The sequence below is a fragment of the Desulfonatronum sp. SC1 genome (genome assembly GCF_003046795.1).
In the GTDB taxonomy this organism is placed as follows: Bacteria; Desulfobacterota; Desulfovibrionia; order Desulfovibrionales; family Desulfonatronaceae; genus Desulfonatronum.
Genome location: NZ_PZKN01000009.1, coordinates 57,672 through 115,342 on the forward strand (window position 1 = coordinate 57,672; position 57,671 = coordinate 115,342).

56 protein-coding genes (2 of these 56 cut by a window edge) are annotated in these 57,671 nt (G+C 52.9%); 17 read left to right on the forward strand and 39 right to left on the reverse strand.

The genetic code is table 11. From position 1 onward, the window contains the following. Positions 1-585: the 5' portion of an ABC transporter permease gene (locus tag C6366_RS06710; protein WP_107736569.1), read on the reverse strand. It extends 222 nt beyond the left edge of the window; only the first 585 of its 807 coding nucleotides appear in the window; the start codon lies at positions 583-585; its stop codon lies off the left edge, out of view. Between the two features lie 358 nt (positions 586-943). Between C6366_RS06710 and glmS the strand changes: the two genes are divergently transcribed. The 16 genes from glmS (at position 944) to C6366_RS19540 (ending at position 31,449) form a co-directional block, all read left to right on the forward strand. Next, on the forward strand, positions 944-2,767 hold the full coding sequence (gene glmS / locus C6366_RS06720) for a glutamine--fructose-6-phosphate transaminase (isomerizing) (RefSeq protein ID WP_107736571.1): 1,824 nt from the start codon (positions 944-946) through the stop codon (positions 2,765-2,767). Positions 2,768-2,900: 133 nt separating this feature from the next. After that, entirely contained in the window at positions 2,901-3,590 is a 690-nt protein-coding gene (locus tag C6366_RS06725) for a TnsA endonuclease N-terminal domain-containing protein (protein ID WP_199221448.1), read from the forward strand. 109 nt (positions 3,591-3,699) lie between these two features. Continuing rightward, positions 3,700-5,775, forward strand: coding sequence for a DDE-type integrase/transposase/recombinase (locus tag C6366_RS06730; RefSeq protein ID WP_107736572.1), 2,076 nt, complete (start codon positions 3,700-3,702; stop codon positions 5,773-5,775). Beyond that, the gene (locus C6366_RS06735; RefSeq protein WP_107736573.1) at positions 5,772-7,421 is read left to right on the forward strand and encodes an AAA family ATPase; all 1,650 of its coding nucleotides are present in this window, start codon (positions 5,772-5,774) and stop codon (positions 7,419-7,421) included. The genes C6366_RS06730 and C6366_RS06735 overlap by 4 nt, the downstream gene beginning before the upstream one ends. Further along, complete coding sequence (locus C6366_RS06740) at positions 7,400-8,938, forward strand: TnsD family Tn7-like transposition protein (RefSeq protein ID WP_199221449.1); 1,539 nt, start codon at positions 7,400-7,402, stop codon at positions 8,936-8,938. The genes C6366_RS06735 and C6366_RS06740 overlap by 22 nt, the downstream gene beginning before the upstream one ends. Position 8,939: 1 nt before the next feature. Then, positions 8,940-10,523 carry a Tn7-like element transposition protein TnsE gene (locus C6366_RS06745; RefSeq protein WP_107736575.1) on the forward strand — a complete coding sequence of 528 codons (1,584 nt, stop codon included), beginning with the start codon at positions 8,940-8,942 and terminating at the stop codon, positions 10,521-10,523. Positions 10,524-10,750: 227 nt separating this feature from the next. Further along, positions 10,751-11,266 carry a BREX-3 system P-loop-containing protein BrxF gene (gene brxF, locus C6366_RS06750; protein ID WP_107736624.1) on the forward strand — a complete coding sequence of 172 codons (516 nt, stop codon included), beginning with the start codon at positions 10,751-10,753 and terminating at the stop codon, positions 11,264-11,266. Continuing rightward, positions 11,263-14,997, forward strand: a complete 3,735-nt coding sequence (locus C6366_RS06755) for a DUF6079 family protein (RefSeq protein ID WP_107736576.1) — start codon at positions 11,263-11,265, stop codon at positions 14,995-14,997. Before brxF ends, C6366_RS06755 begins: the two co-directional genes overlap by 4 nt. Positions 14,998-15,088: 91 nt before the next feature. Next, positions 15,089-17,905, forward strand: coding sequence for a DNA methyltransferase (locus C6366_RS06760; protein ID WP_107736577.1), 2,817 nt, complete (start codon positions 15,089-15,091; stop codon positions 17,903-17,905). Beyond that, complete coding sequence (locus C6366_RS06765; RefSeq protein WP_107736578.1) at positions 17,905-20,553, forward strand: TrlF family AAA-like ATPase; 2,649 nt, start codon at positions 17,905-17,907, stop codon at positions 20,551-20,553. Before C6366_RS06760 ends, C6366_RS06765 begins: the two co-directional genes overlap by 1 nt. Further along, positions 20,526-21,683 carry an RNA-binding domain-containing protein gene (locus C6366_RS06770; protein ID WP_107736625.1) on the forward strand — a complete coding sequence of 386 codons (1,158 nt, stop codon included), beginning with the start codon at positions 20,526-20,528 and terminating at the stop codon, positions 21,681-21,683. Before C6366_RS06765 ends, C6366_RS06770 begins: the two co-directional genes overlap by 28 nt. Beyond that, positions 21,676-24,567, forward strand: a complete 2,892-nt coding sequence (locus C6366_RS06775; RefSeq protein WP_107736579.1) for a DEAD/DEAH box helicase — start codon at positions 21,676-21,678, stop codon at positions 24,565-24,567. The genes C6366_RS06770 and C6366_RS06775 overlap by 8 nt, the downstream gene beginning before the upstream one ends. A 29-nt stretch (positions 24,568-24,596) precedes the next feature. After that, on the forward strand, positions 24,597-28,343 hold the full coding sequence (gene dsr1, locus C6366_RS06780) for an anti-phage defense-associated sirtuin Dsr1 (RefSeq protein WP_199221450.1): 3,747 nt from the start codon (positions 24,597-24,599) through the stop codon (positions 28,341-28,343). Positions 28,344-28,351: 8 nt separating this feature from the next. After that, entirely contained in the window at positions 28,352-30,370 is a 2,019-nt protein-coding gene (pglZ, locus tag C6366_RS06785) for a BREX-3 system phosphatase PglZ (RefSeq protein WP_233248419.1), read from the forward strand. Then, positions 30,370-31,122 carry a hypothetical protein gene (locus C6366_RS06790; RefSeq protein WP_107736582.1) on the forward strand — a complete coding sequence of 251 codons (753 nt, stop codon included), beginning with the start codon at positions 30,370-30,372 and terminating at the stop codon, positions 31,120-31,122. The genes pglZ and C6366_RS06790 overlap by 1 nt, the downstream gene beginning before the upstream one ends. Before the next feature lie 60 nt (positions 31,123-31,182). Beyond that, complete coding sequence (locus tag C6366_RS19540) at positions 31,183-31,449, forward strand: hypothetical protein (RefSeq protein WP_158269679.1); 267 nt, start codon at positions 31,183-31,185, stop codon at positions 31,447-31,449. Positions 31,450-32,121: 672 nt separating this feature from the next. Here C6366_RS19540 and C6366_RS06800 read toward each other — a convergent pair. Genes C6366_RS06800 through C6366_RS06810 form a run of 3 tightly spaced genes read right to left on the reverse strand, consistent with a single transcriptional unit; the run spans position 32,122 to position 34,697 of the window. Then, entirely contained in the window at positions 32,122-32,943 is an 822-nt protein-coding gene (locus C6366_RS06800; protein ID WP_107736584.1) for a metal ABC transporter permease, read from the reverse strand. After that, entirely contained in the window at positions 32,940-33,704 is a 765-nt protein-coding gene (locus tag C6366_RS06805; protein ID WP_107736585.1) for a metal ABC transporter ATP-binding protein, read from the reverse strand. The genes C6366_RS06800 and C6366_RS06805 overlap by 4 nt, the downstream gene beginning before the upstream one ends. Positions 33,705-33,716: 12 nt before the next feature. Further along, positions 33,717-34,697: a metal ABC transporter solute-binding protein, Zn/Mn family gene (locus C6366_RS06810; RefSeq protein ID WP_304481806.1), complete on the reverse strand. Its 981-nt coding sequence runs from the start codon at positions 34,695-34,697 to the stop codon at positions 33,717-33,719. 220 nt (positions 34,698-34,917) lie between these two features. Here C6366_RS06810 and C6366_RS06815 point away from each other — a divergent pair, with 220 nt between their 5' ends. Then, entirely contained in the window at positions 34,918-35,337 is a 420-nt protein-coding gene (locus C6366_RS06815) for a Fur family transcriptional regulator (protein ID WP_107736586.1), read from the forward strand. Between the two features lie 23 nt (positions 35,338-35,360). On the opposite strand, the gene selD is transcribed toward C6366_RS06815, so the two are convergent. The 35 genes from selD to rpoC all read right to left on the reverse strand — a co-directional run. Then, positions 35,361-36,416, reverse strand: a complete 1,056-nt coding sequence (gene selD, locus C6366_RS06820; protein ID WP_107736587.1) for a selenide, water dikinase SelD — start codon at positions 36,414-36,416, stop codon at positions 35,361-35,363. A 4-nt stretch (positions 36,417-36,420) separates the two neighbouring features. Next, positions 36,421-37,419, reverse strand: a complete 999-nt coding sequence (locus tag C6366_RS06825; RefSeq protein WP_107736588.1) for a selenium metabolism-associated LysR family transcriptional regulator — start codon at positions 37,417-37,419, stop codon at positions 36,421-36,423. A 90-nt stretch (positions 37,420-37,509) separates the two neighbouring features. Next, positions 37,510-37,992 carry a 50S ribosomal protein L17 gene (gene rplQ / locus C6366_RS06830; RefSeq protein WP_107736589.1) on the reverse strand — a complete coding sequence of 161 codons (483 nt, stop codon included), beginning with the start codon at positions 37,990-37,992 and terminating at the stop codon, positions 37,510-37,512. After that, positions 37,970-39,022, reverse strand: a complete 1,053-nt coding sequence (locus C6366_RS06835) for a DNA-directed RNA polymerase subunit alpha (RefSeq protein ID WP_107736590.1) — start codon at positions 39,020-39,022, stop codon at positions 37,970-37,972. The genes rplQ and C6366_RS06835 overlap by 23 nt, the downstream gene beginning before the upstream one ends. A gap of 18 nt (positions 39,023-39,040) precedes the next feature. Continuing rightward, on the reverse strand, positions 39,041-39,667 hold the full coding sequence (gene rpsD / locus C6366_RS06840; RefSeq protein WP_107736591.1) for a 30S ribosomal protein S4: 627 nt from the start codon (positions 39,665-39,667) through the stop codon (positions 39,041-39,043). Positions 39,668-39,692: 25 nt separating this feature from the next. Beyond that, positions 39,693-40,085 carry a 30S ribosomal protein S11 gene (gene rpsK / locus C6366_RS06845; RefSeq protein ID WP_107736592.1) on the reverse strand — a complete coding sequence of 131 codons (393 nt, stop codon included), beginning with the start codon at positions 40,083-40,085 and terminating at the stop codon, positions 39,693-39,695. 69 nt (positions 40,086-40,154) lie between these two features. After that, a complete protein-coding gene (rpsM, locus tag C6366_RS06850; RefSeq protein WP_107736593.1) occupies positions 40,155-40,526 on the reverse strand; it encodes a 30S ribosomal protein S13 in 372 nt (123 codons plus the stop codon). Positions 40,527-40,538: 12 nt separating this feature from the next. Beyond that, positions 40,539-40,652 (reverse strand): 50S ribosomal protein L36, encoded by a 114-nt coding sequence (rpmJ, locus tag C6366_RS06855; protein ID WP_084031770.1) that lies wholly within the window; start codon positions 40,650-40,652, stop codon positions 40,539-40,541. A gap of 208 nt (positions 40,653-40,860) precedes the next feature. Continuing rightward, positions 40,861-41,655, reverse strand: coding sequence for a type I methionyl aminopeptidase (gene map, locus C6366_RS06865; RefSeq protein ID WP_107736594.1), 795 nt, complete (start codon positions 41,653-41,655; stop codon positions 40,861-40,863). A 2-nt stretch (positions 41,656-41,657) separates the two neighbouring features. Then, complete coding sequence (gene secY, locus C6366_RS06870) at positions 41,658-42,965, reverse strand: preprotein translocase subunit SecY (RefSeq protein WP_107736595.1); 1,308 nt, start codon at positions 42,963-42,965, stop codon at positions 41,658-41,660. Next, a complete protein-coding gene (gene rplO, locus C6366_RS06875) occupies positions 42,946-43,416 on the reverse strand; it encodes a 50S ribosomal protein L15 (RefSeq protein WP_107736596.1) in 471 nt (156 codons plus the stop codon). Before rplO ends, secY begins: the two co-directional genes overlap by 20 nt. Before the next feature lie 83 nt (positions 43,417-43,499). Next, complete coding sequence (rpsE, locus tag C6366_RS06880; RefSeq protein WP_107736627.1) at positions 43,500-43,988, reverse strand: 30S ribosomal protein S5; 489 nt, start codon at positions 43,986-43,988, stop codon at positions 43,500-43,502. A gap of 11 nt (positions 43,989-43,999) precedes the next feature. Beyond that, positions 44,000-44,359: a 50S ribosomal protein L18 gene (rplR, locus tag C6366_RS06885; protein WP_107736597.1), complete on the reverse strand. Its 360-nt coding sequence runs from the start codon at positions 44,357-44,359 to the stop codon at positions 44,000-44,002. 9 nt (positions 44,360-44,368) lie between these two features. Then, positions 44,369-44,905 (reverse strand): 50S ribosomal protein L6, encoded by a 537-nt coding sequence (rplF, locus tag C6366_RS06890; RefSeq protein WP_107736598.1) that lies wholly within the window; start codon positions 44,903-44,905, stop codon positions 44,369-44,371. Between the two features lie 12 nt (positions 44,906-44,917). Next, the gene (gene rpsH / locus C6366_RS06895; protein WP_107736628.1) at positions 44,918-45,298 is read right to left on the reverse strand and encodes a 30S ribosomal protein S8; all 381 of its coding nucleotides are present in this window, start codon (positions 45,296-45,298) and stop codon (positions 44,918-44,920) included. 16 nt (positions 45,299-45,314) lie between these two features. Next, positions 45,315-45,500 carry a type Z 30S ribosomal protein S14 gene (locus C6366_RS06900; protein ID WP_084031769.1) on the reverse strand — a complete coding sequence of 62 codons (186 nt, stop codon included), beginning with the start codon at positions 45,498-45,500 and terminating at the stop codon, positions 45,315-45,317. A 15-nt stretch (positions 45,501-45,515) separates the two neighbouring features. Next, on the reverse strand, positions 45,516-46,055 hold the full coding sequence (gene rplE / locus C6366_RS06905; RefSeq protein ID WP_107736599.1) for a 50S ribosomal protein L5: 540 nt from the start codon (positions 46,053-46,055) through the stop codon (positions 45,516-45,518). Positions 46,056-46,063: 8 nt separating this feature from the next. Further along, positions 46,064-46,387: a 50S ribosomal protein L24 gene (gene rplX, locus C6366_RS06910; RefSeq protein ID WP_107736629.1), complete on the reverse strand. Its 324-nt coding sequence runs from the start codon at positions 46,385-46,387 to the stop codon at positions 46,064-46,066. Positions 46,388-46,396: 9 nt separating this feature from the next. Continuing rightward, entirely contained in the window at positions 46,397-46,765 is a 369-nt protein-coding gene (gene rplN / locus C6366_RS06915) for a 50S ribosomal protein L14 (protein ID WP_107736600.1), read from the reverse strand. Positions 46,766-46,774: 9 nt separating this feature from the next. Continuing rightward, positions 46,775-47,041 carry a 30S ribosomal protein S17 gene (rpsQ, locus tag C6366_RS06920; protein ID WP_107736601.1) on the reverse strand — a complete coding sequence of 89 codons (267 nt, stop codon included), beginning with the start codon at positions 47,039-47,041 and terminating at the stop codon, positions 46,775-46,777. Beyond that, positions 47,038-47,238 carry a 50S ribosomal protein L29 gene (gene rpmC / locus C6366_RS06925; RefSeq protein ID WP_107736602.1) on the reverse strand — a complete coding sequence of 67 codons (201 nt, stop codon included), beginning with the start codon at positions 47,236-47,238 and terminating at the stop codon, positions 47,038-47,040. The genes rpsQ and rpmC overlap by 4 nt, the downstream gene beginning before the upstream one ends. A gap of 3 nt (positions 47,239-47,241) precedes the next feature. Then, a complete protein-coding gene (gene rplP, locus C6366_RS06930) occupies positions 47,242-47,652 on the reverse strand; it encodes a 50S ribosomal protein L16 (protein WP_107736603.1) in 411 nt (136 codons plus the stop codon). Next, positions 47,652-48,290: a 30S ribosomal protein S3 gene (gene rpsC / locus C6366_RS06935; protein WP_107736604.1), complete on the reverse strand. Its 639-nt coding sequence runs from the start codon at positions 48,288-48,290 to the stop codon at positions 47,652-47,654. Before rpsC ends, rplP begins: the two co-directional genes overlap by 1 nt. A gap of 12 nt (positions 48,291-48,302) precedes the next feature. Beyond that, entirely contained in the window at positions 48,303-48,635 is a 333-nt protein-coding gene (rplV, locus tag C6366_RS06940; RefSeq protein WP_107736605.1) for a 50S ribosomal protein L22, read from the reverse strand. 18 nt (positions 48,636-48,653) lie between these two features. Next, entirely contained in the window at positions 48,654-48,941 is a 288-nt protein-coding gene (rpsS, locus tag C6366_RS06945; RefSeq protein ID WP_028570873.1) for a 30S ribosomal protein S19, read from the reverse strand. An 11-nt stretch (positions 48,942-48,952) separates the two neighbouring features. Next, a complete protein-coding gene (rplB, locus tag C6366_RS06950) occupies positions 48,953-49,783 on the reverse strand; it encodes a 50S ribosomal protein L2 (RefSeq protein ID WP_107736606.1) in 831 nt (276 codons plus the stop codon). Positions 49,784-49,786: 3 nt separating this feature from the next. Then, the gene (rplW, locus tag C6366_RS06955; protein WP_031388526.1) at positions 49,787-50,077 is read right to left on the reverse strand and encodes a 50S ribosomal protein L23; all 291 of its coding nucleotides are present in this window, start codon (positions 50,075-50,077) and stop codon (positions 49,787-49,789) included. 2 nt (positions 50,078-50,079) lie between these two features. After that, positions 50,080-50,700, reverse strand: coding sequence for a 50S ribosomal protein L4 (rplD, locus tag C6366_RS06960; protein ID WP_107736607.1), 621 nt, complete (start codon positions 50,698-50,700; stop codon positions 50,080-50,082). A 19-nt stretch (positions 50,701-50,719) separates the two neighbouring features. Continuing rightward, a complete protein-coding gene (rplC, locus tag C6366_RS06965; RefSeq protein WP_107736608.1) occupies positions 50,720-51,355 on the reverse strand; it encodes a 50S ribosomal protein L3 in 636 nt (211 codons plus the stop codon). Between the two features lie 12 nt (positions 51,356-51,367). Then, positions 51,368-51,676, reverse strand: a complete 309-nt coding sequence (gene rpsJ / locus C6366_RS06970) for a 30S ribosomal protein S10 (RefSeq protein ID WP_028570868.1) — start codon at positions 51,674-51,676, stop codon at positions 51,368-51,370. 9 nt (positions 51,677-51,685) lie between these two features. Further along, entirely contained in the window at positions 51,686-52,879 is a 1,194-nt protein-coding gene (gene tuf / locus C6366_RS06975) for an elongation factor Tu (protein ID WP_107736609.1), read from the reverse strand. 9 nt (positions 52,880-52,888) lie between these two features. Next, positions 52,889-54,967 (reverse strand): elongation factor G, encoded by a 2,079-nt coding sequence (gene fusA / locus C6366_RS06980; protein ID WP_107736610.1) that lies wholly within the window; start codon positions 54,965-54,967, stop codon positions 52,889-52,891. Positions 54,968-54,981: 14 nt separating this feature from the next. Next, a complete protein-coding gene (rpsG, locus tag C6366_RS06985) occupies positions 54,982-55,452 on the reverse strand; it encodes a 30S ribosomal protein S7 (protein ID WP_107736611.1) in 471 nt (156 codons plus the stop codon). Positions 55,453-55,467: 15 nt separating this feature from the next. After that, complete coding sequence (gene rpsL, locus C6366_RS06990; RefSeq protein WP_028573519.1) at positions 55,468-55,842, reverse strand: 30S ribosomal protein S12; 375 nt, start codon at positions 55,840-55,842, stop codon at positions 55,468-55,470. Between the two features lie 211 nt (positions 55,843-56,053). After that, positions 56,054-57,671: the end of a DNA-directed RNA polymerase subunit beta' gene (gene rpoC / locus C6366_RS06995; RefSeq protein ID WP_107736612.1), read on the reverse strand. Its footprint extends 2,540 nt past the window's final position; the window shows 1,618 of its 4,158 coding nt (coding positions 2,541-4,158); its start codon lies off the right edge, out of view — the gene reads right to left on this strand; the stop codon is at positions 56,054-56,056.

Here is a 57,671-nt window from a genome sequence, read left to right on the forward strand (position 1 = left end):
GGACAGGTTGTACATGACCGGGGTCATGAAGAACCAGGCGCTCATCGCGATGCTCACGATATGGTTGGTGTCCCGGAAATACACGTGCGAGGTGGACACCAAAAATGTCAGCGCCAAGTTGAATAAACTGTGGTAAGCTACCAGCAGGGGCAGCAGCACGACCCACATACTGAGCATGCTCCCTTTCCAGAGCAAAATGCCGGTCAGCAGCACGAGCTGGACCCCCAGGGTCAGCAGGAAATGAATCAGGTTACCAGCGGTGAAGGACATGGGCAGCAGGACGCGCGGAAAGCTGACTTTTTTTACCAGGTTGGCGTTGCCGCTGATGCAGTTCTGTCCGCCGAACACGGCTTGCCCGGTATATTGCCAGGCGAAAACCCCGATCAAGATGTCTTCCGTGGGCACTCCCCGACCGATCAAGAGCCGGAGAAAAACCATGTAGATGATGGCCATGAACAGCGGGTTGAGGATGCTCCAGAAAAAACCGAGCACCGTGCCGCTGTACCGGCCTTTGAGTTCCCGGGCGCTGAGGTTGACCACGAGATCCCGATAGGCGCTGAGTGTGGAAAAAAGGCTTGTCGGCATAGGTTGTGTGGTTGGAGATTCAGGGGTTCACGGTTCAGGATGGACTTGCGGAGAGGCGGACGAACAAGGATATCAAGAACGAGCCGGTGGGCGATGTGAGCCAAGTCGCCAAGCGGTTACTACCTACATGAGCACGATGCCGGGAGCAAGGCCGTGAACGCGTCGCGCTGGGCTGGGCTCACGCCAAGACGCGAAAAAAACTTGCCTCATCTTCGCGACTTCGCGACTTCGCGGCTTCGCGTGGGCCCTTTTCCCAGTTATGCTCTTCGTATGACCCAAGGTGACTTTTCGCGGTACAGAGGCTAAAGACGACCAATTCCCGTTCATCAGCAAGAGCATCGAGAGAGGATCATCAATCATGTGCGGAATCATCGGTTATGCGGGGCACAGGCCTGCCGTGCCCATCATCGTGGAAGGACTGAAGCGTCTGGAGTACCGCGGCTACGATTCCGCGGGCGTGGCCTTTGCGCAGCATGACGAGCTGCACGTCATCCGGGCCGAAGGCAAGCTGTGCGAGCTGGAAACCCGTCTCAACGGCCAGGACATGTTTCACGCCACCACGGCCCTGGGCCATACCCGATGGGCGACCCACGGCCTGCCCGTGGAGCGCAACGCCCATCCCCATCGTGACCCGAAAGGCCGTTTGGCCTTGGTGCATAACGGGATCATCGAGAACTACCAATCGCTGCGGGAAATGCTCAAAGGCAAAGGGCGCACGTTTTTCTCGGATACGGACTCCGAAGTACTGGTCCAACTCGTTGCCGAGTTGTGGACAGCCGACATCTCCCTACGCGAGGCGTTCAGCCGGGCTCTTGCCCAGGTTGAAGGCACCTATGCCGCGGCCCTGCTCAACCTGGACGAACCGAATCGAATCTGGGCGGCCCGCAAATCCAGCCCGCTGTTGCTGGGCGTGGGCGTGGGAGAAAACTTCGTGGCCTCGGACATTCCGGCGTTTCTGAGCTACACCCGTGACGTCGTCTTCCTGGAGGACGGCGAACTGGTGGAACTGGATCCCTTTTCCTGGCAGGTCTTCGACACCGCCACCCTTTCCCCCCTGGAAAAGCAAGTCCACCACATCACCTGGGACTTCCAGGCCGCGCAAAAAGGCGGCTACCGCCACTTCATGCTCAAGGAAATCTTCGAGCAGCCCGCAGTGATCGGCAATTGCCTGGCCGGACGCGTGGACGCCAAGGCCTTGTCCGTGGCCCTGCCGGAGTTGGACGATATGCCCATCCCGGCTCAGATCCAGATCGTGGCCTGCGGCACGTCCTATCATGCCGGGCTATGGGGCCAACATCTGCTGGAGTCCTGGGCGAAAATCCCGGTTCGCGTGGAAATCGCCTCGGAATTCCGGTACCGGAATCCGCTTTTCATGCCGAACGACCTCGTCCTGGCCATCAGTCAGTCCGGGGAAACCGCGGACACCCTTGCCGGGATGCGCCTGGCCAAGGAACACGGCGTGCCCGTCCTCGGACTGTGCAACGTGGTGGGATCCAGCGTGGCCCGGGACGCGGACGGCGTGATTTACACCCAGGCCGGGCCGGAAATCAGCGTGGCCTCCACCAAGGCCATGTGCAGCCAGCTCGTCCTGTTGACCTTACTGGCCCTCTACTGGGGCCGCCGCAAAGGGACACTGTCCCGGGAAGTGGAAACGTCGATCATCACCGGGCTGTTCGGCCTGCCCCAAATCCTGGAGGCCGAACTGCCCCGCTTGCGCGGCAAGGCCCAGGAACTGGCCCCGGAATACAGCACGGCACGTAGCTTTTTCTACCTCGGCCGAGGGCCGGCCTACCCTCTGGCTCTGGAAGGCGCCTTGAAACTCAAGGAAATTTCCTACATCCACGCCGAAGGCTACGCAGCCGGAGAAATGAAACACGGCCCCATCGCCCTGATCGAGCCGGAATTTCCCACCTTCGCCCTAGCCCTGAACGACGCCCTGCTGCCCAAGGTCGTTTCCAATCTGGTGGAAGTCCAGGCCCGCAACGGTCGGGTCATCGCCTTGTGCCAGTCCGGATTCGACCTTAACGTGGACCACGCCTGGGAGATCCCCCAGGTTTACGGCCCCCTGAACACCTTTCTGGCCCTGCCAGCCCTGCAGCTCTTCGCCTACGAGATGGCCGTCTACCTGGGCAAGGACGTGGACCAGCCCCGCAATTTGGCCAAGAGCGTGACGGTGGAGTGAAGGCGGAAGAATTATTTATTGAAGTTGTGGGAGCAAAATAAAGTTGGTAACTGAAAAATAAAGATTGTAACTTTAAAATAAAGTTGGTAACTTTGTTCCGAGTTTGAACACGTGATTTTCAAAGGTTCGGAGCATGACAATTATCAATTTCGATTCCCGTTCTTCCAAATGGATAAAACAGGGACGTGGGCAGGGCACCGGAAAAGACTACCAGCCTTGGCTAACGGTAAGGGACCTGCCTTCTTCTGGCAGGTCCCATCGTGTCTGGGGATTCCAAACACAACGTACCCACCATTTACTCTCTGATCTTGAACTCAAAGCCTTTTTTTTGTTCGACTGGAATCCAGTCGTAACAGACCTTCGAGAACAATACCCTCTCGCACTCGACGATACCTTAGAGATCGCAAAAAAATCTTGCATCCGTCACCCAGAATTTCGGGGGCAAGTGCAGGTGATGACGACGGATTTTCTTGTGGATACCAACAGGGCAGAACTTCCGAAATTTGCGATACAAGTCAAAACATCGTCTGATCTCTTCAATCCGAGAGTCATTGAAAAACTTGAAATTGAGCGTCAATATTGGAAGAAGCATAAAGTCCCTTGGTATTTGTTGACAGAAAAACAAATACCTAAGTCCGTGACAGAAAATATTTCTTGGCTTTATCCCTCACAACTTATGCTTGAAATTGAAGATCTGCTCGAGATGGCTCCTCTATACATGAATTTCTTCCACAAAAATCCAGCAGTAAAAATTTCTCAGGCTGCAATGATGCTGGATCAAGCATATTCGCTTGAAAACGGTGAATCTCTGCAAAAAATTTGATCGTTGATGGCATTGAGGGTTTTCCTGTTCAATATTGCAAGTCCTTGGAGATCTTTGATTGTGGGAGATTTACAAGCATCTTCAGACTTCCACCATTTGCGGAATCGTTATGCTGCAAATCAATGATGTACTTATGTACGGTGAGGTACGGCATCGGGTTCTGAACTCCACTGAAGAAGGGTATGTATTGATCAATATCGATTCAATTCATTCTTTTCCAGAATACATATCTGCATCGGAGGTGGAGGCCGCAATCCTATCAGAATCCCTGAAAAAAGTGGATGACCCTTATAAACATCTTGTTACTCAACTGCCGGAGCAAGGAACAGTTTCTCAGAAAATTCGGGACAAGCGCCTGTCGATCATAAATGATCTGATACACAATCCGGATATTTACAATAGAACAGGCAGAGGGCCATTGGTTCAGCAGGTCGTTAACAAAACCGGAATCGCTAAAAAATCCATATATTCTTATCTTCGGCAGTACTGGCAACGTGGATCGACTCCTAACGCCCTACTTCCGGATTACGATAATTCTGGAGGTAAGGGGAAAAAACGTTCAAACTCCGGGAAAAAATTGGGACGGCCTAGAAGTATCTCACCAGGGGAAGGGTCCATAATTGATGCTGTTATTGAGCGATTTTTCCGTATCGTTCTTGATCGTTATTACCTCACAGAGAAAAACATTCCTATAGGCTACGCTCACCGCCGTTTCATGGATATGTATGAATCCAATAATCCTAATATCCCTAAAGAGGAATATCCTACAATTGGTCAATTGCGATACTTTTATGAAAGAGAATACATTCGTTCAGAACGCATCCGCCTTAAGTCAAATAAAATTAATTATAACAAAGATATAAGACCACTGCAAAGCACAGCAACAGTCAACACCCATGGACCTGGTGCACGATACGAAATTGATGCTACCATTGCAGACATATACCTACTATCTTCGGACAGGCAAAAAATCATTGGCCGCCCAATATTGTACGTTGTTGTTGATGTTTTCAGCAGAATGATAGCCGGTTTTTATGTTGGGCTTGAGAATCCATCTTACGCAACAGCTATGTTGGCCCTAGTCAATGCAATGACAGATAAATCTAAAATATGCAAATCATATGGGTACGATATAGCATCCGAAGACTGGCCTTGCATTGGTTTACCAGATGCAATCCTGGCAGATCGCGGCGAGTTACTTGGCCATCAGATAGAATATCTTGAGCAGGCATTTGGTGTGAGAATTGAGACTGCTCCTCCCTATCGCGGCGATGCCAAAGGCATAGTTGAGAGATGCTTTCGAACGATTCAAGCAGATTTTAAACCATACGCCCCCGGCGTTGTTACAGGAACAACCATAAAAAAAAGAGGCGGCAAGGATTATCGACTAGATGCGACGCTAACCATTCAGGATTTTACGAAAATCATTATCGGCTCAATCCTGCACCGAAACCTGTACTCCGTCCTGACTAAGTATGATCGCGAACCTGATATGCCTAGCAATCTTCCAGCTGTACCAATTCGCATTTGGCAATGGGGAATCCAGCATCGGAGCGGACGCCTGAGGAATGTGTCTGAAACTGCCTTGAGACTTGCCTTGCTTCCCCGACAAAAAGTAACCATTTCAGACCTTGGTATCCAATGTTTTGGTGTTTTTTACACCTGCAAAGAACTAATGACTTCAGGCTGGCTAAATCGAACGAGACAACAGAGGCCTGGCCCATTCATGGCGGCTTATGACCCTGGGATTGCGGATCACATTTATTTTTTCCCGGATAAAAGCAAACCCGATTACTGGGACTGCTACCTGACGGATCGCTCAAGAGAATACAGGGGTCGATCAATGTGGGAGTTATGGGAAAGTCAGAAGCAACTCCGAAAAGTAACAGCAACTTGGAAAATCCAGGAGCAGAATAGCAAAAGAAACCTAGAAAACATAATCCAGGAAACTATAAAAAAGGCAGAGAAATCACGCCCTCCCCATATCGGAGAATCCAAAACGGAAACACTTACTGGCATTGGAAATAACCGACAAGAAGCCCGCGATCTTGAGCGGCAACAACGCCAATCGGCAAAAAAAACTTCAGGGTCTAAATCAAAAGCCACCGTCACCAATTTACATGAACAACCTGAAGATTGTGCAATTCCAGATTTCCTCGATGAACTTTTTGGAGATAAAGAATGACGCTACCGGAAGGGATGGTTAATGCAGTTTATCATGAAACTGAGATTAGTAGGTACCAAGGAAACCCGCTTATTGAAGCATTGCCTCCAATTTTGGACGTACAAAAACTGAGATTAGGATTGGCCAGCAATATAGAATTCAATCCAACAGACATCTACCTCGCCAAGCAAACACGAATTCATGTGATATCTCAATTATTGGATAGCTTCTTCCAGCCATTATCACGTCATGTTCATCTGGAATTAAAACTCTCAATTATGCTTCGCCAAGGATATGTTGGCCGGAATCTCGCAACCGGACTTTTGAATTCTCACATTCAGAATGGGTACGAACGTATACAGCAAGGAAATCTCAGCGTTTATCGTTTTGAACATGTTCAGTCCACCGCAAAAAGCATGGTTCTTATTGGTTGTTCGGGATCGGGAAAAACAGTTTCACTGAATCGAATCCTCGCCACATATCCCAAAATGATCTATCATGAAAAATATAATTTTATACAGATTGTTTTCCTCAAGATTGACTGTCCCCATGACGGTTCTTTGAAAAGCTTGTGTCACAACTTTTTCAGAGAAATTGATTCGATCATGTCTACAAACTATGTTCGCAGATATGTACAAAAAAGGCACAGCGTTGAAACACTTATCGCATTGATGGCGCAAATCGCAAATACGCATGCGATTGGTCTTTTGGTCATTGATGAAATTCAACATTTAAATGTCAAGAACTCGGGTGGCGCAGAGCGAATGCTCAACTTTTTTGTCACGCTGGTAAACGAGATCTCTGTTCCCATTGTGATGGTTGGTACTCCTAAGGCAAGTCCAATTTTTGAGATGGATTTACGATCTGCACGCCGAGGAGCAGGGTTTGGATCAATTTTATGGGAACCGCTAAGCAAACCTTCATCGGATGAGGATGTGTCTCAAACAGAATGGGGAGCTTTCACCACCTGCCTGTGGAAATACCAGTGGCTTACCAAGGCAAACGATATAACGAATGATATCCGCGATACTTGGTATGACCTTTCCCAAGGTATCATGGACATCGTCATTAAATTGTTTGTCCTGTCTCAGATACGAGCTATTGTAACCGGTATTGAACGGATTACCCCTGATTTAATTCAAAAGGTGTACGAGGACGAACTCAAACCTATCCACCCTATGATTAATGCTTTACGCTCAGGGGATATCTCGAAGATAGCACGCTTTTCAGACCTGACAATTCCTGATGTGGATATAAAAATTTTGGAATTTAGTAAGTTGCTGCAATCAAAACAGGAGAAAACTAATAAACTTCCAAAATACCAAGGAAATGATAAAGCGATAAGACTACATAATTTGCTTGTTGACATGGGCTTTGAATCAGATTTACTGGAGCCTCTGATAAATCGAGCACTAAATGAACATCCTGGCCTGACAATGAAGGACTGGACGATGTTGGTTATTAAATGGAGTCAAGATGGTGATATTAAGAAAGTGACGCCGAAGCCGAAGGCCAAAATAATCAAAATGAAAGATTGGCATACTTTGGATTCACGAGATCTACGCTTTCTACGGTCTCAGGCTGATACCGAAGATAAATTCCAGGATTCCTTAAATCGTGAAGGCATTTTCTTTGACACTGAAAATTGGCTTCGTTCCATGGCTTAGAAGTGCTGAATTTCCCCGTACCATATCCAGAGGAGCTAATTTACAGCACCATTGCCAGAGCTGGTATTCGACAAGGTATAACAAGTCCAAAAGAGCTGCTGGATGAAATATTTCAGTCGCGTGGAATAATTGCCACAATTGATTTACCCAATCATCTTTCAGCAGTATCTCGTTTACTACCAAAAAAATATAGTGCCGAAGAAATAATATACAACCACACACTTTTTCCAATTTATGCACCATTTGTTCCTGAAGAACGCCGTAAGCGATGCCTGGAGTGGATGCGTAAAAAATCTCAAGGTGCAGTACATTTGGCATTAGGAGTTACAGCGTCCCGAATTAAAGTTCCTCGATACATTCGCTATTGTCCACGCTGCATTTTGGCACAAAATAATGAACATGGAGAATATTATTGGATACGAGGTTGGCAAGTACCAGGGATAGAGTCATGTTCAAAGCACGGCTATTTGATCAACACTCAATTGTTACGATCAAATGCAGAACGTCATAGGTTCATTGCTGCAGCACCAGAATATTGTCCTCAAGTTCCACAAAATCAATGCGCATCCACCTCCACGTGGATATCAATACAAGTACAGCAATTACTTGAACGCTCCATTCGACCATCCGCTTCTTATGAACAATGGACGACCTATTATAAGGATCTAGCTTTCCAATATGGTTTTAACCGTGGGAACGGACACATTAGACATCATGCTGTTAAAGAAAAAGTACTACGGGCTTGGCCAATTGATTGGCTGGCAAAATATAACCTCACGCCCACTGAGTCAGACGATAATGAAACAGATTGGTTGCGATCAATATTTCGCAAACATAGAAAATGTTTCAGCTATCTTCAACATATCGTGGTGAACCAGGCAATTGTTGGCGAATCATGGTGCATCGACAACGTTCTCGATCAAGTTCAACAATATCTTGTTAAAAAACGACTACCGTCATTTCAGAAAACTCAATCTATAAAATTGGATCTTGCCCCAGACCAAGAAAACTGGCAACGACTTTTATCGTTTCATTCACCCACAAAAGCTAGAAAAATTTCGCCAGCCCTTTACGGCAGGCTTTATCGAAGCCACCTGCCTTGGTTATTGGAAGTTAATGCTTGTCACGCTGACGATCGGTCTGGCTTTGCATTAAGACGTAAAGTTGACTGGAATGCTAGAGATCAAGAGTATTTACAGGTCCTTCGTCAAGTAACTGCCTCTCTGGATGGCAGCGCAGATGGACCAAGACGCTCTAAAGCATATTTTCACAAGTTGGCAGGTTTATCCACAACATTTCAAAAAAATCTTAACCGCATGCCACTTTCAGAAGCTTTTTTGGATGACCATGTGGAAAGCGTTGAAGGTTATCAGATTAGAAGGTTGCGAAATTCATTTCAAGAATTACAACAACAATTTGATACACCACCTCTTTGGCGTTTACTAAGAAAAGCAAAACTGAGTAAAGAAAGATTAACAGAAGCATCAAAACATTACTTAAACATTTTGGATTTGTGACATGTATATCAAAGATATAGAAAGTAATAGCAGAATAATCAGTATTGGATCATTATTTTGTTACAAAGGCAGATCAGAATGGTATATTAATATAAATCTAGAACCCGTCCAACAAAAAAAATATCTTAAAATTTCACAGATTCCGGTGCTTGCGAGACATAGGACATTAAATCCTTTGAATATATCTCTAGAAGGTAACAGAAGGATAATTAACATAAACAACTCTTTCACATGGAAATCAGAAACAATAAAATATTGCCATATAAAAAACATTAAAATTAATGAAGTCTTGAACCAATGGTGCTTCGTATTTGATCATGATGAAGTAAGGTACTACTCGCCACAAATAGAGCTCGCGAGGGTTCTGTTTTACCATCATGCAAATTTTGTTAGATTATCGCTTATTCCTGGAGGTCTCGCTCAGGATTTCGGAGTTGAGTGTATAAATCATAAAGAAGTAAAAGTGAATATTTTGCAAAGCTGTACACTTCCATCTTTTGTAAGAAAAGATCATGCACTTAGACGTGTCTTGGCTTGGATATTACTTGATAGTGATGCACGAAAATCGTTCGAAAGTATTGCTCGCTATCAACTCCAGGGTGGTAACGACGCTGAAAGTTATCGCACCTGGTGTTTTCGATTTGATCCTCCAAAGCTCGAAAAGGTTAAGCTGAAGATTAATGGACATTATGATAAGAAATCGAAGGCTTTTTTTGTCTACGAGATTCACGAAATTGCTAATCTCTCATGCGACTGCCCCGAATTGGTTGTTTTCCATGATCCCCTTTTCACTGAAAAGGAACCCGGACAAAGGCATGCGGTGCGACCAAATTCATCTTCCAATCCTCAAGTAGTCGTCGACGATGATCAAGAGCCTAATTCTGATAAATCAGAAATGCGAATTGATATTCCAAAGGTAACATTTGAATTTGCAAATCCTTTCCGCACAACTCTCAGCGACAAGAAGTACGGTCAATTTGCAGCAGGTCAGGCAAAAGATTCAAAAAAGTCAATAAATGAAACAGTTCTAGAAGTTAGTACTGATGAATCAAATATACTGGGAACTCTGCAATCCGCTGATTATGATGGGCTTGAGGACAATAGCAATGATGCTCACCTTTATGCTCCTAAATTTAATGCCTTTAAGCAAATGGTCGACCAGCTAGTAAATAAACAAAAATACATACATATACGACGAGTAATTCGAAAGCTTCCTAATATAAAAGGTTTTTCTAAGCATTTGCTCACAGATGGCAATCCACGTTGCTTAGACTTTCATCTTATCAACCATGAAGGGTTATTCTTCGCTTTAATTGAAGTTGATACTTCGGATAACATTAACCGATTATCAACACTGTTACTGAAACAACAGATCTCAACGTTTGACTGGGATCGACAGTTAAAACACCTTGAAATCCAACTATTGAAGTGCTCGCTTAATTGGCCCACATCATTTCTCAAAACGACTTTTGGCAGTGATTTCAAACGCATTCCTCATCCCAAGACAGCCTCAACAAATAAGTCCTTGTTGGAACAGGAATCTATTCATCATTGGGCAGAGCGCGTTCATTCGAAAATTCATTAATAGAACTCTTCGTGGATTTTTAGCCGGTCCACCATTTATAAAACTTTTTGCTAATTCATCGGTTTTTTTTTTATGCCAAACCGCTGTTTTGTCGAACAACGGGTAATCTCCGCTCAGCGTCGACTGTCGCTGGGTGTTCAAATATGGGGACTTGGACTAATACGGCCGCACCGTAAGTGTGGCAGGTAGATCCGATAAGCCTGATACCAAGAGAGGAAATGATCTCCATGGCCGAATCGATTCACGACAAAATAAAACAATACATACAGGCAGCCGAAGGATTGTATCACCGCTTGGTACTGCTGGCAGGTGTGACCGGTTCCGGCAAGACCGGCGTTCTTCGGGATATTGCCGAGGAGTTCGGATCATCCGTCGTCAACGTCAATCTGGCGCTTTCAGGCGAACTGCTTGAGCTGACGGCAAAGCAACGGTCGCTTCGGCTGCCGGGCATCCTCGACCAGATCGCGGACCAGGCTCAGGCACCCGTGATGCTGGATAATCTCGAAATCCTTTTCCACAAGGATCTCCAGCAGGACCCCTTGCGCCTGCTGCAGTCCATTTCGAGAAACCGGGCCGTGGTGGCTTCGTGGAACGGAAGATTGATTTCCGGGAGGCTTTTGTACGCCGAAACCGGCCATCCCGAGTACCGCAGCTATGACTCGGTCGATGCGCTGATTGTGTGCATGGATGGCACGGCCACGGTTGATTCGGCAAAAAACAATAGAGAGGCACGACAAACATGAAATACGGAGATCTTATCCAATTCGACCCGATTGAGTCGGTCGTTCAGTTGCGTGATGCGGACAAATCGAGCGCCGCGCACACCCTCGTGAACACCTATGTCATTTCCGAGGAAATGGCCGAACGGCTCACCCAGCTTGTCATTCCACAGATGCAGTTCGACCAGCCGGTGGACAACAAGGGCTTGCTGGTCGTCGGTAACTACGGAACCGGTAAATCGCACTTGATGTCGGTGGTTTCCAGTCTTGCCGAGGACGTATCCCTGCTGGACGGGCTGAACCACGCCGGTGCCCGCGATGCAGCCGCTCAGATCGCCGGACGTTTCAAGGTCATCCGTACCGAGATCGGAGCCACCACCATGTCCCTGCGCGACATCATGGTGGCCGAACTGGAAGAGCATCTCGAAAAACTCGGCGTGGAGTACGTCTTTCCCGATGCAGGCACCATCACCAGCCACAAACGGGCCTTCGAAGACATGATGGCCAAGTTCGGCGAGGTGTTCCCCAAGCATGGCCTGCTACTGGTGGTCGACGAGCTGCTCGACTACCTGCGCACCCGCAAGGACCAGGAGCTGATCCTCGACCTCAACTTCCTCCGCGAGGTCGGCGAGGTCTGCAAGGATCTGCGCTTCCGCTTCATGGCCGGTGTCCAGGAAGCGATTTTCGACAGCCCTCGCTTCGCCTTTGTCGCCGACAGCATCCGCCGGGTAAAGGACCGCTTCGAGCAGATCCTTATTGCCCGTAGCGACGTGAAATTCGTGGTGGCCGAGCGTCTGCTCAAGAAGACCGTCGAACAGCAGGCCAAGATTCGCGACTATCTGATGCCTTTTGCCAAATACTATGGCGGACTCAACGAACGTATGGATGAATTCGTCCGGCTTTTCCCGGTGCATCCCGACTACATCGACACCTTCGAGAGGGTCACTGTGGTGGAGAAGCGCGAGGTGCTCAAGACCCTGTCCATGGGCATGAAGGGCATTCTCGGCAAGGATGTGCCGCAGGACGAACCCGGTCTGCTCGCCTTCGACAGCTACTGGAACACGCTCAAGCAGAACGCCTCGTTCCGCGCTATTCCCGAGATCAGGGCGGTCATTGATTGCAGTCAGGTGTTGGAATCCCGCATCGAGAACGCCATCACCCGCAAGCAATACAAGCCGATGGCGCTGCGCCTCATTCATGCGCTATCCGTTCACCGTCTCACCACCGGCGACATCTATGCGCCCATGGGCGCGTCCGCCGAGGAACTGCGCGACCGTCTCTGCCTGTTTGATCCGCTGATCGCCGAGCTGGGCAGCGACGAGCCCGATAAGGACCTGCAGACCCATGTGGAAACGGTCCTGCGTGAAATTCATAAAACTGTCAGCGGCCAGTTCATCTCCTTCAATGCTGACAACCGCCAGTTCTATCTCGACCTGAAGAAGACTGACGACTTCGACGCCCTGATCGATAAACGGGCCGAAAGCCTTGGGCACACTCAGCTCGATCGCTTCTACTACGAGGCACTCAAGCGGGTCATGGAGTGCCAGGATACTCCTACGCACGTTACAGGTTATCGAATCTGGCAGCATGAACTGGTCTGGCAGGAACACAAGGCAGCCCGTTCCGGCTACCTCTTTTTTGGCGCTCCCAACGAGCGCTCCACCGCTGTGCCGCAGCGGGACTTCTACCTGTATTTCATCCAGCCCAACGATCCGCCACGCTTCAAGGATGACAAGGTCAACGACGAGGTCTTTTTCCGCCTGAAAGGCACCGACGAGGAATTCCAGACCGCGCTGAAGAGCTATGCGGCAGCCCTCGACCTTGCCGCCACCTCATCGGGTCACGCCAAGGCCACCTATGAATCGAAGGCCAACGGTTTCCTGAAGAAGCTGGTCCAGTGGCTGCAAAAGCACATGAGCGATGCCTTCGAGGTCACCTATCAGGGCCGCGCCAAGTCGATGACCGAATGGGCCAAGGGCAAATCGATCCGCGACCTGTCCGGCCTCTCGCCTCACGAGACCATCAACTTCCGCGACCTGGTCAACACCATCGCCGGGGTCTGTCTGGCTCCGAACTTCGAGAACCAGGCCCCGGACTATCCGTTCTTCTCGGTCCTAATCACCGGCAACAACCGCGCCCAGGCCGCGCAGGACGCCCTGCGGGCCATCGCCGGGCAGAACCGCACCAAGCAGGCTACCGCCGTGCTGGACGCCCTGGAGTTGCTCGACGGCGAGAAGATCGACCCCTACAAATCGAAGTACACCAGGTTCATCCTCGATGCCGTCAAGGCCAAGGGCCACGGCCAGGTGGTCAACCGCAGCGAGATCATCCAGGACGACCACGGGCTTGAGTACATGAACCCGGGTGGTTCGCGTCTGGAGCCGGAATGGGTGGTGGTCATCCTGACGTCACTGGTCTACTCCGGCGACATCGTGCTCGCCATTCCGGGCAAGAAGTTCGATGCCACCGGGTTGCCGCAACTGGCCGCGACCGGCATGGACGAGCTGGTCCGCTTCAAGCACCTGGAGCAGCCCAAGGAATGGAACCTGCCCGCGCTCAAAGCCCTGTTCGAACTGCTCGGCATGACGCCGGGTATGGCTCAGCTCGTCACCCAGGGCAAGGACGAGCCGGTGCAGAACCTGCAGCAGGCGGTGGGCAAGATCGTCAAGCGCATCGTCATGACCCAGCAGACCCTGCGCGAGGGGATCACCTTCTGGGGACTGGACCTGCTTGCGGGCACCGATCTGGCCAGCCAGGCCAATGGACTGAACGATGCCAAGGGTTTCTTTGAATCGCTGCAGGCCTACACCTCGCCGGGCAAGCTGAAAAACTTCCGCTACAGCGCTCCCGAAGTGCTGGCCCACGAAAAGGCCGTGAAGGCGCTGGATGAACTGGACGCCCTGCGCGAGTTCATCATGGATCACAGCCCGACGGCATCCTGGCTCTCCACCGCCGAGGCGGTGCTGCCCGCCGAGCATGACTGGGTGGATCGCATGAAGACCACCCGGCAGGACGTGTTGGATGCCCTCAAGCAGGCCGACCTGACCGAGCTGGCCAGCCAGTCCCAGTCCATCGGGGCCAAGCTGCAAAAGCTGAAGAAGGATTACACCGTCGCCTACATTGGCCTTCACACCAAGGCCCGGCTGGGAGTAAACGACGACAAGCGTAAGGCGGGCCTGCTCAACGACCAGCGCCTGCAAACCCTGCTCAAACTGGCCGGTATCGACCTGATGCCCCGGCAGCAGCTTACCGATTACCAGAACCGCCTGGCCGGGCTGAAGAGCTGCTTTGCCCTGACCGAGCAAAACCTCGACGCCTCGCCCATCTGCCCCCATTGCGGATTCCGGCCATCGGTGGAAACCAGTGCGGCGGCAGGCTCGCAGATGATCGACCAGATGGACGCCCAGCTCGACGCCATGGTGGCTGCCTGGACCTCCACCATTCTCAGCAACCTGGAGGACCCGATCACCCAGGCCAACATGGATCTGTTGAAGATCGATGACCGCGAGCCCCTGGAAGCCTTCAACAAATCGAAGGAACTACCGGTGCCGCTGGACAGCAACTTTGTCCACGCCCTGAAGGAAGTGCTCTCCGGTCTGGTCAAGGTCACCGTCAAGGCGCAGGAGCTGCAACAGGCCCTGCAGGTCACCGACGGCCCGGCCACCCCGGCGGAGATGAAGAAACGCTTTGAGGAGTACATCGATCAGCTCACCAAGGGTAAGGACCCGGCCAAGGTGCGGATCGTCATGGAATAGGAGTGACTAAGCGAGTGACCAACTCCGCCGAGCCTGGTCACCCGTGAAGTGACCAAGCTGAGAAACAAGACACCAGCCAAGGATTATGAAGATGAAAGTAAACAGTTTGTTCGATTCGCTGCTAGAAGAGCCGCAGAAGCCCTCCGGCCCGGTGACGTGTCTCGGCATGACCTTTGAGAACGACGAGGCCCGCCGCGCCCACTTTACCGAGGAACTGCGCAAGAAGCTGCAGGACCCGGAGTTCCGCAAGATCGAAGGCTTTCCCATCGGCAGCGACGAGGACATCCTGAATCTAAGTGATCCGCCGTATTACACCGCCTGCCCGAACCCGTGGATTGCTGACTTCATTGCCGAGTGGGAGGCGCAGAAGCCGGAACAGCCTGAAGGCTACCACTATCACCGTGAACCATTTGCGGCCGACGTGAGCGAGGGGAAAAACGACCCAATTTACAACGCGCACTCCTACCACACCAAGGTGCCGCACAAGGCCATCATGCGCTACATCCTCCATTACACGCAGCCGGGAGATATCGTGTTCGACGGGTTCTGTGGGACCGGCATGACCGGTGTAGCGGCGCAGATGTGTGGTGACCGCGAAGTGGTCATGTCTCTTGGCTACCAGGTTAAGCCGGACGAGACCATTTTGCAGGAAGAGATCGATGAAGATGGCAAAAAGGTTTGGCGGCCGTTTTCAAAACTGGGCTCTCGTAGGGCTGTGCTGAACGACCTTTCGCCAGCGGCCACATTTATCGCCTACAACTACAATACGCCAGTCGATGTAGCAACATTTGATAAAGAGGTCAAACGCATTCTCAAGGAAGTCGAAAAAGAATGCGGCTGGATGTATGAGACCAAGCACTCGGATAATCGTATAGGAAATGTCAATTATACCATTTGGTCTGATGTGTTCTTGTGCGGTGAATGTTCGCAAGAGATTGTCCTTTGGGATGCTGCTGTTGACAAGGATTCTGGCGAGGTTTCATCAGAGTTTTTGTGTCCAGGATGCGGAGCTAGTTGGACCAAGAGGACAGCCGAACGAGCTTTCACAACGACTTTTGATCAATCATTGAATGAAACTATAAAGCAAGCCAAAAAGATTCCAGTCCTTATTAATTATTCGGTGTCAGGGAAAAGCTACACCAAGACTCCCGATGAATACGACTTCGGGCTTCTTAATAAAATTGATAGTAGTAATATCCCGACTTGGTTCCCTGTTGACCGATTGATGGATGGGAAGGAGACCCGTAGAAACGATCCTATTGGAATAACGCATTCCCATCATTTTTATACTAAGAGAAATTTATGGGTGTTTAGCTCATTTCTCTCCAAAACTATGGGCTCATTTTGGAAGAATCATTTCTGGGGCGCAGCCAAAGACTGCCAGTCTTATGCAACCAGAATGATCAAAATCAATATTAAGCGGCTATTATTCGGCGGCGGGCAGTTTATGGGATTCGTAGGTGGCACTCTATACGTGCCTAGCCTTCACGGAGAACAAAGCACGCTTAAATCAATAGCGACAAAAACAAAAAAGGTTTCTTCTAATTACAGGAACCGAATGGACCAGTCTGGTGTAATGATAGGCTCGAGTTCGCTGAGTTCATCTGATACCCAACCAGAAGAATCAATCGATTACATTTTTCTCGATCCTCCATTTGGCTCAAACATCAATTACTCTGAACTGAATTTTCTATGGGAGTCCTGGCTTAAGATCTGGACAAATATTGAGCCAGAAGCCATTGAGAACGATGCTCATAGCAAAACGCTCGATGATTATCGCCATTTGATGACGAAATGCTTTCGAGAGGCTTATCGTGTCCTGAAGCCTGGCCGTTGGATGACGATAGAGTTTTCAAATACAAACGCAGCGGTTTGGAACAGCATCCAGACTTCGCTTACCGAGGCCGGATTCATTGTTGCCAACGTATCCGCTCTTGACAAGAAGCAGGGAAGTTTCAAAGCCTACACTACCCCTACGGCAGTCAAACAAGACCTCGTCATCTCGGCATACAAGCCCAATGGCGGTTTTGAAGAGCGTTTCCAAAAGGAAGCGCAAACTGAAGAAGGCGTGTGGGATTTTGTCCGAACCCACCTAAAGTATCTGCCAGTCACCAAGCGCCAAGGCGCGTTGATGCTTTTTGTTCCTGAACGTGATCCGCGCATCCTGTTCGACCAGATGATCGCATTCTATGTCCGCAAGGGTTACCCCGTGCCGATCTCTAGCCAGGAATTTCAGATCGGGCTGGCACAACGTTTCATAGAGCGCGACGGCATGTACTTCCTACCGGACCAGGTGGCCGAATACGACCGCAAGATAATGACCTCCGGTGCCCCACAGCAGCTTTCGATGTTCGTCTCCGACGAGGCCTCGTCGATCCAGTGGCTCCGCCAGCTCATCAGAGAAAAACCGCAGACGTTCTCCGGCATCAATCCGCAGTTCATGCAGCAGCTCGGCGGCTGGAGCAAAAACGAGGCACAGCTCGACCTGCGCGAACTGCTGAACCAGAACTTCCTCTGCTACGACGGCAAAGGCCCGGTGCCCGAGCAGATCCACGCCTACCTCTCCACCAACTGGAAAGAGCTGCGTAACCTGCCCAAGGATAATCCGACCCTGGTCGCCAAGGCACGCGACCGCTGGTACGTGCCTGATCCCAACAAGGCGGGCGACCTGGAGAAGCTGCGCGAGAAGGCACTACTCAAGGAGTTCGAGGAATACAAAGAGGTCAAAAAGAAACTCAAGGTCTTCCGCCTGGAGGCTGTCCGCGCCGGATTCAAGAAAGCCTGGCAGGAGCGCGACTACGCCGTCATCGTCGCCGTGGCCTACAAGATTCCCAACAACGTTCTTGAAGAAGACCCCAAGCTGCTCATGTGGTACGACCAGGCAGTAACCAGAATGGGAGGCGAATAATGGCAGCATGTAATGAAAAATTTCCTCAGGGTAGCCGTTGGGTGCGTGCCGATTTTCATCTTCACACTGCGGCCGACAAGGAATTCTCCTTTGCGGGGAACCCCGACTTTTATTGCTCGGATTACATCCATGCGTTGAAGGATGCCGCCATTGAAGTCGGTCTGATTGCAAATCACAACAAGTTCGACTTTGATGAATTCAAGGCGTTACGAAAGTCCGCTCGAAAACAAGGCATTTTTCTTTTGCCTGGTGTCGAACTGTCCGTTAATGACGGAAGTAACGGCATTCACACTCTCGTCGTTTTCGGTGAAGAATGGTTGGCGAATGGGAAAAATTATATCAATCAATTTCTCAACGTTGCGTTCGAGGGGAAAATACCAGATCAATACGAAAATGAAAATGGTAGAAGTTCATTGGGCTTGCTAGAGACCATCAAAAAACTCGAAGGATATAACAAAGATTTTTTCCTGGTGTTTGCGCATGTCGAAGATAAAAGCGGATTATGGAACGAATTGGACGGAGGCCGCCTGCAGGAATTAGGGAAATCAGATCTCTTTTGCCGGAGAGCCTTGGCATTTCAAAAAGTTCGAACCCATGTTATGCCAGACCGTAAATGCCGTGTAAAAGTTCAAGATTGGCTCTGTGAGACTTATCCTGCGGAAGTGGAAGGATCAGACCCCAAGTCAATTGATCAAATTGGAAAAGGGGAGAAGTGCTACCTGAAAATAGGCGATTTTACATTTGAGGCAGTCAAGTACGCACTTCTGGATCATAACCACCGCCTTGCATGCCAACCACTAATTTATAAACATTCACACATTCAAAGTGTCTCCTTTGATGGAGGCGTACTTGATGGAAAGACTATCAACCTTTCTCCTGAGTTAAATACACTCATTGGTATTCGGGGTAGTGGAAAATCTTCCATTGTGGAAGCGATCCGCTATGCCCTGGATATTCCGTTTGGCGAAAAAGCACTGGATACCGATTATAAGACCCGCCTCGTTGAACACGCCTTGGGAAGCGGAGGAAAAATTACGCTCAAGGCATTTGATCAGCGAGGGCAGCAATACGAAATCAGGCGTATCAGCCGGGAAAAGCCAGATGTTTATGTTAAGGGCATTCTCCAACCGGGCATATCAATTCGGGAAACTGTTTTGCATAAACCCATTTATTTTGGACAGAAAGATCTCTCTTCGACAGGGGAAGGCTTTGAAAAAGATTTAGTAGAAAAACTGGTTGGCGAAAAGCTGGCTGGCATTCGTGCTCGCCTTTCTGACCAGAGCCAAAAGGTTACGGAGATTGTCAGTCGATTAAAGAAGCTTTCCAATGTTGAAGAGAAAAAGGCAGAATACAAAAGTAAAAAGCAGGACGCTGAATTCAGGCTTGAATTCTACAAAAAATACGGAGTTGAGGAGAGGCTTCAAAAGCAGGTAGATTTTGATGCGGATTCGAGGAAATGCACTCAAGTGCTTACTTTCGTTCAAGGCTATCTGCGCGATCTGGAATCATTCATCAATCAATATGAGGATGATTTAAACAACCAGCGAATTTATACTTCAAAACAGAACAAAGATTTTTTTGATACCTTTTTTGCAGACTACGATCAGCTCATTGACTCTTTTAATCGCACTAAGGATGCCCTTGCTTCTGGAAATCAAGTGCTAGCCGCACTTCGGACGAAATCAGAGGAATTCAGTAAGCTCAAGGAAGGGCTTAAGGAGGAATTTGCAGAAATCGAAAGAAAGCTGGCCGAACAATTGAAAGAGGCTGGAGTACAGGCCATTCGTCCGGAAGAATTCCGAAACCTTAGGAAGACGGTGGATCAGGCCACGCAAATGCTGCAGGCTTTAGAAAAAGAAGAGGCAGTTCGCGGAAGTTTAAGAGGAGATTTTTTAAAGGATCTAGCTGCATTAAATGATCTTTGGCACGAAGAGTTTAAGACTATAAAGGGCGAATTGGATAAGGTCAACGAAGGTCATTCATCTCTGGCGATCGCTGCTGAGTTCAAAGGTGACAAAGTAGCCTTTATTAATTTTATGAAGGAAATTTTTCGTGGCAGCCGAATCCGGGAATCTACATTTCAGAATCTTTCCGATAGCTATGCCGACTTTGGAGCCATGTATAAGGATTGGAACTCTGTCAAAAGGGAGGTTGGAAACTCGGCAGATGTTTTTGGGCAATACTTCAGTAATAATCTTGAAGCGCTTCTGACTTTTCAAGTCCCCAATCGTTTCACTATCAAATATAGGGGCAAAGAACTGAAACACCATTCCTTGGGCCAGCGGGCATCTGCGTTGATCCTCTTTGTGCTAAGTCAACAGGAAAATGACGTTTTCCTTATTGATCAGCCAGAAGATGATTTGGATAATCAGACAATTTATGAAGATGTTATCAAGCTAATTCAAAGTTTAAAGCCGAAAACCCAGTTTGTCTTCGCTACTCATAACGCCAATTTTCCTGTGCTTGGTGATGCAGAGCAAGTTATCGCTTGCTCATATTCCGATGATAAAATCCATGCTGTAAGTGGAAGCATCGACTGTCCAAAACTTCAACAGGAAATTGTTGACATTATGGAGGGCGGTGAAGAGGCATTCAGGCAGCGCAAAAGGAGATATGAAATATGGAAACCGCTGAGCTCCTTGAAATAATAAGTCGTGACGAGGACAGCAAGCATCAGTTTAAGGCCAACATTACGAATGAAACGTCTTTGGCACAGGAGATGGTTGCCTTCAGTAACTCCGGAGGTGGTTCAATTTTCATCGGTGTGAGCAATGATGGCACATTCTCTGGATTGGAACGGAGCGACATGGGGCGACTTAACCAGTTGGTCTCAAATGCGGCATCGCAGCAAGTTAGGCCACCGATAAATCCATTGACGGAAAACATCCCTACTCCCAGCGGGCTTGTTATGCATGTGATTGTTCCGGATGGCATCAGCAAGCCCTATATGGATAAAAATGGAGTGATCTGGGTAAAGAGCGGGTCTGACAAGCGTAAAGCAACGTCTCGGGAGGAAATTCAGCGGCTATATCAGAGTGCCAGCTTAATTCATGGTGATGAGATCCCTGTTGCGGGGCTGACAGTTGCCGACCTTGATGTTGATTACTTCAGGGAGTTTTTCGAAAGAAATTTTAGAGAATCGCTCGAACAGCAGGAGCTGGCATTGCCGGAACTTCTCCACAATATGAATTTGATGAAAGACAGTTCTCTAAATATCGCCGGCGCACTGCTATTTGCAAAAAATCCAAGCTTCAAGTTGCCGGCATTTATCGTTAAAGCTATTGCTTTCCGGGGCAATGAAATCCATGAGACGGAATATATGGATAGCCGAGATATTTCAGGAAAGTTGCCCGATATATTTCGACAAAGCATGAGTTTTGTGCTTGCCAACATTCATCATGTCCAAGGCGATCAAGATGTGAACGCTCCAGGTCAGCCCGAAATCCCGCCAATCGCGCTTGAAGAACTCATCGCCAATGCTCTCATTCACCGGGATTATTTTGTAACCGCACCTGTAAGAATTTTTATTTTTGACAACCGAGTAGAGATAATTAGCCCTGGGCACCTGCCCAATAACTTAACGATTGAAAATATAACAAGTGGAAACTCGAATATTCGGAACCCCATCCTAGCTTCCTTTGCGACAAAAATTCTGCCTTACCGAGGCCTAGGAAGCGGCATCATCCGTGCTTTAAAGGCCTATCCTCATATTCATTTTGAAGATGATCGGGACGGGAATCTCTTCAAAGTGACTATTCAGCGAACAGCGAATGACTGACCACTGGCAATACAGCACCGTTCATAACAGTGCCTGCAAGGTCATCGAAGAACAGATCCTGTGGGGGCAGACGGTGTGCCGTGTCTGGTTGCCGAACCAGGACGCAGTGGTGCGCGTGCCCCGCTCCGCTTTGCGGCCGCTGAGTGCCGACCTGCAGCCGGAGATCGAGGCCGGACGCATTGCCTATGTGGCCGCCGCAGCCAAGGTGGCCGAGGTGCTCGAGGGCTCCACCAGCGCCATCGAGGGTCATGTATTGCTGGCTCCCATGGAGTCCAACGTCATTCCTCTACCGCACCAGATCCACGCCTTGTCCCGGGCCATCTCCGGCGACCGCGTGCGATACTTGCTGGCTGACGAGGTGGGTCTCGGCAAGACCATCGAGGCCGGCTTGGTCATGCGTGAACTCAAGTTACGCGGGCTGGTGCGTCGAACCTTGGTTGTCTCCCCCAAAGGTATCGCCACCCAGTGGATGGCGGAAATGCAGACACACTTTAGCGAACAGTTCCGGCTCGTGCTGGGCGACGATATCAGCACATTACAACGTCTTGCCCCAATGGCAAACCACCGAAGTTCAGCCTGGTCGATGTTTGATCAAGTCATCGTCTCCCTGGATTCGGTCAAACCCATGGACAGACGTCGCGGTTGGACGGCAGAACGAGTTGCCGAATACAACCGCAGCCGATTCGAGGATCTGATTACTGCCGGTTGGGACCTAGTGATTGTGGATGAAGCGCACCGGCTGGGTGGCAGCACCGACCAGGTTGCCCGCTACAAACTCGGCCAGGGATTGGCGGAAGCCGCGCCCTATTTGCTGCTGCTCTCGGCTACGCCTCACCAAGGCAAAACCGATGCCTTCCATCGCTTGATGAACCTGCTGGATGATGCCGCTTTTCCGGATATGGGCAGCGTCTCCCGCGAGCGGGTTGCCCCGTATGTCATCCGCACTGAAAAGCGCAAGGCCATCGATGCTGATGGGAAGCCGCTTTTTAAACCTCGACGCACGCTGATGGCTCCTGTGGTCTGGGAGAGCCGCCATCACCTGCAGCAGCTACTTTACGAAGCGGTTACCGACTACGTGCGCGAGGGCTACAACCAGGCCTTGCGCGAGAAGAAGCGCCACATCGGTTTTTTGATGATCCTGATGCAGCGCCTGGTGGTCTCCAGCACCCGGGCGATCCGCACCACTTTGGAACGTCGGCTTGGGGCGCTCAAGGATGGCGAGCAACAAGCCAGTATGCGACTGGCGGAGCTTGAAAACATCGCGGAGGAATCGGACAGTTTCGACGAACTGTACGACATGGACGGCCAGGAATTGCTCGAAGAATTGCTGAAGTCCCATGTGTCGGCCCTCCAGAACGAAAGGAGTCTGGTTGAGACCCTACTCGACGCGGCAGTCCGTTGTGAGCAGGCGGGGCCGGATGCCAAGGCTGAGGCGTTGATCGAACAGATCTACAAGTTGCAAGCCGAGGAAAACGAGCCGGATCTGAAGGTGCTGATTTTCACTGAGTTCGTGCCTACGCAGCAGATGCTCAAGGAGTTTCTTGAAGCGCGGGGCATCTCGGTCGTCACCCTGAACGGTTCCATGGGTATGGAGGAGCGGATGCAGGCCCAGGATGCCTTCCGCAAGTCGCACCGCGTGCTGGTTTCCACCGACGCAGGCGGCGAAGGCCTGAACCTGCAGTTCGCCCACGTTATCATCAACTACGACATCCCGTGGAACCCGATGCGGCTGGAACAGCGGATCGGACGCGTTGACCGAATCGGCCAGCCCAAAACGGTGCGGGCGATCAATTTTGTTTTTGAGGATTCGGTCGAGTTCCGGGTCCGCGAAGTGTTGGAGCAGAAGCTCTCCGTGATCTTCGAGGAGTTCGGCATCGATAAGACCGGCGACGTTCTCGACTCCGCCCAGGCCGGAGAATTGTTTGAGGATGTGTTCACCACGGCGATTCTCAATCCAGATGGTATCGAGACCTCCGTTGATCACACAGTAGCCCGTATTCGAGATGAGATTCAGCATGTGCGAGAGTCTTCGGCGATTTTCGGCATCTCTGAAGAACCGGATGTACAGGCCGCTGAGCGTCTACGCTCCCATCCGCTACCCCACTGGGTGGAGCGAATGACGGTTGGCTACCTCAACTCCCATGGCGGTGCTGTCACCCGCAAGCGTTCGTGGTGGGACCTGGGCTGGCCGGATGGCCAGCAGCATCGCAAATGCGTTTTTAGCGCCCGGGAAGCGGAGCGCCTGACTGATGCCACGCTGCTCAATCTTGAAAACAACCGGGTCCGTGGCCTTGCCCTGAATCTGCCACAGATGGCCGCCGGTCAGCCTTTGCCTTGCGTAAGCTTAAATGGACTGCCAGCCAACATCGCAGGTTTTTGGGGCCTGTTTGAAGTTCGCCTTCAGGCCGGGATGCACCAGAAGACGCAACTTCTGCGCATCCCCACTGTGCGGCGTGGCTATGTCAGCGTGTTTTTGAGCGAGGAAGGCAAACTGTTTCTGCCCACTGCCCGGCATATCTGGGATGCGCTGCAGACAGCGGAAGTTGAAATGCAAGACACCCTTGGACAGGATGAATCCATTACCGTCTATACGCGCTTGCAGGAAGCAGCAGAGCAGGCCGGGCAGGAGCTGTTCGACACATTGCAACAGGCTCACATTGATTCGGTGACACGGGAAGAGGAACGCGGCATGGTCGCCTTCACCTCCCGGCGCAAGGCTATCGAGCGAGTTGGGCTGCCTGAAGTACGCCAGTACCGTCTGGCCCGCTGTGATGCCGAGGAAGCTGAGTGGCGGCATGAACTGCTATCAGCGCGGCAGATCGTACCGGAAATCAGGTCGTTGCTGATGTTACGCGTCGTCAAGGCACCCCAATGCAGTTTATAACTAATGGCCCCGATATCCCTGATGCCCTCTTGCAGGCGCACGAAGATGGCCGTGTGGTTTTCTTCTGCGGTGCGGGCATTTCCTACCCTGCGCGCCTGCCGGGTTTCGCGGGTCTGATCGACAAGCTCTACACGGTATTGGCCGTCACACCCAACGCGGTGCAGCAGGCAGCGATCAAGGCCGGACAGTTCGATACCGCCATCGGCCTGCTGGAAGCGGATATCATCGGCGGCCGCAAAGAGGCGATTGTTCGCAAAGCGGTCGCAGACATCCTGAAGCCCGACCTCAACGCCCCGAACGCCTCGGCAACCCACGAGGCGCTGCTAATGTTGGGCAAGTGCCGTAACGGCCACACCCGCCTCATCACCACCAACTTCGATCGCCTGTTCGAGGAAGTGATCGCCGCGAAGTCGCTGCCCGTCGAGAGCTTCAAGGCCCCACTGTTGCCTGTACCGAAGAACCGTTGGAATGGCCTGGTGTATCTGCACGGCCTGCTCGGTGCGGCACCGACCGCGAGCGAGCTGGACCGGCTGGTCATCTCCAGCGGCGATTTCGGCCTAGCTTATCTCACCGAGCGTTGGGCGGCGCGTTTCGTCAGCGAGCTGTTCCGCAGCTGCACCGTCTGCTTCGTCGGTTACAGCATCAACGACCCGGTATTGCGCTACATGATGGATGCCCTGGCCGCCGACCGCCTGCTCGGCGAGTCGCCACCGGAGATGTTCGCGTTCGGCAGCTTTTCCAAGCGCAAGGAAGAGGAACGGGCCAACGAGTGGCGGGCCAAGAATGTCACGCCCATCCTCTACCGCGAGCACAACCGGCACGCCTATCTGCACAAGACACTGCGCGCATGGGCCGAGACCTACCGCGACGGCGTGCGCGGTAAAGAGCGCATCGTGGTCGAATGTGCCATAGCGCGACCGCTGGCGAGCACTAAACAGGACTACTTCATCCCCCGAATGCTGTGGGCGCTCAGCGATCCGGACGGCCTGCCCGCCAAGCGCTTTGCCGAGCTTGACCCCGTGCCGTCGCTGGACTGGTTGGCACCTTTGAGCGAGGACCGCTACGGCCACGCTGATCTGAATCGTTTCGGTGTTCCGCCGAAGACACCTGCCGATGACAAGCTCACCTTCAGCCTGACTCGCAGACCCTCGCAGTATCCACTCGCGCCGTCGATGTGTGTCGTTGATACTGGTGCGCGCGGCAGCCACTGGGACAAGGTGATGGGGCATTTGGCACATTGGATGATCCGCCACCTCGATGATCCGGCCCTGCTGCTGTGGCTTGTCAAGCGCGGCGGACAACTGCACGACGACCTGATCCGGTTGATAGAACACCGCCTCGACGAGTTGGCCCAGCTTGAACGCGAGGGCAACACCGCCAAATTGGCGCGTATTCGTGAAAACGCACCCAACGCGATCCCCGGTCCGCTGATGCGGACCCTGTGGCGACTGCTGCTGACCGGGCGCGTGAAATCGTGGCTGCGCGACTACAACCTTTATCGCTGGCGCGACCGCTTTAAACGTGATGGTCTCACCGCCACCTTGCGTCTGGAGCTGCGCGAGATGTTGACACCGCGCGTGTCTCTGCGCGAACCCTTCAGTTGGCCGGATGATGACCGGGAAAGCCCAGAGCCGTCGCAGATTAAAGATCTGGTGGAATGGGAGATCGTGCTTTCGACGGATCACGTCCATTCCAGAATGCGGGATCTGCCCAGGGATGAACGCTGGACCGCCGCATTGCCGGAGCTGCTATCCGATTTCAGCACGTTGTTGCGCGATGCACTCGATCTGATGCGTGAGCTCGGCAGTGCAGAAGCCCGGAGCGACCTATCCTATATACATCAACCCTCGATCAGTGGACACCCTCAGAACCGTGACTTCCACGACTGGACGGCCTTGATCGAACTGACCCGGGATGCGTGGCTGGCCACAGCGGCCCAATCCCCCGAGCGCGCGGAACTCATGGCGGAATCGTGGTCGCACACGCCCTATCCGCTGTTCCGGCGTCTCGCCCTCTTTGCCGCCGCACAGAGCAATGTAATACCCCTCCGGCGTGCACTCGATTGGCTGCTGGCGGCCGATCACTGGTGGCTGTGGTCGGTGGAAACCGAACGGGAAACCATGCGCCTGCTCGTGGCCCTGGCACCGCAACTCGATGAGGTGATGCTGCGGGCACTGGAACAGGCCGTGCTCGACGGCCCTCCCCATGATATGTTCAAGGATAACATCGAGCCCGAGCGCTGGACACGAATTGTTGACCGCACAATCTGGCTCCGGCTGGCAAAGATCGTCGAGGCTGGTGCGGTCTTGGGTATAGTTGCCAAGGACCGGCTGGACAGGCTCTCAGCTCAGTATCCTGAGTGGCAACTCGCGGTGGATCAGAGCGATGAGTTTCCTTACTGGATGGAGAGTGGCTGGGTCGGTGACAGGGACCCATGGCGGGATTTCGTATCAATACCTCGCAGCAGGCGCGGCCTATTGAACTACTTGATCGCAAACACGGTGTTGCCCGAGTCGAAACAAGACGACTGGCGAGAAAGGTGCAAGGATAGCTTTCAAAGCACGGCGTACGCCTTGTGTCATTTGGCAGGACAGAATGTTTGGCCGTATGATCGCTGGCGGGATGCGTTACAGGCGTGGTCAGAAGAGGAACTACAAAACCGCTCTTGGCGGTACATGGCCCAGGTCCTTGTAAATGCGCCCGATGAAATGCTGCAAACGCTCGCCCATGGTGTCAGCTGGTGGCTGCAGGCCATTGCAAAGACCTTCGAGGGACACGAAACGCACTTCTTCGGGTTAGCTCGCCGCATCCTGGCGCTGGATCATCAGGATGTCGTCGATACCGATGACCCCGTCGGGCGAGCCATCAACCATCCCGTGGGTCAGGTAACGGAGGCACTGCTGCGCTGGTGGTATCGACGCTCACTGGAGGATGGGCAATGTTTGCCCGCAGAGCTCAAGCCCACGTTCACTGAGCTTTGCGATACCGGGATCGACAAGTTTCGGCATGGCCGTGTTTTGCTGGCGGCGCATGTCATCACGTTGTTCCGCGTGGACCGGGATTGGGCGACGCACCACCTGTTGCCCCTTTTTGACTGGCAACGATCGGAAGCCGAAGCGCGCGCGGTGTGGGAAGGTTTCCTGTGGTCACCGCGCCTGTACTGTCCTCTGATGGAAATGCTTAAGCCGGCCTTCCTCGATACCGCGCGCCATTTTGCGGCATTGGGCAAGCACAACGGCCATTACGCATCGTTACTGACATTTGCTGCCCTCGACCCAGGTGACACCTTCACCACGGCTGAGCTGGCGGCCGCCACCCGCTCACTCCCGCCGGACGGTTTGCACGATGCAGCACAAGCATTGGTGAGAGCGCTTGAGGGCGCGGGCGATCAACGTGCCGACTACTGGACCAACCGGGTTGCCCCGTACCTTCACGCCATCTGGCCTAAAACGCGAGACAACATTTCACCCGACATCGCCGAAAGTCTTGGCCACCTGTGCATAGCGGCACAAGATGCGTTCCCCGAAGCATTGACGCTGCTCCGTGTCTGGCTGCAACCGATTGAACACCCGCACTATATCGTGCATCTTCTGGACGAATCTGGACTGTGCAGACAGTTCCCTGCGGAGGCATTGCTGCTGCTAGATGCAGTAATTGCCGAACAGCAGTGGGCGCTCATGGAGTTGGGTCAATGTTTGGATGAGATTGTGCAGACCGCGTCACATTTTGCGCAAGATGCCCGTTACTTGAAGCTCCGAGAGTATTTGCGCAGATGAGGATCACAATGACTCTTGGTGCAACTTCAAAAATGAGTAGCTGGCGGGATGCCATCCTGAACGACTTTGTCCCCAACGTCAGCAAACTGACCTTGGTCGCCGACCCGGACTGTCTGTTGTCCGAGGAGAAACTGTCGCTGGCGCTTCGCGGGCGAGGCTTCGACCTGATCGAGTTCAATGACCCGGTCGAATTCAGATACGCCTATGAGTCCAAATACCGCTCTATCTGGGACCAGGGCAAGCACACCGATCTGGTGGTGATCCTCAGGTTGCAGGATGCCGAACTTGAATCCTTGCCTTACGATCTGCTCCAGGCGGGCAGGAAGCTGTCGTTCAACCTGGGGGAGCTTTTCCCAACGCTCAGTTACCCGGTCATCGAGAAGCTTGACCGGAGCCTGCTGGACGCGCTTTTTGAAGCTCAGCGCAAGTCGTCACTGGATCGCATGGGCGACAACGCCACCAAGGATTTCATTCTCCGTCATGTGTTCGGCATCGCGGCGGAGTTGATTGCCAACGAGGTGGACCTGCTTCGCGCCTTGCTCCGTTTGCATTACGGCAAACTTCAGATTCCTCTGATGCTGGCCGAGCGGCTCATCCAGGTTATTAAAGGCCATGATGGACTCAAGTCCTGGCCGCTTTCTGAAATCGTTCCGGACGACGAGGCATTCTTCACCTTTTTGCAGGAACGCTGGCCGGTTTTTCTTTCCAGACTTGGCGGTGCCAATCAGGTCAGAGATGACTCGCCAGGTTTTGGCCTCAAGTATCCTGGTCCGGATCACCTGCCGTTCGACCATCAGGACATCAAGGTCTACATCGACAACCTTTTCCTGGAGGGGAAACTCACTCCTGTCGAGGCCAAAGGCATTGAAGTGGATGCTGGGTCCTGGGTTCGGAGCGGTATTGCCACGTCCGTCTTTGCCGATGACGGTCTGCGGATCTCTGGTTTGTTTGATCTTGTCGAAAAAGATCTGCCCACAGCGGAAGCGCGTTACTCAGACTGGACCGCCTTTGCATTAAAATGGGCGGAACTGTCCTCGCTGGTTCATTGCAGCATAAGCACCGAGTATCAGACCCGGCTCAGGGAAATCGGCGATGCCTTGAACACAACCTTTGCCGGCTGGCTGACTGGCCACTACTCGAGTCTGATCAACTTGCCGCCGACCACTCCGGCCATGCTGCACCATGTGCCGCGCCGCCTGGCTCGGGACATCGAGGATTCCACTGACAGCCGAGCTGCGCTGATTGTGATCGATGGACTTGCCTTGGATCAGTGGGTGACCATCCGCCAGCTTCTGCAAAAGCAGGATGCCAGCCTGGTCATGCGCGAATCCGCAACTTTTGCCTGGATTCCAACGCTGACATCGGTATCGCGGCAATCAATTTTTTCGGGCAAGCCGCCGCTCTTTTTCCCCTCATCCATCAACTCGACAAACAGCGAAGAGAAACTCTGGAAGCAGTTCTGGGAAGGCCATGGACTGTCCCGGCTGGATGTCGCTTACCAGCGAGGCCTTGGCGACGGCGATGCTGCGGGCGTCCTCGACATCGCAATCCACCATGGGAGGACCAAGGTGGTGGGGCTGGTCATAGACAAGGTAGACAAGATCATGCACGGGATGCAACTCGGCTCAGCCGGGATGCACAACCAGATCAAGCAATGGTGCCAAGGTGGTTTTCTGGCCGCCCTGGTCGGCCAACTGTTGGAATACGGCTATGAGGTATGGCTGACGGCTGATCACGGCAACATTCAATGTGACGGCAAAGGCCGCCCATCTGAGGGTGTGATTGCCGAAACTCGCGGCGAGCGGGTTCGCGTATATCCCACCCCGGAACTCCGCGCTCAGGTGGCAGGAGCCTTTCCTTTTGCCCACAAGTGGCAACCAGTCGGATTGCCACCAAACTATTTCCCCTTGGTGGTCAATGGCCACGACGCGTTTGTTAGTCCAGGAGATGTCATCGTAGGTCACGGCGGTGTAGCCATTGAAGAAGTCATCGTGCCCCTGGTGAAGTTTGAAAGGAGGACTCGGTGATGGGCAAAAGACACGAAGCCATTGGCATCAAGCAGGCGATCCGTTTCGAGTGGATGCAGAAAGTAGCCAATCTTTTGCTGGCTGGACTCGATGCAAAAACCATCCGCCAGGAGCTGCATGAGTTCCTCACGGACAGAAAAGGCAACGGCACTGAAGGTGAACGAAGCGATCAGACCCGGACATTTGTCGTCAACAACCTGATGAAGATCTGGGTCTCTCCTGACCCCGAACTAATTTCATTCCGGGATACCTCGCTGGCGTTTCTGCAGGCAAACCCGTCCATGGCCCTGGCGGTTCACTGGGGGCTGATCTCAGCGGTCTATCCGTTCTGGTTCTCTGTAGCCCGTCAGACCGGCCGCCTGTTGTCCTTGCAGGATCAGGTGACCCAGACGCAGATCATCAACCGCCTCAAGGAACAGTACGGCGACCGGCAAACCGTGAGTCGCTATGCGAGATTTGTCATCCGCTCCTTTGTCGCCTGGGGAGCCCTGAAGGATTCCGAGGCCAAAGGCTGCTATGAGAAAGCCGCCCTGGTGAGTATTGCCGAACCAAAACTGGCCATCCTGATGTTCGAGTCCGCACTCCTCGCCACCCCGGAGGGCAAGGGCGCATTGGGGCTGCTCCTGAACAACCCGGCATTCTTCCCATTCCAGCTCCCCGTGATGACCGGTGACTTTGTATCCCAACGCAGCGACCGGATCGATGTGGTTCGCTATGGTTTGGATGATGAATTGTTGAAATTGAAGGCATAGCGACACATGGCAAGGAATGAATTCAAGAAATCGGGGCAGAAAAGTTGAGGAGGGTTTCGTGTGAGCGCATCTGACAATCTTGAATCAATATTGGCTGCTCCATTTGGTGACGCTCTGGATGCTCTGGACGCGCTTATGGCCCAGCACTGGCACGACCGTCTGACCATGGCTCTTACCACTTTTTATATCCGATTCATCCTCGACAGCCCCTTCTTCAAGAGCGGCTTTTGGTCCAACGGTGGGACCAACGGTTGGACCAGGGGTGGGACCAGGGGTTGGACCAGGGGTAGGACCAACGGTGTGACCAGGGGTGGGACCACTTTTTAAGACTGCCACATCCTGGCAATTTTTTCATCAAGAACGGTATCTGGTACGACCGTCTGACCATCCTCAACGCTCAGAGATTTGACCCGCCCTATGCTCAGATAAATTGACCCACCTTCCTCCAATGCTCAAGAAGCAGACCCACCTCTCTGCCGAGGGTCTTACCAATTTTTGTAACCGATTCATCCTCGAACCACTTCTTCAATGGTGAGTTTTGGTGGGACGGTATCACCAGGGATCATACCACTTTTTGGCTGGTTCATCCCTGACGGCCTCTCCTTCAAGAGCTGGCTTTGGTGGGACGGCAGTTGCAAACAAGTTCGCACCGCGGTAGCAACAGAGGTAAAAGGTAAAACCGTTAGCCCGGGGCAGCACCGTGCAGCTGCGAATGAGTCCAGATTCCATCATAAACTGACTCATTTTTGCCTGGACAAAGGGGGCCACCTCAACTGCCACGCTGTTCTCGTCGGCTTTTGAGAGAGGGTCATGGCTAAGGCCTAACAATTGCCTCCTAAAGTTACCAACTTTATTTTACATAATTTTGGAAGCCTTATGGAGAAAGCAATCAATTAGTTACCAACTTTATTTTTTTTCAGAAATTTTACTGCCCGTATTTGCTTGCCTCCTGTCCGAAAAAGTTACCAACTTTATTTTGATTCGACATGAAGTTGTGGGTCAAGGAGTATGAGGTGCTCCTCGCATCTTTCCCCAAAGCCGGGACAGAAAGAATCCGCCAGCCGCCACCATGACGATGGCCGCACCAGCGGTCAGATTCAGGGAGTAGGCCAGAAGCAATCCGCTTACGCAGAACACGGCGCAGAGTAGCACGGACCAAGCCATCATGATTCCCAGTGAACGCGCAACCCTTTCCGCCATCACGGCTGGAATGGTCAACAGCGCGATGACCAGAATCAAGCCCACGGCCTGGATGACCGTTACCACGGTCAACGCGGCCAGAGCCAAAAGGCTGAAATACAGGCCGCGCACCGGGACGCCCATAACCCGTGCATGCTCCTCGTCGTATGACATGGCCAACAGGTCGTGATAGAAAAGCCTCACCCAGCCCAGCACCACCAGATTCAACGCGGCCATCAGCCATAGGCTTGTGCTGGGCACCAACAGAATGCTGCCAAACAGGTAGCTCATCAAGTCCACGTTGTACCCAGGGGTCATGTCCACCAGGATGATCCCCGCGGCCATGCCCACGGCCCAGATCACGCCAATGGTGGCGTCGCTGCGATGCTTGGCCCCCAAACTGATCCCGCCCATGACCAAGGAAGCCAGCAAAGCGAACAGCGCGGCGCCGAGATACGGCGACGCGCCCAGATAGATCGCCGCGCCCACCCCGCCATAGGAAGCGTGGGCGACTCCGCCGGACAGAAAGACAAGACGGTTGACCACAACCAAGGCCCCCATCACCCCGCAACAAACGCTGATCAGCAAACAGGCCGCCAAGGCGTTGCGCATGAATTCGTACTGGAGAAAATCCGGGATCATGAGCAGCGATGCTCCTTAAGCACTCGGTGGGGCACCGGCCCGTGGGTCACCAGTTCCACGGGGCAGTGGTAGACGGTTTCAAGCATTGTCTGGGTGAACTCGGCCCGGTCATGGTAAAAGAGCGTTTTGTTCACGCAGGCCACGGACGTGGCGTAGCTGGAAAGAATGGAGAGATCATGGCTGACCACGATGATGGTCATGGACGCGTTCAATTCCTTGAGCAAATCATAGAGGGCCGTCTGAAAGTCCCGGTCCACGCTGGCCGTGGGTTCGTCCAGAAAGAGCAGTTCCGGGTCGTTGGCCAGGGCTCTGGCGATAAAGACCCGTTGCCGTTGACCGCCGGAAAGCCGGCCGATGCGCCGATCGCGCAAACCCCACATGCCCACCCGCTCTAGGGCTAGGCGCGTCGCCTCCCGGTCCGCCGCGTCGAAACCGCGCCAAAAGGAGCGCTGAGGCAAGCGACCGAGCAACACCACGTCTTCAACCATAATGGGAAATTGGGTATGAATACTGGTGTGTTGCGGAACATACCCCACCTTGCGGGGCATCCTTCCAGGGGCCGCGCCGAGCACGGAGGCGACGCCTTTGCGTGGCTTCAGGATTCCCAGCAGGATCTTTAGCAGCGTGGTCTTCCCCCCCCCGTTGGGTCCCAGCACGGCCAGAAATTCCCCCTGGCGCACACGCAGCTCCACGTCTTCCAGGACGGGATGTCCATCATAGGCGAAGCACACACCCTGGGCGTGCACGACAGGAGGGGACATGGGACAACTCCGTTACTGCATCGCTTGCTTGAATGTTCTGGCCACGTCGCGCATGTTCTCCATCCAGTTTTCTGCCAACGGGTTGATTGCGATGGTCCGGCCATTGATGGCCGAGGCGATGGTTTCTGCGCCGCGGGTGGAAAACTGCGGGGAGACGAAAACAACGCGAATCCCATCTACCTTGGCCCGCTGAATCAGATGTTGCAAGTCCTGGGCCTTGGGTTCCTTGCCCTCCAGTTCCACCGGGATCTGCTCAAGCCCGTAATGCCGAGCAAAGTAGCCCCAGGCGGGATGAAAGACCATGAACGCCGTCCCTTGCTTTCCGGCCAAGGTTTGGCGGATGTCCGCATCCAGGGCGTCCAGGTCGGCCATGAATGCCTTGAAGTTGGCTTCATATACCGGTGCATGCACGCCGTCGAGGGCCGTCAAGGCCTCGAGGATGTGCCGTGCCTGGATGCGGACCAAATCCGGCGAAAGCCAGACGTGGGTGTCCAGTCCGCCGTGATGGTGGTGGTCATGCTCGTGGTCATGCTCGTGGTCATGCCCATGATCATGGTCGTGACTCTTTCCTTGAGCATGTTCGTGTCCGTGATCGTGATTCTTTCCATGATCGTGCCCATGGTCATGATGGTGGGGGATCATGGGGAGTTTCTCGATGCCCGCATCCGTGTGGACGATCCGCAGTTCAGGATGAAGTGCTGCTATCTTGGACAAAAGGTTTTTCTCGAATTCCACCCCCAAGGCAAAATATATCTTGGCCTGGGCCAAGGTCCGCATCTGGTCCGGTTTCGGCTCGTAGACATGCGGGCTGACGCCCGGCGGGACCATGACGGACACATTTACGAGTTGGTCGCCGATGCGCTCCACGAAGTACTTTTGCGGCGCGATGCTCACGAATACCTCAAACGGCTGTGCTCGGACGGATGCCGCGCTCAGCGTCATGAACAACACCACGAACAGAGCAATCCCAAGCCTCAAATCCCAATTTTGCATATTCATATCCTCCTGGTTACCTTACCCGATGCGGCACGCCTCTCGTCCTCAGCCTTTCGATGATATTGATTTTGCGGTATCATCACGGATGATGGCAAGCAAATGGCGTTGTTGAGAGTCAATTGATAACCTTCTTGGCAAATGGTAAGGGGAAAAGAGGAGAGAGGGTGGCCTCGAAAAAAAAACGCCCCGAGCGAAAGCGACCGCATAAAAGCCGGAAATGAAACGAAAAACACAACAACGACAAGCTATTCAATCGGTCCTTGGCAAGGCCATGGGACCGCTGACCATCCCCGAGATTCACCGGGAAGCCTTACGCTATTCGCCAGGCTTGGGAATCGCCACGGTCTATCGAACCGTTCGAGATATGTTGGAACAGTGCGCGATTTTACAAATCGGCATTCCAGGAGAAATCCCCAGATACGAGGACGCGCATCGCTCACACCATCATTTTTTCCAGTGCCGCGTTTGTTCCCGGGTCTTTGAAGTCCACGAATGTCCCACCGACCTTCATCGCTTGGTCCCGGAAGGGTTTGAGTTGGAGGATCACGAGGTGTTCCTGTTCGGTCGTTGCAAGGACTGTCGCGGGGTGCCTGCGGATATGCATCCCGCCAAACCGGCAGAAACGATCGACATGTGATTCGTTTCTCCAGGAGCCGACAGCTACTTGATCTCCAGCCGGGGAGCTCCAGGGTGATGCGAAACGGCCCGCCCGATGACCTCGCACATCTCCCCTCCCTCTTGAAGCAGCCTTTGGGCCTCGGCCACCTGCTTCTCGGCAACTCCCAGCACCAGACCGCCGGAAGTCTGGGCGTCAAAAATCATGTCCGTGCGCAGCGTGTCCACGCCGGGCTTGATCTCCACCTGCTTGGCGCAGTGCTTCTTGTTGGCGAAACTGCCAGCGGGAAGCATGCCCATGGCGATCAATTCCAAGGCTCGGTCCAGGACCGGAACGCTTTCGGCGTCCAGGACAATCCGTACGTCCGAGGCATTGGCCATCTCCAGCAGATGCCCGCCCAAGCCGAATCCGGTCACATCCGTGGCACCCTTCAATCCTAGCTTGGCGATGACTTCCCCGCCAACCCGGTTCAGCCGCCCGGCCCAGTGATACAGAAGCTTTTCCAGCTCTTCCGCGCCGGGCAACTCGGCCTTCAACCCCGTGGCCAAGACGCCTGAGCCCAACGGCTTGGTCAGAATCAGCCGATCACCGGGACGCAGGCCACCATTGGTCGCATAACCTTCCGGAGCGACGACGCCGGTGACCGCCAAGCCGTATTTGATCTCCTGATCTTCGACGCTGTGACCTCCGGCCAGCACCGCTCCGGCCTCTTGGATCTTGTCCAATCCGCCGCGCAGAATTTCCTTGAGAATATCCTTGGAAAGGGTTTTGATTGGAAAACAGACGATGTTCATGGCGCACCATGGAGTTCCCCCCATGGCATAAACGTCCGAGAGCGAGTTGGCGGCGGCGATTTGCCCGAACCAATAGGGATTGTTGACGATGGGGGTGAAGAAATCCACGGTCTGAACCAGGGCCATGTTCGGCGGGAACCGGAGTATCGCCGCGTCCTCGGCATGCGCTGTTCCGGAAAGCAGGCGCTCGTCCGGGTGAATGACGAGATCCTTTAAAACGCTCTCCAGGTCCCCTGGAGATATTTTGGAGGCTCAACCGGCGGCACTGACACCGCGGACCAGAGCACAGTCATCCAGATTGATCATAACCTCAACCTCGTTGGTGATGGAAGGAATCAGAGTGGCCAACGGAGCGACGCACCAAGTCGAACACTTCCTCTTCGACCTGATGCTGAATCGCCTCGGGCTGCTCAAATGTCTCGGCTGCTTCGATGACGAATTTCAAAAAATACCGTACGACGGGAAACTGGTGACGCAAGGGGTGATGGACAACGAAAAAACTGCGCTCGAAGCGGAGTTCCGGAATGCTGACGGCGGTCAATTCTCCGCGCTGAAGGTACTCCCGAGCGGCCAGCCGGGAGCTGACGGTAATTCCCATGCCGCAACGCACGAAACGCAACAGGGCTTCCGTGCCGTCCACGACGCTGACCACGTTCAGTTCCTTGGGCGAACATCCTGCTTTTTCCAAGGCCTGCTCCACGGCAAGTCGCGTTCCTGATCCAGGTTGGCGCACCACCCAAGGCATCTTGGCAATGGATTCCATGCTGAACGGTGTGCGGCGTCCGGACAAAAAATTAGGCGCAGCCAAGACCACAAGCGAGTCGTCCACCAAGGTCTGAAACTCCAGCTCAGAAGATTCGTCCCTGGCTCCTACCACACCGACACATAGCTCTCCCCGGGAAATCAAGTCAAGAATGTTCAAGGAATCGCCTTCGACCAGAGAGATGCGGACATTGGGATATTTTCGTGAAAAACGGCTGAGCAATTCCGGAAAAAGGTAGTTCGTGGGAATTGTGCTTCCCCCCAGTTTCAACTCTCCGGACACGTCGTTGGACAGCAAACGAATTTCAGACTCGGCCCGATCCAGGGATGTAAAGATGGAAGCGCAATGCCCGTAGAGAATGTCCGCGGCCTGAGTCGGTAAAATGCCGCGCCCGAGGCGATCAAACAATGAGACTTGGATGGATTGTTCCAATGAGGCCACATGGGCGCTGATGGTGGGTTGAGACAAAGCAAGGTCTTCCGCGGCCCGAGAAAAGCTTTTTCGCTCATATACCTTGGCAAAGGCTCTCAGTTGACGCATATCCATATATACGATCCAAGCAATAGATTTTAGCTATCGAACAAGTTAAAAAAAAGGCAGAGCAAGAGCTCTGCCTTTATCACATGCATCAATGGTTCACTCAGTGGACTTTTCTCGAGGGGCCGAAGAGGCTTCTTCGGTCGCGGGATTCTGTGGAACCGTGCTTTGCGCAACGGATGTTGTCGGAGAATTCCCTATCTCAGTTTGTCCACTCACGCCATCATGCTTCGTAAACTCAATGAAAGCCAAAGGAGCACAGTCTCCCGGTCGTGGTGACCCAAGCTTCAATACGCGTGTGTATCCACCAGGGACATCCTGATACAAGGGAGCAATCTCGTCAAACAGTCGTTTAACAAGCCCATGGTCCCCCAAGACCTTGTACACCAGCCGCCTGGAATGCAAATCATTGCGCTTTGCCTTGGTCACGAGTTTTTCAACCACACCACGAAGTTCCTTGGCCTTGGCTTCAGTGGTTTGAATACGGCCATGCTGGATCAGCGCGCTGGCCATGTTCCGAAACATGGCTTTTCGGTGGGCCGGTGTCCGGTTGAACTTTCTACCGCTCTTCCTGTGTCTCATGAGTTTCTTCCTTCTTCAACCATTCCTGATATTTCTCTTCGAAATTAGGCACATCGGTCCCAAAATCAAAGCCCATTTTATTGACAACGCGCCGAATTTCCTCAAGTGACTTCCGACCGAAGTTCCGCGTTTCCAAAATTTCGTTTTCCGTCTTTTGAACAAGTTCGCCAAAAATAGCTATTCCAGCGCTCTTCAAGCAATTGGTCGCCCTTACGGAAAGCTCAAGATCCTCAATGGACTTGAACAAAACGGGATCAATACTTTGGTCCGTGGCGTCCGCCGCTCCTTGTTCGTCGTCGCTGTCATCGAATGCGATGAACACGGAGAGCTGGTCTTTAAGTATCTTGGCGGAATAGGCGAAAGCATCATCTGGACGTACTGACCCGTCTGTCCAAACTTCCATGACCAGCTTGTCATAATTGGTCATCTGACCAACTCGCGCCTGCTCCACGGAATACGCGGCCTTAAGGATAGGAGAAAAGTTCGCGTCCAACGCGATCAATCCAATTTCCTCGTCCAGGCCTTCATGCATTTCCGCTGGAAGATACCCCTTGCCCATACGGACTTCAAGCTCCAAGCGAAAATCAACGTCGTCAGTCAAAGTAGCGATGAGTTGTTCGGTATTGTAGACCTTGACCCGTTGATTTTCCTGAATAGCGGAAGCAGTGACCACTCCTTTAGAGTTTGCCGTGAGCTGAAGTCGTTGTGGCTCATCGGTGGTCATGGCCAAGCGAACCTGCTTCAAGTTAAGCACGATATCCGTGATATCCTCAAGAACGCCAGGAATAGTCGAAAACTCGTGCTGGACGCCCTCGATGCGCACGGCGACGATGGCCGCCCCCTGCATAGACGACAGCAGGACGCGACGCAGGGCGTTGCCAATTGTTGTCCCAAACCCACGTTCTAACGGCTCACAGATAAACTTGCCGTAGGTATTGGTAGAGCGCTTGTCCTTGACAAGCTGGTCGGGCTTGACCAACTCCGTCCAATTTCGGGTGTTGAGGAGCTTGTCGCCTTTACGAATGAACATTCTATGCACCTGCAAAGATTATTTTGAATACAACTCTACGATGAGCTGTTCGTTGATCTGAAAAGATATATCTTCGCGAGTCGGAACGGCGACGAGTTTGCCTCTAGTCTGAGGACCGTCGACTTCCAACCAAGCGGGGGTTCCGCGACGGGCGATCACCTGCTGGGCTTCCTGAATAACGGGAATCTTGCGACTCGACTCCTTGACCACGATCTCGTCACCAATGCGCAAGCGCAAAGAGGGTATATTCACCTTATGGCCGTTCAAGGTAAAATGACCATGGCGGATTAACTGTCGGGCCTGATCGCGAGAATTTGCATATCCCATGCGGTAAACGACGTTGTCCAGGCGTGTTTCCAGCAATACCAATAAATTGGTTCCGGTTACGCCCCGTTGCTTGTCGGCCCTGGAAAAATAATTCCGGAACGGTCGCTCAAGTACTCCGAAAGTGCGACGTAATTTCTGCTTTTCTCGCAATTGCAAGGCATAGTCGCTGAACTTTTTCCGTGCACGACCGTGTTCCCCGGGTGCATATGAACGTCGCTCGTAGGCACATTTGTCGGTGAAACAGCGATCACCTTTCAAAAAAAGCTTTGCGCCTTCCCGGCGGCACAATCGGCATTTTGCATCAGTATATCTGGCCAAAATCTCCTACCTCCCCTCTCCTTAATTAGACCCTTCTGCGTTTGGGCGGACGGCAACCATTGTGCGGAATCGGCGTGATGTCACGGATATAGGTTACCTGAAAGCCGACCTTGTTAATGGCCCGCATGGCTGCTTCGCGGCCGGAGCCCGGCCCCTTGACCAGTACGCCTACGGTTCGCATGCCTTGTTCCTGCGCCTTGCGAGCTGCGGTTTCGGCGGCGAGTTGAGCAGCAAAAGGGGTGCTTTTCCGCGATCCTTTGAAGCCGGACATTCCGGAACTGGCCCAACTAACTACGTTTCCCTTCTGATCGGTAAAGGAAATGATGGTGTTGTTAAAGGTGGCCTGGATGTGAGCGACTCCCACTGGAATGTTTTTTTTCTCTTTCCGTTTGCCGGCTTTACGAGCAGGTCTTGCCATATCTTTAATTGCTCCTGTCCCTAATGAGTTCTTGATTAAATATTGGTCAACAGCCCTTTGTCCAGTCGGCTACTTTTTTCGCTTTCCAACGATGGAGCGTCGTGGACCCTTACGGGTTCTCGCATTGGCGTGAGTGCTCTGGCCGCGCACAGGCAATCCCTTTCGATGCCGCAACCCTCTGTAGCAGCCAATGTCCATCAGGCGCTTGATGTTGCTGGTCACGTCACGTCGTAGGTCACCCTCTACTTTATAGGTGGATTCAATTTCCTTACGAATGTCGTTGATCTCGTCCGCGCTTAAATCATCGGTCTTCTTCGTCCACGCAATGCTCGTCGCATCCAGTACCTTTAAAGCAGTTGTCCGACCAATCCCGTAGATGTAGGTCAGAGCGATATCCATTCGTTTGTTCTTGGGCAAATCAACCCCAGCGATTCGTGCCACGGTTCTCCTCCATTATCCTTGACGTTGCTTGTGACGGGGGTTTTCGCAAATAACCCGTAAAATTCCATTGCGGCGAATGATTTGACACTTGTCGCAAACTTTCTTCACGGACGGCTTGACTTTCATTTGGTACTCCAACGGTTAATTCAATCAAATAGTGATTCGACCTCGTTTGAGATCGTACGGAGACTTTTCCACCTGAACATTGACTCCAGGAAAAAAGATGAACGTGAAAAATTTTTAAATTCCGGATAATTAGACCAAACCGTCATCTCTGTTGAACAGACTCGCGAAACATGGCGCTCGGCAAAGCCAAAATTACGTGCCATCTACTTCAATGGCCTCTTCCTTGGCCATATTCAGCATAACTCCTGCTCAATATCTCAGGACCATTTGAAGTCAAGGCTATGGTATGCTCAAAATGCGCCGCGAGGCTGTTGTCCTTGGTCACAGCCGTCCATCGATCGGAAAGAATCTCAACCTCGTCCTTGCCTGCCGTGACCATCGGCTCGATTGCCAAAACCATGCCGGTCTTTAGCGGTATATTGGAATATCGCTGCGGAATGAAATTTGGAATCTCTGGCTTTTCGTGGAGGCTTCGGCCAATGCCGTGTCCAACGAATCGCTTGACCACGGAACAGCCTTTTTCTTCGACATAGTGTTGAATAGCTCGGGATATGTCATAGAGCTGGTTCCCAAGGACGGCCGACTTAATTCCGATATCCAGAGCGCCACGAGTAATGTCAAGTAACTTCTGGGTACTGTCTGAAATCGAACCCACGGGAAACGTCCGAGCCGAGTCTCCATAAAAGCCTTGGTAGATGACTCCAAAGTCGATACTGACGATGTCGCCTTCCTGAAGTGTCCGATCAGAGGGAAAACCGTGAACGACTTGTTCATTGATCGAGCAGCAAAGTGCGTAAGGGAAACCCCGATATCCCTTGAACGCCGGCTTAACATTAAACCGAGAGCACCATGTCAGGGCAATTTCCTCAAGATCAATGGTTTTTATGCCTGGCCTTACGCTTTCTTGTAGTACATCCAGAATAATGGAAACGATCCGATTCGCCTCGCGGAGGATATTGATCTCTTTCTCATTCTTCAAATAGATGCCAAGGTACTTCTTCACACCTACCGCCTGCCTTTGATCCGTGTTTTTTGCATCAGTCCTTCATACTGATGAGTAATGAGATACGAATCAACCTTGCTCATGGTGTCCATGGCGACGACCACAGTGATCAACACGCCGGTTCCGCCAAAATAAAAAGGTACATTGAACTGTGAAATAAGCAACATCGGCAACACGCAGATGGCGGAAATGTACAGCGACCCCCAGAGGGTAATCCGACTGAGAACGGTGTCAATGTATTCACGTGTTTTCAAACCGGGACGAATACCAGGAATGAAGCCGCCCTGCTTACGAATATTTTCGGCGATATCCTTGGGATCAAAAATAATAGCCATATAAAAGTAACAAAAGAAAATTATCAACGCGACAAATACTGTGTTGTAAAGAATCGTCGCCGGATCGAACATCATGGAGACTCTGTTCAAAATCTCGGATTGGGAAAATGAAGCCAAAGTCGCTGGAAACATCAACATGGAAGACGCGAAGATCGGGGGGATGACTCCAGCGGTATTAATCTTCAACGGCAAGTGCGTTGTCTGCCCTCCGTACATTTTCCGTCCAAGCATCCGTTTAGCGTACTGGATGGGTATTCTGCGCTGCCCTCGTTCCATGAAGACGATGAAAATCAAGACGCCGGCGACAAGCAAAGCCAGGAGTAGGGCTACGAACAAGGAAATCTGCCCAGCGCTCATTAACCGAAAAGTATTGATTATGGCACCAGGCAATTGGGCGACAATACCTGCGAAAATGATCAATGAAATGCCGTTTCCGATACCGTATTCGGTGATCTGCTCACCAATCCACATCAACAGGACGGTACCAGACACCATGGTGATGATCGTGGTCAGGCGGAAAGCCCAGCCTGGGTCCATGACCACAGCGGCCCCCCCTGGGCTGGTCATGTTCTCGATCCCGATGGCGATGCCCAGGCCTTGAACCGCAGCGATCATTACCGTTCCATACCGAGTATACTGCGTAATTTTCTTTCGTCCTGAGGCGCCTTCTTCCTTGAGACGCTTCAACTCCGGACTGACAACGGTCAACAACTGAATGATGATCGATGCGGAGATATAGGGCATGATGCCCAAAGCGAAAATGGAAAGATTGCTCAGGCCGCCACCGGCGAACATGTCGAACATCCCAAACAGTGTTCCCTGCATGCTGGCGAAAAAATCAGCCATTGCACTGGAATCGACCCCGGGGACAGGGATATGAACTCCGATCCGGCAAGTCGCCAAGAGCATAAACGTAAACAGGATCTTGCGTTTTAATTCCGCGAGACCACCGGATTTACTGGTTGTTTGCTGCACGCTGTTCGCCTTCAATAGCAACGGCTTGGCCACCAGCTTTGGAAATCTTGTCGATGGCCTGTTTGCTGAATCGATGCGCCTCTACCCGAACGGCAATGGAGATATCCCCTCTCGCCAGAACCTTGATCGGCAGTCCGCGTTTACCGAATCCCGCAGCATAAATGGCTTCCAGTGAAATTTGGTCGGCTTGCGGAAAGAATTCCAGCAACCGATCCAAATTGACAACAGCGTATTCCGTTCGAAAAGGATTTTTGAATCCGCCCTTGGGAAGTCGTCGCTGAAGAGGCATCTGGCCGCCTTCAAAACCGGGGGCCTTGGTCCCTCCGCTACGGGATTTTTGTCCCTTGTTACCCTTGCCGGAAGTGCATCCCCAGCCGCTGCCGGACCCTCGTCCAACACGCTTTCTGTTTTTGCGCTCCTCGTAAAACGGATAGAGATCATGTAATTGCATATTGTCCTTCCAGAGTATGCGCGTTAGCAACCAACGCGCCTTGACATGCTTGAAAATAAAGGCAGCGTTGCTCAAAGATCGAGCTAGCGGCCAAGACTGACGTTCTGCCCGCGGAGTTCGCTTACCTGTTCAGCTGAACGTAGGGAAACGAGACCCTGGACGGTTGCCTTCAGCACGTTATGCGGATTATTGGTTCCAATGGCCTTCGTCAAAATATCGCTTACGCCGACAGCTTCCATCACGGCTCGCACAGGTCCACCGGCAATGATTCCCGTTCCCTTTGACGCTGGCTTCAAAACAACATGACCGGCTCCGTACTGTCCTTCAACCTTGTACGGGACCGTTCCGTCGACCAGATTGATTTTTTGCATGGTCTTTCGTGCTCGTTCCGTGGCTTTGCGGATCGCTTCAGGGACCTCGTTGGCCTTACCAAGGCCGTATCCAACGGAATCCTTGCCGTTGCCGACGACGACAAGAGCACTAAAACTAAATCGGCGGCCACCTTTGACTACTTTGGCCACGCGATTCAGATATACAATTTTCTCTATGAACCCTAATTGCGTCTGTTCCATGAAGGTCCCCATTAGAATTGAAGTCCGCCCTCGCGAGCGCCATCGGCAAGAGCCTTGATCTTCCCGTGATATATGTACCCACCGCGATCAAATACGACTTGGCGGATATCCTTTTCCTTGGCCTTGTTCGCCAAGTCTTTCCCGACCTGCATAGCCGAGTCACGGGTGAAGCCGTTCACGCCGCCGTCCTTTGACAGATTCAAGGACGAAGAAGAAGCAAGGGTATGACCGTTGTCGTCATCGATCAATTGTGCATAGATGTATGCATTGGATCGAAAGACCACCAAGCGAGGTCGCACGGCATTACCACTAATTTTCTTTCGAATCCGATGCCTACGACGGACTCTTGCTTGATTCTTAGTGTATTTCATGGACTAATCCTACTTTTTACCTGTTTTGCCGGCCTTCCGCCGAATCACTTCATCCGTATATTTGATCCCCTTGCCTTTGAATGGCTCAGGCGGACGGAAACGACGAATTTGCGCGGCTACTTCGCCGACCTTCTCTTTGTCGATTCCCTGCAAGGTCAGTTTGTTTCCCTCGACTTTGGCGGACATGCCTTGCGGCAGATTGTACTCGACAGGATGTGAAAAACCGACGTTCAGGGTGATTTTTGGACCATCAACAGCGACTTTATAACCGACGCCGATAACCTCGAGAACTTTCTGAAAACCTTCGGTCACTCCTTGGACGGAATTCGCCAGGAGGGTCCGACGCAAACCGAACTGCTCACGAGCGGTCCGAGAATCATCAACCCTAGACAGATGCACGGCATCGTCTTTTAACTCATACGAGATTTTGGCGTGGGTCGGAGTTTTTAGCTCACCCTTGGGCCCTTTGATCTCGATCACGTCCTTGTGGACACGAACCTCTACGCCCTTGGGCACTGGGACCGGATTTTTACCAATGCGTGACATTATCGCTTCTCCTTACCAAACTTCACAGAGCAGTTCGCCACCGACATTTTCGGATCTGGCGGATCGCCCCTCCAAGACGCCCTTGGGCGTGGAAAGAATGGCGATGCCGAGACCGTTTTGAACGGCGGGTATCTCTTTCGCTCCGACGTAAATCCGAAGACCGGGCTTGCTCAGTCGACGAGATCCGGAAATAGCTCCCTTTGAAGAGAGATACTTAAGAACGACACGAATATTGCTATCTTCTCGTGCTACATCTGAAACAAAGCCGTAATCCTTGAGGATAGCGGCAATGGACTCCGTCATCCGCGAAGCGGGAAACTGGACATCTTTGTGCAGGGCCTTTTGGGCGTTCCGAATTCGCGTGAGCATGTCCGCTATGGGATCATTAAGCAACATGGGCAGACCTCGTTTACCAACTGGATTTTCTTACCCCGGGCAGTTCTCCTGCCAGGGACATATTGCGAAAGCAGATGCGACAAATACCAAAATGCCGTAAAAATGCACGAGACCGGCCACACAAAGGGCAGCGATTATAAGCGCGTGTCGAAAATTTTGGTTTTCTTGCGGCCTTGATTTTAAGAGCGGTACGAGCCAAAGCATCCTCCTTGCGTTATTTTTTAAATGGCATGCCCAACAACTGTAGAAGGGCCTTGCCTTCCTTGTCGGTGGAAGCAGTGGTCACGATGGTGATGTTCATGCCCTTGACCCGGTCGACGCGATCCATGTTGATCTCGGGAAATATAGTATGTTCCTTGATCCCCATGGTAAAATTGCCTCGACCATCGAACCCGCGATCCGGAATGCCGCGAAAGTCTCGAACGCGAGGGAGGGAGAAGGACACCAATTTGTCCAAAAAGTCCCACATGCGCTCCCGACGCAGAGTGACGCGACAGCCGACAGGCATTCCTTCACGCAGCTTGTAGGCCGCGATGGATTTTTTTGCCCTGGTGATGACGGATTTCTGCCCGGCGATCTGAGTCAATTCCAAAACTGCGTCTTCGATCAGTTTGTTGTTCTGAGACGCCTCTCCAAGACCGATGTTCAGGCTGATGCTGTGGATTTTCGGAATCTCCATCGGAGAGGAGTACCCGAAATCCTTCATCAGTTCCGGGGCGACCTTGCTCTTGTATATTTCCTGCAGCCTAGACATGACGCACCTTACGCAATAATTTCGTTACACTTTTTACAAAAACGCACTTTTTTGTCCGCGTCGATGATCTTGTACCCAACCCTGGTGGGCTTGGCGCAGTTATCACAAACAAGCGTCACGTTGGATAAGTGCAAAGGATTTTCCTTTTCCTTGATCCCGCCAGCTTCCCCCTTATAGGGATTGCCCTTGGAATGCCGTTTGACCTTATTAACGCCCTCAACGAGGATACGTTCAGTTTTAGGAAATAGTTTTAAGACCTTGCCGATCTTACCTTTTTCCTTCCCCACCATGATCATGACCTTGTCGTTTTTATGAATCTTTCGATTTTTCATATTACTCACCTACAGTACTTCCGGAGCCAAGGAAACAATTTTCATAAAATTCTTGGCCCGCAACTCACGAGCGACAGGTCCGAAAATACGTGTTCCAACGGGCTCATTCTGCTTGTTCAGAAGTACGGCTGAGTTGTTGTCGAACCGAATGAAGGATCCATCCGGTCGGTTGACTTCCTTTTTGGTCCGGACGATGACGGCGCGCATCACCTCGCCCTTCTTAACCTTGGAGTGCGGCATGGCTTCCTTGACGGAAACGACGATAATATCGCCGATAGATGCGTATCTGCGATGACTTCCACCGAGCACCTTGACGCAGAAGACCTTCTTCGCGCCAGAGTTGTCGGCGACGTCGAGCAAAGATTGAACCTGGATCATAATAGCCTCTTAGACAGCCTTTAGCAGTACTTGTTTAAGTTGCCAGCACTTGCGCTTGCTCAATGGTCGGCTTTCAATAATTTCGACGGTGTCACCGATATTGCATTGATTAAGTTCATCGTGCGCCATCATTTTTTTTCGTCGACGGATGTACTTCTTGAACAGTGGATGCTTTTCCAGCTTGTTCACAGAAACGACAACTGTCTTCTCAGCCTTGTTACTGAGAACGACGCCGACTTCCGTGCGCTTGGTCTTCTGTTTCAACTCAGCGTTCATGATTTTGCTCCAGCGTTTTGCTCAGACAATACCGTCAGTATCCGGGCCACGGTCTTCCGTACATAAGGCAACCGCTGTGTGTTCTCCAGCTGAGCGGTTTTATGCTGAAAGCGCAGGTTGAACAGTTCCTTGCGAAATTCAAGAAGTTTTTCACTGAGTTCCGTGCCGGAGAGTTCGCGTAATTCTTTAGATTTCATGACTTAGGCCTCCCGATACACGATACTGGTCTTGATGGGCAGCTTGTAGGAAGCCCGACGTAGGGCCTCTGAAGCAAGCTCCAGGCTGACCCCTTTGATTTCGTATAAAACACGACCCCGGCGGACTGGTGCGCACCAACCGACTGGAGCACCTTTTCCTTTCCCCTGACGTGTTTCAGCGGGCTTGGCGGTAATGGGTTTGTCGGGAAAAACTCGGATCCAGACTTTTCCGCCACGTTTGATATGCCGCATCATGGCAATACGAGCAGACTCGATCTGTTGATTGGTCAGCTTTCCGGGCTCCAAGGCCTTCAGTCCGATATCTCCGAAAACCACTAAGCTGCCGCGTAAGGCCGAGCCCTTGATGCGGTTTTTCTGTTGCTTTCGGAATTTAACTTTTTTGGGACTCAACATTACTGAATCACCTCGTCAAGAATCTCACCTTTAAAAATCCAAACCTTCACGCCAATCACGCCATACGTGGTCTTTGCAATGGCTTGCCCATAATCAATATCGGCTCGCAAGGTGTGTAGCGGAACACGTCCGTCACGATTCCATTCGCTCCGGGCGATTTCAGCTCCGCCCAAGCGTCCGGCGACATTGATCTTAATCCCTTCCGCACCGAATTTTCTCGCCAACCCGACGGTTCGTTTCATGGCACGGCGAAAAGCCACCCTGCGTTCGAGCTGCAACGCGACATTTTCAGCGACCAATTGAGCATCGGTCTCCGGTCGACGGATTTCAATGACTTCCAGCGCGAAATCCTTTTGAAACTTTTTCTTCAAGGTCGTCCGTAAGTTCTCGATTTCCACGCCTTTTCGTCCAATCACGATACCAGGTCGAGCGGTAAAGAGGATCAGCCTGATCTTGCTGGCGGCTCTTTCAATTTCAATTTTGGAAATGCCGGCATGGTACAAGGTTTTCTTCAAGAAATTACGAATCAGCCTATCTTCATACACGAAAGCTGCGTAATCTTTTTTGCTGAACCACCTGGACTGCCAATTTTTGGTGTACCCAAGCCGGAATCCAATGGGATGCGTCTTTTGGCCCAATTCTATATCCTCCTACGCTTCCTCAACAATGACGGTGATATGACTTGTCCGTTTCAGGACCCGATAGGCGCGCCCCATGGCCCGTGGGCGCATACGTTTCCAAGATGGACCATCATTGATAATGATGTTTTTCACGTATAACGTATCCACATCCACTCCGCCGAGTTGTTCCGCATTGGCGATGGCGGAATGCAATACCTTGTCCAACACGGCGGCAGCCTTTTTCGGAGTAAACTTCAAAATTTTCCGCGCTTCCTCGACATTCTTTCCCCGGACATTGGCGGCCACCAGCCGAGCCTTCTGTGAGGAGATGCGTACGAACCGCGCGACAGATTTCGCTTCCATGATCAAAAGCCTCCAGAACTACTTTTTGCCTTTTACAGCGCTCTTTTTGCCACCGGCGTGGGCATGAAAGGTCCTGGTGGGTGAAAACTCACCAAGCTTATGACCAACCATGTTTTCCGTAACAAAGACGGGAATGAATTTTTTGCCGTTATGTACGGCAAAGGTCAGCCCCACCATTTCGGGAACAATCGTCGAACGTCGTGACCATGTCTTGATCACTTTTCGATCATTCGTTTCATTGGCCTTGGTCACTTTCTTGAGCACATGCCCGTCGACAAAAGGACCTTTTTTTACTGATCGTGGCATATCCGTGACTCCTATTTCTGGCCGCGACGTTTGACGATAAGCTTCGAAGACGGCTTCCGGCGATTGCGGGTCTTATAACCCTTGGTCGGTTTTCCCCAGGGCGTACAGGGATGCCGCCCACCGGAACTCTTGCCTTCACCGCCGCCCAAGGGATGGTCGACCGGGTTCATGGCAACGCCACGGACCTTGGGCCGCCGACCGAGCCAGCGATTTCGTCCAGCCTTACCAATGGAAACCTGTTCGTGGTCCGTGTTACCGACCTGCCCCACTGTGGCCCGACAGGTTGCCAAAATTTTGCGCACTTCACCTGAAGGAAGACGCAGCAAGGCATACTTTTCTTCCTTGGCCACGAGTTGCGCGTAGGTTCCAGCGCTGCGACAAAGCTGTCCACCCTTGCCCGGCGTCATCTCAACGTTGTGGATAATCGTTCCAACGGGAATTCTCGACAAGTACATAGCGTTGCCTGGAAAAATATCCGCCTCGTTGCCAGCGACGATGGTATCTCCGACCTTGACTCCGTCAGGGGCCAAAATATACCGCTTCTCGCCATCGGCGTAATGCAGCAGAGCAATGCGGGCACTGCGGTTCGGGTCGTACTCGATGAAGGCCACTTTAGCCTGAACATCAAATTTATCTCGCTTGAAATCGATGACCCGAAAACGTCTCTTGTGACCGGAGCCTCTCCGTCGAGAAGTAATTCTTCCAAGGTTGTTTCGTCCGCTTTTTTTGGCGCGTCCCTTGGTCAATGACTTTTCAGGCTTGCCGCGATTGATCTCGGCGAACTCCGATACGGACTGAAAACGCGTCCCGGGAGATGTCGGTTTGAGCTTACGTATAGACATTGGTTAGACCCCTTCAAAAAAATCTATTTTCTCGCCTTCGGCAAGGGTCACATAAGCTTTCCGGAAACCGGTGTCGCGAACGAGTCGGCGATTGGCCTTGCGTTGGGTGAGCGTCTTTTTCCGTGCGATGTTGACCTTGCTTACCTTCACGTCAAAGGCGTCCTGAACCGCTTTCTTGACTTCAATCTTATTAGCGGAAGGATGGACTTGAAAGACCACCTGGTTGGCCGCGCTTTTGATCAGCGTCGCCTTTTCGGAGACGTGCGGTCGAAGCAAAATTTGCGTGTAGTTCATGGCTATTTCAACCTTTTCTGAAGTGATTCGACGGCAGCGGCGGAGACCATCAGCCACGGGTGACGCAACACCTCATAGACGTTGACGCCGTCAGCGGTCCGTACGGACACTCCGGGAATGTTCCGGGACGAAAGCGTAAGGTTGTTATCCACTTCCGAAAGAACAATCAAGACCTTCGGCATGTCGAAAAGCTGTACGAATTGATTAAGCGTCTTGGTTTTGATCTCTTCAAGCCTTATGCCGTCAACCACGGCCAGATTCTGATCAGCCAGGCGAGCGGAAAGCGCCATGCGCATGGCCAACTTTTGAACCTTTTTATTGACCTTGAAGGAGTAATCTCTGGCCGTGGGGCCATGGGTGACCGCGCCGGAACGCCACAAAGGCGAGCGATTCGAGCCGGCGCGAGCCCTGCCTGTTCCCTTTTGACGCCAGGGCTTTTTCCCGCCGCCGCGAATAGTGGACCTGGTCTTTACACCAACGGTTCCAGAGCGCTTCGCGGCCAAATGCGCCCGTACCACCAAATGGAGAATCTCTGGGCGCGCTTCAACCTCGAAAACGTCGGGATCCAGCGTCAATTCACCCACAACCTGTCGCTGCTGATTTAAAATATCGACCACAGCCATTTCATCCACCTTTTATTCTTTACGCCTGTTGCTTTCTGACAATCACAAGCCCGTTCTTCGGTCCGGGAATCTGCCCTTTGACCAGCAGCAAATTATCCCCAGCACGGATGGCCACGACCTCGACATTCTTATATGAAGTCTTGCGGTCTCCCATGTGACCGGCCATCTTCTTTCCTTTGATGACGCGCCCGGGCTTGGTGTTGCACCCAATGGCTCCCGCGTTGCGATGGATTTTTTCCGCGCCGTGAGATGCTGATCCACCGCGAAACCCCCAGCGCTTCACAACGCCAGCAAAGCCCTTTCCCTTGGAGTTGCCGGTGATCTTGACCTTTTCACCAGGCGTGAACATCTCCAACCCAAGAGCCTGTCCGATTTCGTACCCTTCGACGGATTCAATACGAAACTCGCGCAGATTTCGAAAATAACCACTTCCGGCCTTGTCCAAATGACCTTTCAGAGGCTTGTTCAACTTATTGGGCCGGGACTCTTCAAAACCGACCTGTAAAGCGGAATATCCGTCCTTAGCGCGTTCCTTGACCTGGACGATGGGGCACGGACCGGCCTGGATCACCGTTACCGGGATGACCATTCCGTCGCTCCCGAAAATTCGGCTCATTCCCAGCTTTCGGCCAAGGATTCCAAGTGTATTCGACATGACTTGCCCCCGTTATAACTTGATTTCCACGTCGACGCCGGCAGGAAGATTCAGCTTTCCCAGGGCGTCCACTGTTTGTTGCGTCGGTTCCAGAATGTCCAGAAGACGTTTGTGAACCCGGACCTCGAATTGTTCCCGAGACTTCTTATCCACGTGCACGGACCTATTCACGGTGTACTTATGAATATTTGTCGGAATGGGAATCGGCCCGGCAAGTCCGGCTCCGGTGTTCCGCGCCGTGTCGACGATCTCGGCCACGGCCTTGTCCAAAATCCTGTAGTCAAAGGCCTTGAGTTTGATCCTGATGCGATCGCTGTTCATGGTCGTACCCTATTCGATGATTTCAGAGATGACGCCGGCGCCGACGGTTCGGCCGCCTTCACGGATGGCGAAGCGTACGCCCAGTTCCATGGCTATGGGGGCGATCAGCTCCACGTTGAAGGTCGCGTTGTCCCCGGGCATGACCATTTCCACGCCCTCGGCCAGGGTCACCACGCCGGTGATGTCCGTGGTCCGGAAGTAGAACTGCGGTCGATATCCGCTGAAGAACGGGGTGTGCCGACCGCCCTCTTCCTTGGACAACACGTACACCTCGGCCACGAACCTGCGGTGCGGGGTGATGGACTTGGGAGCGGCCAGAACCTGTCCGCGTTCCACGTCCTCGCGCTTCACGCCGCGTAAGAGCGCACCGATGTTGTCGCCGGCCTGGCCTTGGTCAAGGAGTTTGCGGAACATCTCAACGCCCGTGCAAACCGTCTTGCGGGTCTCGTTGATCCCAACGATCTCCACTTCCTCACCGACCTTGACCACGCCGCGCTCAACACGGCCGGTGACCACGGTGCCGCGACCGGAAATGCTGAACACGTCCTCAATGGGCATCAAAAAAGGCTTATCGATGTCGCGCACCGGCTCCGGAACGTAGCTGTCCAGGGCGTCCATCAGGTCGAAGATGCACTTGGCATCAGGGCTGTCCACGCTGTCGGCTTCCAGAGCCTTCAAGGCGCTGCCCTGAATCACCGGAACGTCGTCGCCGGGAAAGCCGTACTTGGACAGCAGTTCGCGGACTTCCAGCTCCACCAGCTCCAACAGTTCCGGGTCGTCCACCAGATCGACCTTGTTCATGAACACCAACAGGCAGGGAACGCCGACCTGACGAGCAAGCAGGATGTGCTCGCGGGTCTGAGGCATCGGGCCGTCCGTGGCCGCGACCACCAGAATAGCGCCGTCCATCTGGGCCGCGCCGGTGATCATGTTCTTGATGTAGTCGGCGTGACCCGGGCAATCCACGTGGGCGTAGTGCCGGTTCGCGGTCTCGTATTCCACGTGCGCCGTGGCGATGGTGATCCCGCGCTCCTTTTCCTCGGGCGCCTTGTCGATCTGGTCGAACGGGACGAAGTTCGCTCCGCCCTTGATGCTCAACATCTTGGTGATCGCGGCGGTCAACGTCGTTTTTCCATGGTCAATGTGGCCGATGGTGCCGACGTTTACGTGCGGTTTGGTCCGCTGAAATTTTGCCTTGGCCATATGATCCCCCTACTTCCGCTTGGAAATGATTTCTTCGGCGATTTGCGCCGGAACTCGTTCGTAATGGTCAAACTGCATGCTGTAGCTGGCCCGTCCCTGGGTCATGGAACGCAGCTGCGTGGCATAGCCGAACATGGAACTCAACGGAACGTGCGCACGAATAATCTGCGTTCCGTGCCGGGACTCCAGGTTGGTGATTTTCCCTCTGCGTCCGTTGACGTCGCCCATGACGTCGCCGAGATAATCCTCCGGGGTCAGAACTTCCACGGACATCACCGGTTCAAGGAGAACCGGCTTGCTTTTACGGCAGGCCTCCTTGAAGCACATGGAACCGGCGATGAAAAAGGCCTGTTCCGAGGAGTCAACCTCATGGAAAGAACCGAAAACCAACTTCACCGCTATGTCCACCACCGGGAACCCGGCCAAAACACCGGAACTCATGGCGTGCTTGACCCCCTTCTCGACGGCCGGAATGTATTCCTTGGGAATGACACCGCCGACGATGGAATTGGTAAAGGCAAATCCAACGCCCGGTTCCTGGGGCTCGAGTTCCATGACGGTGTGGGCGTACTGGCCACGACCGCCGCTTTGCTTGACGTACCGCGTTTCCTGCTTCGTCGGAACGGTGATGGTTTCCCGGTACGCCACCTGGGGCTGGCCGACGTTGGCGTTCACTCCGAATTCTCGGGTCAAGCGGTCGACGATGATTTCCAGATGCAGTTCGCCCATCCCGGCGATCAAAGTTTGGTTGGTCTCTTCATTGGTTTTGACCCTGAAGGATGGATCTTCCTTGGCCAGTTTGGCCAGGGACTGGCTCAAGGCGTCTCGGTCAGCCTTGGTCTTGGGCTCAATGGCCACTTCGATGACCGGCTCGGGGAAATCCATGGATTCAAGCATGATCAACCGCTCCGGAGCACAGAGCGTATCTCCGGTGGAAGCATGCTTCAGGCCGACGGCGGCGACGATGTCCCCGGCGAAAGCCTCCTTGATTTCCTCCCGCTTGTTGGCATGCATCTTCAACAGACGACCGATGCGTTCTTTTTTACCGCTACTGACGTTGACCACGGTCATTCCGCTTTCGATCTTCCCAGAGTAGACGCGCAGAAAAGCCAGGTGGCCGACATACGGATCATTGGCCAGCTTGAAGGTCAAGGCGCTCAACGGCAAATTGTCGTCACAGGGACTGGTCATCTCCTCGCCGGTATCGGGGTTGGTCCCCTTCATCTCCGCCACGTCCAACGGACTCGGGAAGAAGGCCACGACGGCATCCAGTAACGGCTGAACCCCTTTATTTTTGAAAGCCGAACCGCACAGCACCGGACAAATCTTCATGGATATGGTAGCCGCGCGAACGGCGTTCATCACGGATTCGGGCTCCAGCACTTCGCCGCCCAGATATTTCTCAAGAAGCTCCTCGTCTTCCTCGGCTACGGCTTCCAGCATGAGCTGACGCCAAGAATCGTACTCCTCGCGGTACTCATCGGGAATGTCGACATAAGCGTACTCTTTGACCACCACGGAACCGTCGTCGAAAAACAGGGCCTTGCCCTGAATCAGGTCGATGATGCCTTTGAAATTTTCTTCGGCTCCGATGGGAATCTGCAAGGGAACGGGCTTCGCCTTGAGACGCTCCTTGATCATCTCCACGACGCGAAAAAAATCAGCACCGGTCCGGTCCATCTTGTTCACGAAGGCCAAGCGCGGCACCTTGTAGCGGTCGGCCTGTCGCCAGACGGTTTCGGATTGAGGCTCCACTCCGCCCACCGCGCAAAACACGGCTACGGCTCCGTCAAGAACCCGCAAGGACCGCTCCACTTCCACCGTGAAGTCCACGTGGCCGGGGGTATCGATGATGTTGACCCGGTAATCCTTCCAGAAACAGGTCGTGGCCGCGGAAGTGATGGTAATCCCTCGCTCTTGCTCCTGGACCATCCAGTCCATGACCGCCTGCCCGTCATGAACCTCACCGAGCTTATGCGATACCCCGGTATAAAACAGGATACGTTCGGTGGTCGTCGTCTTTCCGGCGTCAATATGGGCCATAATGCCGATATTGCGCTGCCGATCAATAGGTACGGTTCTTGACACGTGTAAATCCTTCCTTACCAGCGAAAATGCGCGAAGGCCTTGTTCGCGTCGGCCATCTTATGCGTGTCTTCCCGCTTTTTCGCGGCTCCACCGCGTTTATTGTAGGCATCCAGAAGCTCCGCGCCCAGACGCTGCACCATGCCCTTCTCCCCGCGATTCCGGGAGTAGTTGATCAGCCACCGGATGGCCAACGAGGTTTGTCGGCCAGGAGCGACCTCCACCGGAACCTGATAGGTCGCGCCGCCCACGCGCCGAGACTTAACCTCGACCTGGGGACGGACGTTGTCCACGGCCTGCTCGAACGACTTCAATGCCGGCTCCTGAGTTTTCTCGGAGAGGAAGTCCAGGGCCTGAAAGAAGATGCCCTCGGCAACGCTTTTCTTTCCACCATACATCAACCGATTGATGAACCTGGTGACCAACTGACTGCCGTACACCGGGTCTGGCAGAATGATTCGCTTCGGAATGGGTCCTTTTCTTGGCATGTTTCTCTGGTCCTTTTACGATTTTGGTCGCTTCGCCCCGTATTTGGAGCGGCTTTGACGACGATCCTGTACCCCGGAAGTGTCCAGGCTGCCGCGAACGATGTGGTATCGCACGCCGGGCAGGTCCTTGACGCGACCGCCGCGAATCATGACCACGGAGTGCTCTTGAAGATTATGACCTTCCCCGGGAATGTACGAGGTAACTTCGATCCCGTTGGTCAACCGGACCCTGGCCACTTTCCTCAACGCCGAGTTCGGCTTCTTCGGGGTGGTTGTATAAACCCGGACACAGACGCCGCGTCGTTGTGGACAGCTTTGCAGGGCCGGAGTCTTTTTCCGCTTTTCGATTTTCTTCCGCTCATTGCGAATCAACTGACTTATCGTGGGCATACTTGCGTCTCCAGATTGAACGTCAAAAGAGGGGATGTTTATTATTTCCAACCCTGCTTGTCAACCCTTGTTATAAACTCCGATCTGAACACCAACAACTTGCCGCGGTTTCGGGCGTAAAAAAGTGGAAACCGGACGACCGGTTCCCACTTTCCGCGGACAATCACGAAGCCAAGCCGTGATTATGCCCGAGGCATGCGCCCGCTGGTGGTCAGTATTCGCCTACCAACAGGTGGTCCTGTTCCAGGTCCTCCAGAAAAGAATCCTCGCGCTCCGGCTGTTCCGGGACGATGATGTCGCAATCCGTGTAGCGCCGATACCCCGTACCGGCCGGAACGAGTCGCCCGACGATCACGTTTTCCTTCAGTCCCATCAGATAGTCTTCCTTGCCGCGCAAGGAAGCCTCAGTCAGGACCTTGGTCGTTTCCTGGAACGACGCTGCGGAGATGAACGAGTCCGTGTTCAAGGAAGCCTGGGTGATGCCCAACACCAGCGGCTCGGCCACCGCCGGCTGCAGCCCGTTTTCCAAACAGCGCAGATTCTCATGCATGAAGCGATGCTTGTCCACCTGCTCGCCCAGAAGAAAAGGTGTCTCTCCCGGCTCGATGACCTGGACCTTTTTCAGCATCTGGCGAACGATCACTTCAATATGCTTGTCGTTGATCTGCACACCCTGGTGCCGATACACATCCTGGACCTCTTCCACGAGATACTTGGCCAACTGCTTCTCGCCCTTGATCTTCAGGATGTCGTGCAGCTCGGGATAGCCTTCGGTCAGGAGTTCCCCCGCTTCGACCAAGTCTCCCTCCTGCACCGTGATGTGCTTGCCTTTGGGCACTAGGTATTCCTTCGGATCCCCGGTGTCCGGAGTGACGATCAGCTTGCGCTTGCCCTTGGCGTCCGGGCCGAAGGAAACGATCCCGTCGATTTCCGAAACCACCCCTAGTTCCTTGGGCTTGCGGACCTCGAACAGCTCGGCTACCCGGGGCAGACCGCCGACGATGTCGCGGGTCTTAGAGGTCTCTCGCGGCTTGCGGGCGATGATGTCTCCGGGACGGACCTGGTCGCCGTCCTGGACCATGAGCACCGCGCCCACCGGCAACTGAAACATGGCCGGTGAATTGGTCCCCGGACGAGTCACCTGGTTGCCCTGATCGTCAAGGATGGCGATAGCCGGACGGAAATTGGTCGTCCGATACTCGATGATGGTCTTGGTGGTCCGCAAGGTGGTCTCATCCATCTTGTCCTGGAAGGTCCGCCCCTCAATGATGTCCGTAAACCGAACCGAACCTTCCACGTCCACGACGAAAGGCTCGTTAAAGGGATCCCATTCCACCAGCAGCTTGCCCTTCTCCACTTCCTGCTGATCCTGAACGAACAGCTTCGCGCCCAAGGGCAAGGTGTACTTTTCCCGCTCCCGGCCTTGATCATCCACGATGCTCAACTGACCGCTCTTGTTGATGATCAGGGCATGGCCTTCGGAGTTCTCCACGGTTTTGACCCGGGACAATATCACCCGTCCGATGAAATGAGCCGTAATGGAGGACTGTTCTATTTCTTTGGACGCGGTGCCGCCGATGTGGAAGGTGCGCATGGTCAGCTGCGTACCCGGCTCGCCGATGGACTGGGCCGCGATGATCCCCACGGCCTCGCCCACGTTAACCAGACGGCCCGTTGCCAGATCCTGGCCGTAGCAGGACGCGCAGACCCCGTGGGGGCTCTTGCAGGTGACCACCGAGCGCACCGTCATGGAGTTCAGGCCCGAGGTCTCGATCATTTGTGCGTACTGCTCGCTGATCAGGGTGTTCGCCGGAATCATCACCTCGTCC

What these genes read in the sequence shown, in the direction of transcription:
- rplN (WP_107736600.1), bottom strand. Translation starts at nt 46,765, where the DNA reads ATGATCCAGGTTCAATCTTTGCTCGACGTCGCCGACAACTCTGGCGCG.
- rplD (WP_107736607.1), bottom strand. Translation starts at nt 50,700, where the DNA reads ATGGCTGTGGTCGATATTTTAAATCAGCAGCGACAGGTTGTGGGTGAA.
- glmS (WP_107736571.1), top strand. Translation starts at nt 944, where the DNA reads ATGTGCGGAATCATCGGTTATGCGGGGCACAGGCCTGCCGTGCCCATC.
- rplE (WP_107736599.1), bottom strand. Translation starts at nt 46,055, where the DNA reads ATGTCTAGGCTGCAGGAAATATACAAGAGCAAGGTCGCCCCGGAACTG.
- rplR (WP_107736597.1), bottom strand. Translation starts at nt 44,359, where the DNA reads ATGAAATACACTAAGAATCAAGCAAGAGTCCGTCGTAGGCATCGGATT.
- pglZ (WP_233248419.1), top strand. Translation starts at nt 28,352, where the DNA reads ATGACTCTTGGTGCAACTTCAAAAATGAGTAGCTGGCGGGATGCCATC.
- C6366_RS06745 (WP_107736575.1), top strand. Translation starts at nt 8,940, where the DNA reads ATGTATATCAAAGATATAGAAAGTAATAGCAGAATAATCAGTATTGGA.
- C6366_RS06760 (WP_107736577.1), top strand. Translation starts at nt 15,089, where the DNA reads ATGAAAGTAAACAGTTTGTTCGATTCGCTGCTAGAAGAGCCGCAGAAG.
- C6366_RS06770 (WP_107736625.1), top strand. Translation starts at nt 20,526, where the DNA reads ATGGAAACCGCTGAGCTCCTTGAAATAATAAGTCGTGACGAGGACAGC.
- C6366_RS06810 (WP_304481806.1), bottom strand. Translation starts at nt 34,697, where the DNA reads ATGCAAAATTGGGATTTGAGGCTTGGGATTGCTCTGTTCGTGGTGTTG.
- C6366_RS06755 (WP_107736576.1), top strand. Translation starts at nt 11,263, where the DNA reads ATGAAATACGGAGATCTTATCCAATTCGACCCGATTGAGTCGGTCGTT.
- rpsJ (WP_028570868.1), bottom strand. Translation starts at nt 51,676, where the DNA reads ATGAACAGCGATCGCATCAGGATCAAACTCAAGGCCTTTGACTACAGG.
- C6366_RS06800 (WP_107736584.1), bottom strand. Translation starts at nt 32,943, where the DNA reads ATGATCCCGGATTTTCTCCAGTACGAATTCATGCGCAACGCCTTGGCG.
- C6366_RS06775 (WP_107736579.1), top strand. Translation starts at nt 21,676, where the DNA reads ATGACTGACCACTGGCAATACAGCACCGTTCATAACAGTGCCTGCAAG.
- C6366_RS06765 (WP_107736578.1), top strand. Translation starts at nt 17,905, where the DNA reads ATGGCAGCATGTAATGAAAAATTTCCTCAGGGTAGCCGTTGGGTGCGT.
- C6366_RS06735 (WP_107736573.1), top strand. Translation starts at nt 5,772, where the DNA reads ATGACGCTACCGGAAGGGATGGTTAATGCAGTTTATCATGAAACTGAG.
- C6366_RS06790 (WP_107736582.1), top strand. Translation starts at nt 30,370, where the DNA reads ATGGGCAAAAGACACGAAGCCATTGGCATCAAGCAGGCGATCCGTTTC.
- brxF (WP_107736624.1), top strand. Translation starts at nt 10,751, where the DNA reads ATGGCCGAATCGATTCACGACAAAATAAAACAATACATACAGGCAGCC.
- rplO (WP_107736596.1), bottom strand. Translation starts at nt 43,416, where the DNA reads ATGCAATTACATGATCTCTATCCGTTTTACGAGGAGCGCAAAAACAGA.
- C6366_RS06835 (WP_107736590.1), bottom strand. Translation starts at nt 39,022, where the DNA reads ATGTTCATTCGTAAAGGCGACAAGCTCCTCAACACCCGAAATTGGACG.
- rplB (WP_107736606.1), bottom strand. Translation starts at nt 49,783, where the DNA reads ATGTCTATACGTAAGCTCAAACCGACATCTCCCGGGACGCGTTTTCAG.
- rpmJ (WP_084031770.1), bottom strand. Translation starts at nt 40,652, where the DNA reads ATGAAAGTCAAGCCGTCCGTGAAGAAAGTTTGCGACAAGTGTCAAATC.
- C6366_RS06730 (WP_107736572.1), top strand. Translation starts at nt 3,700, where the DNA reads ATGCTGCAAATCAATGATGTACTTATGTACGGTGAGGTACGGCATCGG.
- rplX (WP_107736629.1), bottom strand. Translation starts at nt 46,387, where the DNA reads ATGAAAAATCGAAAGATTCATAAAAACGACAAGGTCATGATCATGGTG.
- rplV (WP_107736605.1), bottom strand. Translation starts at nt 48,635, where the DNA reads ATGGAAGCGAAATCTGTCGCGCGGTTCGTACGCATCTCCTCACAGAAG.
- rpsE (WP_107736627.1), bottom strand. Translation starts at nt 43,988, where the DNA reads ATGGAACAGACGCAATTAGGGTTCATAGAGAAAATTGTATATCTGAAT.
- rpmC (WP_107736602.1), bottom strand. Translation starts at nt 47,238, where the DNA reads ATGAAATCTAAAGAATTACGCGAACTCTCCGGCACGGAACTCAGTGAA.
- rpsG (WP_107736611.1), bottom strand. Translation starts at nt 55,452, where the DNA reads ATGCCAAGAAAAGGACCCATTCCGAAGCGAATCATTCTGCCAGACCCG.
- tuf (WP_107736609.1), bottom strand. Translation starts at nt 52,879, where the DNA reads ATGGCCAAGGCAAAATTTCAGCGGACCAAACCGCACGTAAACGTCGGC.
- rpsL (WP_028573519.1), bottom strand. Translation starts at nt 55,842, where the DNA reads ATGCCCACGATAAGTCAGTTGATTCGCAATGAGCGGAAGAAAATCGAA.
- rplC (WP_107736608.1), bottom strand. Translation starts at nt 51,355, where the DNA reads ATGTCGAATACACTTGGAATCCTTGGCCGAAAGCTGGGAATGAGCCGA.
- rpsK (WP_107736592.1), bottom strand. Translation starts at nt 40,085, where the DNA reads ATGGCAAGACCTGCTCGTAAAGCCGGCAAACGGAAAGAGAAAAAAAAC.
- rplF (WP_107736598.1), bottom strand. Translation starts at nt 44,905, where the DNA reads ATGTCACGCATTGGTAAAAATCCGGTCCCAGTGCCCAAGGGCGTAGAG.
- rplP (WP_107736603.1), bottom strand. Translation starts at nt 47,652, where the DNA reads ATGTTGAGTCCCAAAAAAGTTAAATTCCGAAAGCAACAGAAAAACCGC.
- rpsQ (WP_107736601.1), bottom strand. Translation starts at nt 47,041, where the DNA reads ATGAACGCTGAGTTGAAACAGAAGACCAAGCGCACGGAAGTCGGCGTC.
- rpsS (WP_028570873.1), bottom strand. Translation starts at nt 48,941, where the DNA reads ATGCCACGATCAGTAAAAAAAGGTCCTTTTGTCGACGGGCATGTGCTC.
- rplW (WP_031388526.1), bottom strand. Translation starts at nt 50,077, where the DNA reads ATGAACTACACGCAAATTTTGCTTCGACCGCACGTCTCCGAAAAGGCG.
- C6366_RS06725 (WP_199221448.1), top strand. Translation starts at nt 2,901, where the DNA reads ATGACAATTATCAATTTCGATTCCCGTTCTTCCAAATGGATAAAACAG.
- C6366_RS06815 (WP_107736586.1), top strand. Translation starts at nt 34,918, where the DNA reads ATGAAACGAAAAACACAACAACGACAAGCTATTCAATCGGTCCTTGGC.
- C6366_RS06825 (WP_107736588.1), bottom strand. Translation starts at nt 37,419, where the DNA reads ATGGATATGCGTCAACTGAGAGCCTTTGCCAAGGTATATGAGCGAAAA.
- C6366_RS06805 (WP_107736585.1), bottom strand. Translation starts at nt 33,704, where the DNA reads ATGTCCCCTCCTGTCGTGCACGCCCAGGGTGTGTGCTTCGCCTATGAT.
- rplQ (WP_107736589.1), bottom strand. Translation starts at nt 37,992, where the DNA reads ATGAGACACAGGAAGAGCGGTAGAAAGTTCAACCGGACACCGGCCCAC.